The following is a 52233-nucleotide window of genomic DNA, read 5'->3' as shown; positions in this document are numbered from 1 at the left end:
GCCGACGGCCTCGATGATCTCGCGCGCTTTCGCGGGACCGATGCCGGTAATGTAGGTGAGTGCGACGGGAACCCTTTTCCCCGTCGGAATGTTGACGCCAGCGATACGAGCCAATGGCTGTTCCTTCTTCCTGTTGCGGTTCCGTAACCCCAGAACCTTTTTTCACAACGGCCCGGAGCAGCATGCCGGGGGCCAAAAACAGACGACCGGGAATCGTCGATTCCCGGCGGAGATTGCGACTTAGGGGGTGAGCGAAGTGGGGTCAAGGCCCCGGAAGGGACCTGTCAAGAGTTTTCTTCCACGCGATCCCGCCGCCGTCCTGCGCGGTCAGCGCAGCGCTTCGGAGACGGCCGCGGCGACCGCGTCGATCTCGCCCAGGCCGTCGATCGTCTTCAGCTCGCCCTTGGCGTAGTAGTAGCCGATCAGCGGGGACGTCTTCTTGTAGTATTCCATCAGCCGTGTCGTCAGCGCCTCGGCGGTGTCGTCGGCGCGGCGCCTGAAATCGGAGGCGCCGCAGACTGCGCATTTGCCGTCGGCGGGCTGGGGCTTGGTGATGTCGTTGTAGACCTCGCCGCAGTTGCCGCAGGTCGACCGTGCCACGATCCGCTCCACCAGGGCGGCGTCGTCGACGCGCATCTCGATCACCGCATCGAGCGTCGTGCCGTGCTTGGCAAGCAGCTCGCCCAGCGCGTCCGCCTGCGGCAGCGTGCGGGGAAAGCCGTCGAAGATGAAGCCGCCCGCATTGTCGCCCTGCAGCTTCTCGTCGATCAGGCCGATGACGATCTCGTCGGTGACGAGCTGGCCGCTGTCCATGATGTCCGCGACCTTCCTGCCCATCGCCGTGCCCGAGGACCGCGCCTCGCGCAGCATGTCCCCGGTCGAGAGCTGGATCATCCCCCTCTCCTCCACGAGGCGCCGTGCCTGGGTTCCCTTCCCGGCACCCGGCGGCCCCAGCAGAATGATGTTCATCGTCTGGCCGTCCCCTTCTTGCGACCGCGCTTGCCACGCAGCTGCGACTTCTCGATCAGCCCCTCGTATTGATGGGCGAGCAGATGTGACTGCACCTGCTGGATGGTGTCCATCCCTACCGACACGATGATCAGGATGGATGTGCCACCAAAGTACGCGGTGATCGCGAGCTGGCTGCGCACCATCTCGGGGATCAGGCAGACGAGCGCCAGATAGGCCGCGCCCAGCACCAAGATCCGGTTGACGACGTATTCGAGGTATTCGGCCGTGCGCTTGCCGGGACGGATGCCCGGGATGAAGCCGTTCTGGTTCTTGAGGTTGTCAGCCACATCGTCGGGTTTGAACGACACGTTGAACGTGTAGAAATAGGTGAAGAACACGATCATCGCCGCGAAGAACAGCAGGTAGAGCGGCTGCCCCGGCCCGAAATAGGCCAGGATCGTCGACATGATCGGGCCGGAGTTCTGTCCCGAGAAGGTGCTGATCGTCGTCGGCAGCAGCAGCAGCGATGACGCGAAGATCGCCGGGATCACGCCGGCGGGGTTGACCTTGACAGGCAGGTGGCTGGACCCGCCGTCATAGACCTTCATCCCCACCTGCCGGCGCGGGTACTGGATGTGGATCTTGCGCAGCGACCGCTCCATGAAGACCACGAAGACGAGCGTGCCGAGCAGCATTGCCACCACGCCGAGGATCGCCGCGGTGTTCAGCGCGCCGGTGCGGCCCTGCTCGAAGAACTGCGCCAGCGCGGCGGGAAGCTCGGCCACGATGCCGGTGAAGATGATCAGCGAGATGCCGTTGCCGATGCCGCGCGCGGTGATCTGCTCGCCCAGCCACATCAGGAACATTGTGCCGCCGACCAGCGTGATCACGCAGGAGGCGCGGAAGAACATCCCCGGATCGTGCGCGAGACCCCCGGCCTCCAGCGAGACGGCGAGGCCGTAGCCCTGCAGCGTGGCCAGCGCGACGGTGCCGTAGCGCGTGTACTGGTTGATCTTCTTGCGGCCCTGCTCGCCTTCCTTCTTCAGCTGCTCCAGCTTGGGGACCATCGCCGTCATCAGCTGCACGATGATCGAGGCCGAGATGTAGGGCATGATGCCCAGAGCAAAGACGCCCATCCGGCCGATCGCGCCGCCGGTGAACATGTTGAGCACGCCACCGAGCCCCGCGCTCGCCTGCTCGACGAAGTCGCGCAGCGCGCCGGCGTCGATGCCGGGGACGGGGATGTAGGTGCCGAAGCGGTAGATGATCAGCAGGCCGATCGTGAACAGGATGCGCTGGCGAAGCTCCTTGGCCTTGCCGAACGCCCCCCAGCTCATGTTGGCGGCCATCTGCTCTGCGGCTGAAGCCATGAGAGCCCCTCTCGTTCTCTAATGGAAAACGCCGCCCGGCGGGTCCCCGCTGGCGGCGTTCCGGAAACCTGAGTGCCGATGTAGGCGGGCTTTCGCCCGCCCACAACCTGTCACTCGGTCGTGGCGTTTGCCACCGTGACCGAACCGCCCGCCTTCTCGACGGCCTCGATGGCCCCCTTCGATGCGCCGGTGACGGTGATCTTCGCAGCCGAGGTGATCTCGCCCTTGCCGAGCAGGCGGATGCCGTCGAGCTTGCGACGCACGAGGCCGCTGTCGACCAGCTCCGTCTCGGTGATCTCCTGGCCCAGCTTGCCCGCGTCGATGAACTGCTGGATCTTGCCCAGGTTCACGACGGCAAAGGACTTGCGGTTCGGCTTGGTGAAGCCGCGCTTGGGCAGGCGCTGGTAGATCGGCATCTGGCCGCCCTCGTAGCCGTTGATGGCCACGCCGGAACGGGATTTCTGACCCTTGATGCCACGGCCGCCGGTCTTGCCGAGGCCCGAGCCGGGGCCGCGGCCGACGCGCTTGGGCTTGTGGGTGGCGCCAGGATTGTCGCGCAGGTCGTTCAGTTTCATGTCGCTTCTCCTTCTGCCGGAGACGCCCCCGAAGCGATGTGGGACGCACGCGGCTTGCAATGTCTGATGTCCCCGGTCGGGGCACCGCGCGGCGTTACACGGGCGCCGCTCCGGATGCAAGCGTCAGCCGGTCACGGCCGGGTTGCGCCACCGCGTTGGTGCGAAGGGGCGGGCCAGCGCCCGCTCGACCATCTCCAGCCGGTCCTGGCCGTAGAACATGTCGCCGTCGACGACATAGGTCGGCGATCCCATCACCCCGTTCGCCACGGCCCAGTCGGCATTGGCCGCGTAGCGCGCCGCGATTTCGAGGCCGGCCGCGCGCGCCAGCAGCGCCTCGCCGTCGTGGCCGAGCCCCTCGGCCAGCCGCGCCAGCACCTTCCGGTCCGAGAGGTCCGCATCGTCGCGCCAATGCGCCCCGAGGATGGCGTGGGCCAGCGCATCGACCTCCGGTCCCCGGTCGCCCAGCGCGAGGATCATGCCGCCGGCCAGTCCGTAGTCGGCATCGTGATGGGTGGGCCGGTGCGGCACCACCTCCACCCCGCGCCATTCGGCCCAGCGCTCGATCTCGCGCCCGAAGAAGTAGTCGACATGCGCCTGGGTCCGGGCATGGAACGGCAGCGACCGCTGAGCCTCCACCACCGGAGAGAGCGGGATCGGCCGGTGCACCAGCGTCGCGCCTGCCGTCCGGCAGATGTCCATCAGGCGGGCGGAGCCGAGCCAGGCATAGGCGGAGTGCGCGGAATAGACGTAGCCGACTCCCCTCATGGGCGGCAGCCTAGCCATGCCCCTTGAAACAGGCCAGCCGTGCCGCACAACATATGTAATGCGCCTCGCCCTACTTCTCTCCGTCGCGATCGCCACCGCGCCCATGGCGCGGGCCGATTGCACGGCGGACGCGATGCTGGTCTTCGATGGCTCCGCCTCGATGGCGCGGATCGGGGACGACCCCAGCATCCCCACCCGCATCGCCGAGGCCCGCGCCGCCGTCGCCCGGGTCATGCCCCAGGTCGAGCAGGTGCGCCGCATCGGCCTGATGACCTACGGACCGGGCGGCGACACCGCCTGCACCGGCTTGCGCCTGCATTTCCCGCCCCGTCCCCTGGCTGCCGCGGCGACGGTCAGCGGCATCGATGCGATCCGGCCGGAGGGGAAGACGCCGCTCTCGGATTCGGTGGCCGTTGCGGCCGAGGTCCTGAATTTCCGCAGCCAGCCTGCGGTCGTCGTCGTCGTCACCGACGGGGACGAGACCTGCGGCGGGCGGCCGTGCGACCTGGCCAGCCGCTTGGCGTCCGAGGCGGTAGACCTGACCATCCACGTCATCGGCTTCCGCGGTGAAGGCCGGATCTTCGCCTGGAAGGACGCCAATCGCCCTGTCTTCGCCCGCGACAGCACCGCCCGCTGCCTGTCGGACCGCACCAATGGCGTCTTCGCCGCGACGGGGTCGGAGGCGGAACTGGTTCGTGCGCTCCAGACCACGCTGGGCTGCCTCGTCGTCGGGCGGCTCGAATGACGGCCCCGCGCGGCCTGCTTCTGCTGCTCTCGGCGGCGCTGGCCGGTCAGGCGGCCGCCGGATGCCGCAGCGATGCGATGATCGTCTTCGACGGCTCGGGCTCGATGGCGGGCTCCGGCTTCGTCCAGAACCGGACGCCGCGCATCGACGAGGCGCGCGCGGCGATGGCGCAGGTCCTGCCCGAGGTGGAGCGGTTCCGCCGCATCGGCCTCGTCACCTACGGCCTCGACGGCTCCTGCGAGGGAATCCTGCTGCATTTCGGCCCGCGCCCGCTGGCCGCGCGCCCGATCCTCTCTGCGCTGGACGAGGTGACGCCGCAGGGCCTGACCCCGCTGGCCGAGTCGGTGGAGCGGGCGGCGGAGGTGCTCGACTACCGGATGCGGCCGGCGACGGTGGTGCTGGTGACGGACGGCAACGACACCTGCGGCGGCCGCCCTTGCGACCGGATCGGACGGATGCAGGCGGCAGCCGCGGACCTGACGATCCATGTGCTGGGCTTCAAGGTCGTGGGCGATGTCGCGACCCAGGGCACCGGCCTCTCCGGCATCCTCCCCAAGGGCGAGGTCGAGGCGCGCTGCATGGCCGAAGGGACCGGCGGCAGCTACGTTCTGGCCGACACCACCGCCGAATTGATCGCCGCCCTGCGCGAGACGCTGGGCTGCGACGTGACGTCATGAGGGCCGCGCTCTCCGCCCTCCTTTCGGCGTCGCTCGCCACGCAGGGCATCGCCTGCAGCACCGATGCGATGCTGGTCTTCGACGGCTCCGCCTCGATGGCCGAGATCACGCTTGAGACGGGCAACACCTCGCGCCTGACCGAGGCCCGCAAGGCGATCCGGCAGGCCATGCCCTTGGTCGAGCATTCCCGGCGCATCGGCCTTCTGACCTACGGGCCCGGCCCCGAAGGCTCCTGCGAGGGGATAACGCTGCGCTTCCCGCCCCGGCCGAACGCCGCCGCGCCGGTCATCGAGGCCATAGACACGCTCAATCCGGCCGGGCTGACGCCGCTTTCGGTGGCCGTGGAGACCGCGGCCGAGATCATGGACTACGGCACCCGCCCCGCCATCGTCGTGCTTGTGACGGACGGCAACGAGACCTGCGGCGGCCGCCCCTGCGCCTCCGCGCGCCGCATGGCCGGTGTCGCAGCCGATCTGACGATCCATGTCATCGGCTTCCGCGCCACCCGCGACTTCTTCGCCTGGGACAATCCGGAACAGCAGGAGTTCGGCGGCGACACCGTTGCCAAGTGCTTCGCCGACCGCACCGGCGGGCTGTTCCTGTCGACCGAGACCGTCGACGACCTGGTCGAGGCGCTGCAGGCCACCTTGGGCTGCCTGGTCGTCGGCGGGCGGGCCCTGCCCGGCGAGGCGGGCTGAGATGTGGCGCGCGGTCCTTCCGCTCGCACTCGGCCTGTCGCTCGAGGCGCAGGCGGCGGGCTGTGCGGCGGACGCGATGGTGGTCTTCGACGCCTCGGCCTCGATGACGAGCCAGGATTTCGACGGCAACACCATCCGACGGATCGACGAGGCCCGCGCCGCGGTGGCCGAGGTAATGCCCCGGATCGAACGGACCCGCCGCATCGGCCTTGTGACCTACGGCGCCGGGCCGGGGGAGTGCGACGGCATCTCCGTCCGTTTTCCCCCGATCGCGGACGCGGCCGGGCGGCTGACGGCCGAGGTGGCGGCGGTCCGCCCCGGCGGGCTGACACCCCTGACCACTGCGGTGCGGACGGCGGCCGAGGCGCTCGGCCCCGGCATCGTCATCCTCGTCACCGATGGCCAGGAAAGCTGCGGCGGCGCGCCCTGCGCGCTGGCGCGCGCCCTGCCCGCTGACCTCACGGTCCATGTCATCGGCTTCAAGCTCGACTGGACGGGCTTCGCCCGGACCGACGCCCGCCCCGCGCCGGACTTCTCCGGCCGCTGCCTCGCGGAGCAGACGGGCGGTCTCTTCGTCTCCACCCGGACCGTCCAAGAGTTGGTCGCCGCGCTTCAGACGACCCTCGGCTGCGACCTGATCGGGCGCGGCGAACCGAGACCCGCCTCACGCGTTTCCCCGACATGACCGAAATCCTGACCCTCACCGCGAACCCGGCGCTGGACCTCTCGACCGAGGCTCCCGCCGTCGTCCCCGACCGCAAGCTGCGCTGCGACCCGCCTCTGGTGCATCCCGGCGGGGGCGGTGTGAATATCTCGCGCGCCATCCACAATCTTGGCGGGCAGAGCCGCGCGCTCGTCGCCTATGGCGGCTCCACCGGCGAGGAGCTGGTGCGCCTGATCGAAGCAGAGGGCCTTGCGCCCGAGCCGATGGGCGTGACCCATCCGACGCGGCAATCGGTGTCGGTGCGGGACAAGGCGACGGGGCTGCAATACCGCTTCATGCTGCCCGGCCCCCCCTGGACCGAGGCGGATGCGGCGGCCGCGCGCGAGGCGATCCTCGCCGCTGCCGCAAGCGACGCGCTGGTGATCCCCTCGGGCTCGCTGCCGCCGGGGCTCGCCCCGGACTTCTTTCCCGGCCTCGCCCCTGACCTCGCCCGACGGGGCGCGCGGATGATCCTCGACACCTCCGGGGACGCGCTGCGCCACGCGGCGGAGGCACGGACGGGGCTCTATGTGCTGCGGATGGACACGGTCGAGGCGGAGGAGCTGTCCGGCCGCCACATGTCGGAGCTGCGCGACTGCGCGACGCTCGCCCGCGACCTGCGCGATGCCGGGGCCGCCGAGATCGTGATGGTCGCCGCCGAGGCCGCGGGCACGGTGATCGCGACCCCCGACTGGGTCGGCCTGACCCGCCCGCCCGTCGTGGTCCCCCATTCCAAGATCGGCGCGGGCGACAGTTTCGTCGGGGCCTTCGCGTTGTCGCTCTCCCGCGGAGAGGACCCGGTCACCGCCTGCTGCTGGGGAACCGCCGCCGCGGCCTCGGCTGTGCAGGAGCCGGGAACGCGGCTCTGCCAGCGAGGAGACGTAGAGCGCTTCTACGGGCAGGTGGAGCGGATGGGGCTGTAGGCAGGGCACAAGTCGTTACGAAGCTGCTTTGGCACCGGACGCGTCCCGTGCAGCAGGCCGGAGGGCGCACCTCGCCTGCAGTGCTCGCTGTGACCCGCGGCATGCTCCTGCCGTTCGTCATGGCGTTGTCGCGCCGTCTTGCGGCGTCAGCAGCACCGCGGGCCTCGCCCCACGCGCGTGCAAGCCATCCTCGGCCTGGAGAACAAGCAGGTTGAACAAAGAAAACGCCCCGGCCGTCTCCGACCGGGGCGTGATTTCGTAGCGTGGGCACCAAAATGCCCACCTCTGTGCGAGGCCTCAGCCCCGCTCCTCCACGATCTCGACGAGGTGCGGGATCTTGGCAACCATGCCGCGAACGGAGGGGGTGTCCTCCAGCTCGCGGGTGCGGTGCATCTTGTTGAGGCCCAGGCCGATCAGCGTCTGGCGCTGGATGGCGGGGCGGCGGATCGGGGAGCCGATCTGCTTCACGACGATGGTCTTAGCCATGGATCAAGCCTCCTCGGCGACGGGCGCTTGCTCGCCGTCCATCTTGGGACCGTCATCCTTGCGCAGGATATCGGCGACCTTCTTGCCACGGCGCTGCGCGACGGAGCGCGGGGACGATTCCTTGGTCAGGCCGTCCAGCGTGGCGCGGATCATGTTGTAGGGGTTCTGCGAGCCGATGGACTTCGAGACCACGTCCTTGACGCCCAGCATCTCGAACACGGCGCGCATCGGACCGCCGGCGATGATCCCGGTGCCTTCCGGAGCGGCGCGCATCACGACCCGGCCGGCGCCGTGACGCCCGTTCATGTCGTGGTGCAGCGTGCGGCCGTCGCGCAGCGGGACGCGGATCATCTGGCGCTTGGCCTGCTCGGTCGCCTTGCGGATGGCCTCGGGGACCTCCTTGGCCTTGCCCTTGCCGAAGCCCACACGGCCCTTCTGGTCGCCCACGACGACGAGCGCGGCAAAGCCGAAGCGCTTGCCGCCCTTCACCGTCTTCGACACGCGGTTGATCGCGACAAGGCGGTCGGCGAATTCGGGGGTTTCCTCGCGGTCGCGGCCGCGGCCGCGTCCTCTGTTGTCGTCTCTCGCCATGCGGCGTCTCCTGATCTGGTGGGCGCAGGGCCCGGTCGGTCCAATCCAGGTGCCCGAAGGCCCGGATCATCGAGACGGCGAAGTGCCGCCTGCAGGGGAAAGGTGGGCACGCCGGTGCCCGCCTTGCGATTCCGAGAGCGGGGGCATCATCATGCCCGCCGCCGTCTCAGAACTTCAGCCCGCCCTCCCGGGCGGCGTCGGCCAGCGCCTTGATCTTCCCGTGGAACAGGAAGCCGCCGCGGTCGAAATAGACGCTCTCGACGCCGGCAGCCTTGGCCCGCTCGGCAATCGTGGCGCCGATCTTGCTGGCCGCCTCGACGTTGTTCTTGCCGATCAGACCCAGGTCCTTCTCCATCGTCGACGCGGCGGCGAGGGTCCGCCCTTCCAGGTCGTCGATGAGCTGCACCGAGATGTTCTTGTTGGAGCGATGAACCGACAGGCGCGGACGCCCGGCGGCCATCTTGCGGAGCTTGTTCCGGACGCGCAGGCGGCGCTTGAGGAACAGGTCGCGTTTGCTGTTTGCCATTTACCTGGTCCTTACTTCTTCTTGCCTTCCTTGCGGAAGATGTACTCGCCCTTGTAGCGGATGCCTTTGCCCTTGTAGGGCTCGGGCGCGCGCCACTCGCGGATGTTGGCGGCGACTTGGCCGACCTGCTGCTCGTCGATGCCCTCGACGACAACCTCGGTCTGCTTCGGCGCGGTGACGGTGACGCCGTCGGGAACCTCGAAGTTCACGTCGTGGCTGTAGCCCAGCGCCAGCTTCAGGACGTTGCCCTGCATCTGCGCGCGGTAGCCGACGCCGGTGATCTCCAGCTCCTTCTTGAAGCCGGTGGTCACGCCGGTCACCAGGTTCTCTACCATGGAGCGGGACATGCCCCACTGCTGGCGCGCCCGCTTGGACTTGCCGCGCGGGGTGACCTTCACGGCGTTGTCCTCGACCGTGATCGTCACGTCGTCGGTCGCGCGGAACTGCCGCGTGCCCTTGGGACCCTTCACCGAGACCGTCTGGCCGGAGACCGAAGCCTCCACGCCGGAGGGCAGCGGGACGGGGCGTTTTCCGATTCGAGACATCAGATCCTCCTCAGAACACGGTGCACAGCACCTCTCCGCCGACATTGGCGGAGCGGGCCGAGGCATCGGACATGACGCCCTTGGACGTGGAGACGATGGCAACGCCCAGGCCCTGACGGACCGAGGGAACGTTGTCGACGCCGAGATAGACGCGGCGGCCCGGCTTCGAGATGCGCTTGAGCTCACGAATGACGGGAACGCCCTCGTAATACTTCAGCGAGATCTCGATGGTCGGGTGGCCCATCCGGTCGGAGCTCATCTCGTAGCCGCGGATGTAGCCCTCGTCCGCGAGGACGTCGAGCACACGGGCGCGCAGCTTGGAGGCGGGCGTGGTGACGGTGGACTTGCCGCGCAGCTGCGCGTTGCGAATGCGGGTCAGCATATCGCCGATGGGATCGTTCATCGGTACTCCTCCCTCACCAGCTCGACTTGACCATGCCGGGGATCTTCCCCTGGCTGGCGAGGTCACGCAGCATGATACGGCTGAGCTTCAGCTTGCGGTAATAGGCGCGCGGGCGCCCCGTCAGCTGGCAGCGGTTGTTGAGACGGGTCGGGCTCGAGTTGCGGGGCAGCTCGGCCAGCTTCAGGGTCGCCTTGAAGCGCTCCTCCATCGGCTTCGACTCGTCACGGATGGTTTCCTTCAGCGCGGCGCGGCGACCGGCATATTGCTTCACCAGCCGCTCGCGCTTCTTCTGGCGCTGGATCATGGATTCTTTTGCCATGGTTCAGGTCCTCACGAATTGAACGGCATGTTGAAGTGCTTGAGCAGCGACTTCGCCTCTGCATCCGTCTTGGCGGTGGTGCAGATGATGATGTCCATGCCCCAAACCTCGTCGACCTTGTCGAAGTTGATCTCGGGGAAGACGATGTGCTCCTTCAGGCCCATGGCATAGTTGCCACGGCCGTCGAAGCTCTTGCCGTTCACGCCGCGGAAGTCCCGGATGCGGGGCATGGCGACGGTGATGAGCCGGTCGAGGAACTCGTACATGCGGTTGCCGCGCAGCGTGACCTTGGCACCTAGCGGCATGCCCTCGCGGACGCGGAAGCCGGCGATCGACTTCTTGGCCTTCGTCACGACGGCCTTCTGACCGGCGATGGTCGTCAGGTCGTCCTGGGCCGACTTGGCCTTCTTGGAGTCGCGAACGGCCTCGGCGCCGGCCCCGATGTTCAGGACGATCTTGTCCAGACGCGGGATCTGCATGTCGTTGGAGTAGCCGAACTCTTCCTTCATCGCGGGCTTGATCGTCTCGCGGAAGGTGGTCTTGAGCCGGGGCGTGTAGTTTTCGGTATCGAGCATCAGATCACGTCTCCCGTGGTCTTGGCGAAGCGGACCTTCTTGCCGTCTTCCTCGCGGAAGCCGACGCGGGTCGCCTTGCCGTTGGCATCGACGATGGCGAGGTTCGACAGGTCGATCGGCAGCGCCTTGGGGATGCGTCCCCCCTGGGAGGCCTGCGACTGGCGGGTGTGGCGGATCGCCATGTTGATGCCGCCCACGACGGCCTTGCCGGCCTTGGGATCGACGGCTTCGATCTCGCCGGTCTTGCCCTTGTCGCGGCCCGACAGGACGATGACCTTGTCACCCTTGCGGAGCTTGGCAGCCATTACAGCACCTCCGGCGCGAGCGAGATGATCTTCATGAAGTTCTTCGCGCGCAGCTCACGGACGACCGGGCCGAAGATACGGGTGCCGACCGGCTCGTTGTTGTTGTTGAGGATGACGGCTGCGTTCCGGTCGAAGCGGATCGCGGTGCCGTCGTCGCGGAACACTTCCTTGGCGGTGCGCACGACGACGGCCTTGCGCACGTCGCCCTTCTTGACGCGTCCGCGCGGGATCGCTTCCTTCACCGACACCACGATGATGTCGCCGACGGAGGCGTATTTCCGCTTGGACCCGCCCAGGACCTTGATGCACTGAACGCGGCGCGCGCCGCTGTTGTCAGCAACATCCAGGTTGGTCTGCATCTGGATCATTGGTTTCTCCCGACCTTTGGGGGGGCGATGCGTGCCCGTGTCCCCAGGGTTTCGATAATCTTCGGCGACCGCCCCTTATTGGGCGATCACTTCCCAGCGCTTGGTCTTGGACTTGGGCGCGCATTCCTGGATCCGCACGACGTCGCCGACCTTGAACTGGTTCTGCTCGTCATGGGCCCGGTACTTCTTCGACTTCCGCACGGTCTTCTGCAGCAGCGGGTGCTTGAAGCGACGCTCGACGGAGACGGTGACGGTCTGGGCGTTCTGGTCGGAGGTGACGACGCCCTGGAGGATACGCTTCGGCATCTCAGGCCTCCTGCGCGGCTTCCGCCGCCTTCTCGTTGAGGATGGTGTTCACGCGCGCCACATCGCGGCGCACCTGGCGCATCCGCGCGGTGTTCTCCAGCTGGTTGGTGGCCTGCTGGAAGCGGAGGTTGAACGCCTCCTTCTTGAGTTGGGTCAGCTGCTCGCGCAGCTCGTCGGGGGTCTTCCCCCGGAGCTCGGTGGCGTCCATCGCCTGATTCCTTTCAACATCACCGGAGGGCCCCGTCAGGGGTGACCCAGTGCCCGGTGGAGTGGGTGGAGCGCGCCGCATAGACGGGATGCGGAGGGTTGGCAAGGGGGACGACGATCTTTCTGGCGGATCAGCGCACCTTCACGAGGCGCGACGCGAACCACGTCGATGCGCCATCGAAACCAACGCTGCCTTCGGCGACCGCGACGACGAGATCGTCGACCGGCTCATCGGTCGGGATGTCCAGACCATGCCCGCTTCGACGGATCATCATCTCGGTCAGCAGCCATGCCGTCCGCTTGTTGCCGTCGGCGAAACCATGGTTCTTCACCATGCTTTCGAGCAGGGCCGCGGCCATCTCGGCCAGACCCTCGTAGTAGCCATGATAGGGACGTCCGATCGCGGACTCGATCAGCGAGAGATTGACGATTCCGGGACGACCGCCGTAGGACAGCGCTTCCTCGTGAATCTCCGGAGCGTCCGAGGGTGTTACGCGATGAACGTCAACGATTGAGAAGCCGCTCCATCGCCGCGCGACGATCCCTTGAGACGGCCTGCCCGACCTTCCGGCTTTCCGGGTCGACATAGCTCTCGGAACGGTCGGTATGCACGGAGATCAGCTTACCGGTCCGTGCATCGCGAACCAGCGTGCCGCCCTCTACAGTTTCGCGTTCGATCTGGATATCCATGGCGAGGCTCCGGAGGCGTTGCACTTGATGCAGCTTTCGGAAGGTATGGCCAAACGGGCCATGCGACAAGTCCGTCTCATGTCCACTTGTAGTTGAAGCTGACAGAGACGCGCGGCTCTTCGGCCATGTTCATCGGCACCTCGTGGCGCACGAAGCTCTCCCACAGCAGCACGTCCCCCACCACTGGCGCGACCGAGTGGAAGGTCCGCAACCCCTCCGCCGCGTCCCGCCTGCGCACCGGCGCGGCCATCATGAAGGGCAGGCGCGGGTCCTCGAGCTTCAGCGCGCTCGTCCCCTCGGGCATCGACACATAGGTCGTCCCGGAGATCACGGAATGCGGGTGGATGTGGCTCGTGTGGAAGCCGCCCTCGGGCAGGACGTTGATCCAGATGTCCTCCAGCGCCAGCGCCCGTCCGTCGAGGTCCAGCGCCAGATCCTCGGCGAAGGCGGCGACGTGGCGGTCCAGCGCGCGGACGAGGGCGGCGAAGATCGGCATCCGCCAGGGCAGGTCCGACAGCGACGCATAGGAGGTGTAGCCCGCGTAGCCGTTCGCCTCGCACCAGTCCTGCCCGGCCTCGTCGTCCTCGGCCACCGACAGGCAGGTCGCGGCGAGCTCGTCGTAGTCGACGGACGGCCCGTGCTCCGACAGCGGAGCGCGGTAGAGACGGGTGACGAAGAGGGAGCGGATATCGGCCATGGCGCGGCCTTATCCCAGCGCGGGCGCGGGCGCTAGAACATCAGGTCGCAGCCGAGCGTCCGGCGGAAGGCCTCGATCAGCTCCTCCGCGGTCTCGGTCGCTTCGTAGTGGCCGCCGGTGCGGTCGGCGAGGCAGCGGGCGACGGTCTCGATCTCCGCCCCGTCGCCCGGTCCATCCCAGTCGAAGAAGTCGCCGCGCACCTTGAAGCCGATAACATGGACGGTGACTCTCGCGTCCCCGCCGACGAGGTCCTCCGCCAGTGCGCAAGGCTCGCCCCCGCAGGTGTCCTTGCCGTCGGTCACCAGAACGACCGTGCCCTGGCCACCAAGCACCTTCGCGGCCAGGCGCACCGCATCGGTCAGCGCGGTGTCCCCGTCCGGCTGCAACCCGTCCACTGCGCCGATGATCCGGGGCGCAGCGTCGTCGATGGGCGCGAAGCGCAGGTCGACCCCCGCGCACCTGTCCGCACCACCGGGTCCGTAGATGACGAGCCCGAGGCGCCGCAGCTCCGCGATCTCGGGGATGACGCGTCCGACGGCGCGGCGGGCGGTGAAGATGCGCGGCTCGTCGAAGAGGTTGAAGCCCAGCTCGGCCATCGAGCCCGACCCGTCGAAGACGATCATCGCGTCGTCGGCGCAATGCTGGGCCTGCGCGGCGCTTGCGAGAAGGGCCAGCGAGAAGCCCGCAGATCGGAGAAGGGAGGTTGCGGTCATGACGCCCAGGATAGACCAATGCCGCAACCGGGCAATCTGTCCCAAGGTAGCGGGGTCCCCATGGTCACGACGACGGAACAGTACGACGCCTATCCCTACCCCGCCCGCGACCCGGCGGACGAGGCGCGGCGTCTGGTCGTCGGCTCGCCGTCGCGGCCCGCCGAGATGGACCACTTCCTCTGGGGCGGGCGGCGCGACTGGTCGCGGCCCCTGCGGGTGCTGGTCGCGGGCGGCGGGTCGGGCGACGGGACGGTGCAGCTGGCGCAGCTTCTGACCGACGCGAAGCGGCCCTATGAGATCACCTATCTCGACCTCTCCACCTCCGCCCGGAAGATCGCCGAGGCCCGCGTCGCCGCCCGCGGGCTGTCGGGGGTGAGTTTCCTGACCGGCAGCCTGCTCGACGCGCCCGAGTTCGGGACCTTCGACTACATCGACTGCTGCGGCGTCCTGCACCACCTGCCCGAGCCCGCCGAGGGCTTCGCCGCATTGCGCGCGGCCTGCGACCCGGAGGGCGGTATGGGGATGATGGTCTACGCGCCGCATGGCCGCTCCGGCGTCTACCCGCTGCAGGAGGCGTTCGGCATCCTGCTCGCCGGCCTGCCGCCAGAGCAGCGGCTGGCTCGTGCGCGAGAGATCCTCGAGCGCATTCCGGAGGGGCATCCGTTCCAGACCAACCCTCGACTCGTCGACCACCGCGCCAGCGACGCAGGCTTCTACGACCTGCTGCTGCACGGGCAGGACCGCGCCTTCGACGTCGCCTCCCTGCTGGACGTGCTGGGCAGGACAGGGTGGGAGTTCGTCTCCTTCTGTCAGCCCGGCCTCTACGAGCCCGCGCGTCTCACCGGCGCGCCGCACGACCTGCCCCGGGGCGAGGCCATGGCCGTCGCCGAGAAGCTGCGCGGGACGCTGAAGGTGCATGTCGCCTATGTCGCGCCCACGGCTCGGGAGGTGGCGACCGGCCGCTCCCTCGCGGCGATCCCGCATCTCGGCGCCCCCGCCCGCAAGCTGGCCGAGGTCGTGGCCAAGGGCCGCACGGTGCCGGTGAAGATCGAGGGCGAGACGATCAGCCTCGCCCTGCCCCACGCCGCCGCGCCCGCGCTGGCGCAGATCGACGGGCGAAGGACCCTGCGGGAGATCGCGGATCGCGCCGGGGTCGAAGTGCTGGAATTCGGCGGGCTCTGGGCGAAGGTCGAGGCCGCCTTCGCGCCCTGGGGGCTGCTGCACTATTCGGGTGTGCTGCGGCGGTAGGGCGGTCGGGAGATAGGACTCCTCCGCCGGCATCGCCTCGCAAAGGGCGCGATCCGCGCGCGCCGATCTCGGCGGGACGCCGACAGATCGGCAGGACCGTAAACGAAAAAGGCCCCCGCCGGATCTCTCCGGCGAGGGCCTTGGTCTCATCGGCGCGGCAGGGCCGGGCCGGTCACCAGTCCTCGCGGACCACGGTGCGGGTCTTGATCGGCAGCTTCATCGCGGCGAGGCGCAGGGCCTCGCGCGCGACGGCCTCGGTCACGCCGTCGATCTCGAACATGATCCGGCCGGGCTTCACCTTGCAGGCCCAGTAATCGACCGAGCCCTTGCCTTTACCCATCCGCACTTCGACCGGCTTCGACGTGACGGGCACGTCCGGGAAGATGCGGATCCAGACCCGGCCCTGACGCTTCATGTGGCGCGTCATGGCCCGGCGGGCGGCTTCGATCTGGCGGGCGGTGACCCGCTCGGGCTGGGTGGCCTTCAGGCCGAAGGTGCCGAAGTTCAGGTCGGACCCGCCCTTCGCCTCGCCCTTGATGGCGCCCTTGAACTGCTTGCGGAACTTCGTCCGTTTCGGTTGCAACATGGGTTCTACTCCTTACCGGCGCGGGCCGCGGGGACCGCGGTCGTCGCGACGGCCGCCACCGGCACCGCGCGGGGTCGGACCGTCCTGCAGCTCCTGAGCCTTGCGGTCACGGGCCGAGGGATCGTGCTCCATGATCTCGCCTTTGAAGATCCAGACCTTGATGCCGATGATGCCGTAGGGCGTCTCGGCCTCGGAATGGGCGTAATCGATGTCGGCGCGCAGCGTGTGCAGCGGCACCCGGCCCTCACGATACCATTCGGTCCGGGCGATCTCGGCGCCGCCGAGGCGGCCGGCCATGTTGATCCGGATGCCGAGCGCACCCATGCGCATCGCGTTCTGAACCGCGCGCTTCATGGCGCGGCGGAAGGAGACGCGACGCTCCAGCTGCTGGGCGATGCTCTCGCCGACGAGCTGGGCGTCGAGCTCGGGCTTGCGGACCTCGACGATGTTGAGGTGCAGCTCCGAGTCGGTCATCTTGGCCAGCTTCTTGCGAAGCACCTCGATGTCGGCGCCCTTCTTGCCGATGATGACGCCGGGACGGGCCGTGTGGATCGTGACGCGGCACTTGCGGTGCGGACGCTCGATGATGACGCGGCTGATGCCGGCCTGCTTGGCCTCCTCGGCGATGAACTCGCGCATGCGGAGGTCTTCGAGAAGCAGCGTGCCGTAGTCCTTGGTGTCGGCATACCAGCGCGAGTCCCAGGTGCGGTTCACCTGGAGGCGCATGCCGATCGGGTTGACTTTGTTGCCCATTACGCTTGCTCCCCCACGGTCTCTTCGACTTGGCGCACGATGACGGTCAGTTCCGAGAACGGCTTGACGATCCGTCCGAAGCGACCGCGCGCACGGGGCCGGCCGCGCTTCATGGTCAGGTTCTTGCCGACGAACGCCTCGGAGACGACCAGCTCGTCCACGTCGAGGTTGTGGTTGTTCTCGGCATTGGCGATGGCCGACTGAAGGCACTTCTTCACGTCGATCGCGATCCGCTTCTTCGAGAAGGTCAGGTCCGACAGCGCGGTCTCGACCTTCTTGCCGCGGATCATCGCGGCGACGAGGTTCAGCTTCTGCGGGCTGGTGCGCAGGCTGCGCAGCTTGGCCATGGCCTCGTTGTCGGCCACGCGGCGGGGATTCTTGTCCTTGCCCATGGCTTACTTCCTCTTGGCTTTCTTGTCGGCGGCGTGCCCGTAATAGGTGCGCGTCGGCGAATATTCCCCGAACTTCTGGCCGATCATCTCTTCGGAGACGTTCACGGGGATGTGCTTGTGCCCGTTGTAGACGCCGAAGGTCAGCCCGACGAACTGGGGCAGGATGGTGGAGCGGCGCGACCAGATCTTGATGACCTCGTTGCGGCCCGACTCCCGGGTTTTCTCGGCCTTCCGCAGGACATGCGCGTCCACGAAAGGGCCTTTCCAGACGGAACGGCTCATGGTCAGCGACCTTTCTTCTTGGCGTGACGCGAGCGCACGATGAGCTTCTGCGACGCCTTGTTCGTATTGCGGGTGCGCGCGCCCTTGGTGGGCTTGCCCCAGGGCGTGACCGGGTGCCGGCCGCCCGAGGTGCGGCCCTCGCCGCCGCCATGCGGGTGGTCGATCGGGTTCATCACGACGCCGCGGACCGAGGGACGCTTGCCGTAGTGCCGGTTGCGCCCCGCCTTGCCGAGGTTCTGGTTCGAGTTGTCGGGGTTCGACACGGCTCCGACCGTGGCCATGCATTCCTGGCGCACGAGGCGGAGTTCGCCCGAGCTCAGCCGGATCTGCGCGTAGCCGCCGTCACGGCCGACGAACTGGGCGTAGGTGCCCGCCGCACGTGCGATCTGGCCGCCCTTGCCGGGCTTGAGCTCGATGTTGTGGACGATCGTGCCGATCGGCATGCCCTGGAACGGCATGGCGTTGCCGGGCTTGATGTCGGCCTTGGCCGAGGCGACGACGCGGTCGCCGACGCTCAGGCGCTGGGGCGCGAGGATATAGGCCGCTTCGCCGTCCGTGTAGCGGATCAGCGCGATGAAGGCCGTGCGGTTCGGGTCGTATTCGATCCGCTCCACGTTGGCCTGGACGTCCAGCTTGGTGCGCTTGAAATCGACGATCCGATAGAGCCGCTTGGCTCCGCCGCCCTTGCGGCGCATCGTGATCCGTCCGGTGTTGTTGCGGCCGCCATTCTTGGTCAGGCCTTCCGTGAGCGCCTTGACGGGGCGCCCCTTCCACAGCTCCGAACGGTCGATCAGAACCAGCCCACGCTGGCCCGGCGTCGTCGGCTTGTACGACTTGAGTGCCATGTTACCTGTCTTCCGTTTGCGATGTCGGGCGGCCCCGAATGGAACTCCGCCCTCTGGTATAGGGCCCCGAAGGTCCCCGGTTCGAACCGCCCCCTGGGGCGGGAACGCAAAGCCCCGGACGATGCCCGGGGCCTTGCGGATGGCGCCGTCTAGGCGAGTCGCCCGGGGGGGTCAAGGGCCGATGCGGGGCGGATTCGACGGGTGATCCGCGTCGGACCGGCGGGTGATCCGCGTCGGACGTCTCAGTCGCGCCCGGCGGCCTGCAGCAGCACCTCGAGCCGGTCCTGAAGCGCCACGCCCAGCGCCGCGGGCCGGCCCTCGAAGGTCAGCGTTGCGACGAGGACGGCGACGATCTCGGCCCCCTCCCCGGTCTCGCGCAGGACCGGCGCGCCGCTATGGCCGGTGCCGACGGCGCAGTCGAGCACGACCGCCCCGGCGGGGGCGGCGAGCACCGCGCAGCCGCGGCGCTGGGGGGCAGGCTCGCCCCGCCGCCAGGTCTCGATGGCGAGCCGCTCGCCGGGCACGGGCGGTGGTCCGACCGGCAGCGGCGCGGATCCGAGCGGCGCCGCCAGCTCGGCCAGCGCGACATCGAAGCGGAACCGCACCGGACCCGGCGGGGCCAGCGCGAAGACCGGGTGCGGGTGGACCCGGACGATCCCCTGGGCCGCACCCGCGGTCGGCTGCGCCCGGTACCCCTCGCGCCCCGGAGCCAGGCAATGGGCCGCGGTGACGATCAGGTCCGGGGCCAGCGGAGCCGCGGTGCAGGTCCCGGCCTCTTCGCTGTTCTCGATCCTTACCGCCGAGGGCGGCTCCGCCTGGGCGGCGGTGGTGAGGAGGAAGAGAGCGGCGAGGCGCATGGGGAGTTTCCGGTCCGGTCGATGGTGGCTGCATTGACTTGTACGCAATCCGGTACATATCCTGCCGGCAGCACGGAGGCACGCGATGAACATCCTCACCTATACCGATGCCCGCAAGGGGCTGAAGGCCGTCATGGACCGGGCGATCCACGACCGGGAGGAAACGGTCGTCACCCGCTCCGGCCAGGAGGCCGTGGTGATCGTCGGCAAGGAGGAGTGGGACGCCATCCAGGAGACGCTGCACCTGCTGTCCTCGCCTGCCAACGCCGCCCGGTTGCGCGAAGCGGTGGCGCAACTGGAGGCCGGCGGCGGCACCGAGCGGGACCTCGATGAAGCTGACCTTCGCTGACCGGGCCTGGGAGGACTACCTGCACTGGCAGCGGACGGACCCGAAGGTGCTGCGCCGGGTGAACGCGCTGCTGAAGGAGGCGATGCGGACGCCGTTCGAGGGGACCGGCAAGCCGGAACCCCTGCGCGGGGACCTGTCGGGCTGGTGGTCCCGGCGGATCACCCGGGAGCATCGGCTGGTGTACCGGGTGGTCGGGTCGGGGGAGGCGCAGGGGTTGGAGGTCGCGCAGGTGCGGTACCATTATTCAGGGGCGGGGGGATTGGTGGTGCCCGCCCTGCGGCTGTCTCACCGCCGCGCCGGGAAGGGTCACGCCAGGGACCTCCTGAATAAGAATCACAGCGAGCAGAACGGCTAAACTCGAAACCAGAACGACGGCCGCACCACCGGGGGTCCCGTGAGACATCCAGCATAATGAAGGCTCTCAGGCCGCGCAGCACCCTCGATGCAAACTGCTTCAGGATCGCCCTCGATATCCGCAAGGCGAAACATAGGAGGCCCCGCCGGTGACGGCGGGGCCCCTCAAACCCAGACGTCAGACGAGGCTCAGAGGCCGGTCGTCACGTCGATGGTGTTGCCCTCTTCGAGCGTCACATAGGCCTTCTTCACGTCCTTCCGCTTGCCCATCTGGCCGCGGAAGCGCTTCTGCTTGCCCTTGGCAACGGACGTATTCACGGCCTTCACCTTGACCCCGAACAGTTCCTCGACCGCGGACTTGATCTGCGGCTTGTTGGCGTCGATCGCCACTTCGAACACCACCGCGCCCGTCTCGGACGCCATCGTGGCCTTCTCGGTGATGATCGGCTTGCGGATCACATCGTAGCTGTTCATGCCAGTCGTGCCTCCAGGGCTTCGACACCCGCGCGCGTGAGCACGAGCGTGTCACGCTTGAGGATGTCGTAGACGTTGGCGCCCATCGAGGGCAGCACGTCCAGGGTGTCGATGTTGCGCGCGGCCTGGGCGAAGGTCTCGTCGATCGAGGCCCCGTCGATGACCAGCGCGCGCTTCCAGCCGAGCTCGGCGATCTGCCTGGCCAGCGCGCCCGTCTTCGGCGCGTCGAGCGTCAGATCCTCCAGCACGACCAGCTTGCCGGCCTGCGCCTTGGACGAGAGCGCGTGCAGCAGGCCCAGCTTGCGGACCTTCTTCGGCAGCTCATGCGCGTGCGACCGCGGGGTCGGGCCCTTGTAGACGCCGCCCTTGCGGAAGATCGGCGCCTTGCGGGAGCCGTGGCGTGCGCCGCCGGAGCCCTTCTGGCGGACGATCTTCTTGGTCGAATAGCTGACCTCGGAGCGCGTCTTGACCTTGTGCGTGCCGGCCTGCGCCTTGTTGCGCTGCCAGCGGACGACGCGGAACAGGATGTCGCGGCGCGGCTCCTGCCCGAAGACGTCGTCGCTCAGCTCGATGTCGCCGGCGGACGAGCCGTCGATCTTGATGACGTCGAGTTTCATTCGTCACCTTCCTTCTTCTCGGGCGCCGAGTTGTCGGTCGCCGCGTTCTCGTCGGCGATATCGGCCTCGGCTTCCTTCAGCGCGGCCTCCTGCGCAGCGGCTTCCTCGGCCAGACGCGCCTCCTCGGCGGCCTTGGCCTCGGCCTCGGCGGCGGCGGCGGCTTCCTCGGCGGCCTTCTGGGCCTCGCGCTTGGCGGACATCAGGGCGGCGGGCAGGATCGCGTTCTCGGGGAACGGCTTCTTGACCGCATCCTTGATGGTGACCCAGTTACCCTTCGATCCCGGGACGGCGCCCTTGATCATGATCAGGCCGCGGTCGGTGTCGGTGCGGACGACCTGCAGGTTCTGCGTGGTCACGCGGGCGGCGCCCATGTGGCCGGCCATCTTCTTGCCCTTGAACACCTTGCCGGGGTCCTGGCACTGGCCGGTCGAGCCGTGGGAGCGGTGGCTGATCGACACGCCGTGCGAGGCGCGCAGGCCGCCGAAATTGTGCCGCTTCATGGCACCGGCGAAGCCCTTGCCGATCGAGGTGCCGCTGACGTCGACGAACTGGCCCTCGAAATAGTGGTCGGCGATGATCTCCTCGCCCACGGCCACCAGATTCTCGGGGTCGACGCGGAACTCGACGATCCGCTTCTTCGGCTCGACTCCGGCGTTCGAGAACACCTTGCGCATGGCCTGGCTGGTCCGCTTGGCCTTGGCCGTGCCGCAGCCGAGCTGAAGCGCGGTGTAGCCGTGCTTGTCCTCGGTCCGCTGGCCCACGACCTGAAGCCCGTCGAGCTGCAGGACGGTGACGGGGATCTGCTTGCCGTCTTCCTGGAAGATGCGGGTCATCCCGATCTTCCTGGCGATCACTCCGGAACGCATCATGGTCATGCCCTCCTCAGACCGAGATCTGGACGTCGACGCCAGCGGCGAGGTCGAGCTTCATCAGCGCGTCCACGGTCTGCGGGGTCGGGTCGACGATGTCGAGCATGCGCTTGTGGGTGCGGATCTCCCACTGGTCGCGGCTCTTCTTGTCGATGTGGGGGCCACGGAGCACGGTGAAGCGCTCGATCTTGTTGGGCAGCGGGATCGGCCCGCGCACCTGGGCACCCGTGCGCTTGGCGGTGTTCACGATCTCCTGCGTGCTGGCGTCCAGCACGCGGTAATCGAACGCCTTCAGCCGGATGCGGATGTTCTGGCTTTTCATGTCGTTCTTTCCGACAGGGCGACGCGCGCATCGAGCGCGCGGCCGCGTTCAAGTCGAGAGGAGGAGATCGGACCACCCGGCCCCCTCGTCGGACCCGAACGGATGCGGGGTCGCACCCTGACCTGCAGGAGGCGACCCCGTCCGTAGACGCGCGCGATAGACCGGATGGCGCGGCCGCGCAACCCCCGACGGAGCGGATTCACCGCAGGTCGCGGGCCGGTCCGCCGATCTCGGGCCTTCGGCGGGCCCGGCAGGGGATGTCTGCTCTTCCTGGCCCGTCGGGGTCGTTCCGGACGGTGATCAGGGCAGCCGTCATCGGCAGGGCAGAACCGCCGGAGCGGGACGGGAAAGGGCCGCCCTCGGGCGGCCCCTGACCATCGTTACCTCAGGGGCAGCCGGGCCCCTCGCACTCGTATTCCGAAACCAGCACCCGCAACTCACCAAATCCCACGACGTCGAGCACGTAGGTGCCGTCCTCGACCGAGACCAGCATGCCCTCGATGGCCATGTCCCCGCGCGACAGCGTCGCGGGACCGCCGGCGAAGCCTGCCGCGGCCGGCTCGACGCAGGCCGGCCCCTCGCAGAGGACCAGGTCGGAGGGGATGCGCACCTCGCCGGCATCGGTGGCGAGCACATAGACGCCGTCGGCGAACTCCGTCAGGTTGCCGATCACCGTCGACCTGCCGTCGAGCGAGGTCAGCACCAGCGTCGGCGAGCCGCTGTCCGGCCTGGTCGCTTCGGGACAGGCCGCGCCGATGCAGGAGACCCCGTCGGCAGGGATCGCCACCAGGCCGATCCCGGCGTCGAGCAGGAACCGGGCGCCATCATATTCCCGCAACGTGCCGGAGATGTTCCCGCCGTCGAGACCGTTGTCGAAGACCAGCGTGACGCGGTCGGGGTCCTGCCCCTGCGCCGCGGCCGCCCCGGTCAGGAGGAGCGCCGCGCCGAGCAGCGCCCCGGCCGTGGCAGGGCCTTTCCGGATCGCATCCCCTCGACTGATGGAACCTTGAGTCATCGTGCTATCCACCTCGCGCTCCGTGCCGGAGCTCAGTTCATCACGGTCGCCTGGACCTGTTCGCGGACGATGGCGAACCACTCGCCCGAAAGGCGGAGCTCTTCGAGCCCGGCGTTCAGCGTCTGAAGATAGTCCCTGCCCTTCGGATGGTCCTTCGGAACGAAGACGTGCAGCGTCGTGGACGAGGCCAGCGCCTCGATCTCGACCGCCTTGTCGCCCACGCCGACCGTCCGCATGTCCTCCTCGGCGACCTGGGTGTCGTAGGTGATGATGTCGACCTCGCCCCTCTCGAGCATCGCCCAGCAGTCGAGCTGGTTGCCCGGCCAGACCATCGTCACGTTCGGCTCGGTCAGGCCCTGCGTCTCGAGATCGAAGGAGAACCAGCCGTCGGGCCGACAGATCGTGGTGCCCTGCAGTTGGGCGTAGTCGGTCGCGTCCGCATAGGGGCTGCCGGCGGCGGCGTAGTAGCTGACGCCCTCCTCGTAGAACGGGTCGGAAGCGTCGAAATAGGTGCAGCGGCGGGCGTTGCCGCCAGTCAGAAGCTCCACCTTGGAGCAGTCGGGCAGCGACCAGGGGAAGCCCATGTCGAAGGCGCCGCTGGGCAGAAGCTCGCTCAGATGCGCGCCCCAGTCGTTGACGAAGACGACGCGGAACTCCTGCTCGGGATCGGCCAGCTCCATCGAGCGCTTGACCATGCGGGTGATCGCGCCGCCGTCGGGCAGATCCTCGTCGGTGAAGGGGGCGAAGCCGGTCGCGGTGAGGAAGACGATGGGCTCGGACGCTTCCGGCTCGGGGGCGGGGGCCACGACCGGGACAGGGGCGGGCGCAGGCGCGGCGGGCACCCGGGCGACCACCGGGGCCGACGGGTCGGGCATCGAACCGTCGGCGCAGGGGATGGTCAGGACCTGGCCCACCTCCAGCGCGTGCGGGCTGGGCAGGATGTCGGTGTTGACCGCAAAGAGCGCGCGATAGCCGCCGCGGACCCGCGCCTTCGAGGCGATCTGTCCCAGCGTGTCGCCGCGCGCGACCACATAAGAGGAGCAAAGCTGCTGCGCCTGCGCATCCGACCCCGGCAGCATCGCGCCGCCGAGGACGACGGCGACCCCCGCCGCGAGCGCGGCCTTCGCCCCGGTGGCGGGACGCGGACTGCGACGGGCGACGGCGTGGCTTGCGGGCTGCGGGCGGCGGGTACGGGCCATGGGGTCGTCCTCGGGAACTGTTTCCGTTTCCCCAAGGGAAAGCACTCGCGGGGACCAAAGTTGGGCCGGACGGAGGTAATTCTTCGTTAACAAGCCGGACGCGAGGGCCGGCGAGGGTGGGTCGGGCCGAAGGAAGCGCCAGAAGACGCGGTCAGGTCAGGTCGTTCCGCGAGTGTCCCCGGAGCGCCCGGCCTCGCCACACTGACCTGCCCCGGGGCGCGCGGCGGCCGCCGCCGGGCGGGCGCGCGTCAGGACGGATCGGGTGAGGAACGTCACCAACCGGGGAGCGATCATTTCCTCCCGCTTCAGCCGGGTTCCGATGGAGATGCCGTCGTCGAGCCCGGCGGGTCTGGCGACGGTCGCGGCGGTGAAATCCTCGCGCAACTGGCGTGTCGTGGTGGTGGAACGGTCTGCCAGCAGCGCCCTCACGCAGGTCGTCGCGAGGGCGAGGGCCGCGACCGAGGTCCGCGCCACGAAGGAGTCGAGGACTGTCACCATCTGGATAACTACGTTGCACCGGCTCCGCGGCGGACCAACACCGGGAGGTCGCGCCATCGCGGGCATGAGTCCCACCTAAGAAACGGGTGCTGCGACGCCATCGGGGGAGCGAGTCCGGTGCCTTTTCCGACGGGCTAAGGGCTAAGGTTTAAGATCGTGTTACCTCCGGCGCGGCAGCGGCGGTCCGTCGGTTTCGGCCGGGCACGCCCACCGCCACCGCCTAGAGCGGGCCGTCGTCCAGCACGCCGTCTGCCGACATCTGCGCATAGAGCAGCCCCTCGCGCAGGCCCCGGTCCGCGACCGACAGCCGGTCGGTCGGCCAGACCCGCAGCAGCGCCTGCAGGATCGCCGCGCCCGACATGATCAGCGCATGCCGGTCGCGGCCGATGCGCGGGTCGTTGCGCCGGCCCTCGGGCCCCATGGCGAGATAGCTGCGGATCACCCGGTCGATCTGGTCCGTCGTCATCCGCAGCCCGTCGACCTTGTTGCGGTCGTAGCGGCGCAGGTTGAGATGGGTCGCGGCCACGGTCGTGACGGTCCCGGAGGTGCCGACGATCTGGAAGCCGGGATCGCTGTCGCCCTCGGCATCGGCATAGGGCGAGAACTCGGCCAGGCATTCCTCGAAATGCCAGGACATGAGCGCGAAGCGGGCCGCGTCGTCGGTCACGTCGCGGAACTGGTCCTTCAACGTCGCGACGCCCAGCGGGATGCTGATCCAGTCGACGACCTTGGCGCAGGGGAAGGGCACGCCCTCGCCGGGCTGGAAGCCGGAATGCAGACGCATGATCGCCCGCGCCCGGTCGTGGCGCGGCACGCGGGTCAGGTCGATCCAGACCAGCTCGGTCGAGCCGCCGCCGATATCGACGACGAGCAGCTGTTCCGTCTTGGTCGAGACCAGCGGCGCGCAGGAGACGACGGCGAGCCGCGCCTCCTCCTCGGGCTGGATGATCTCCAGCGGCAGGCCGGTCTCACGCTCGACGAGGCGAATGAACTCGTCGGCATTGGAGGCGCGGCGGCAGGCCTCGGTCGCGACGAGGCGCATGCGCTTGACCTCGTGCGTCTCCAGCTTGCGGCGGCAGATCTTCAGCGCGCCGATGGTGCGCGCCATCGAGGAGCGGCTCAGCCGCCCCGACTGCTCCAGCCCGTTGCCGAGCTGGACCGACTTCGAGAAGCTGTCGACGACGTGAAGCTGCGCGCCTTTCGGCTGCGCGATCAGCATGCGGCAGGAATTGGTGCCGAGATCCAGCGCGGCATAAAGCTCCGCGGGATCGGGACGCCCCTCGGGCGTCGTCGAAACGGGGGACGGGCCCCGTCGATCGTGCAGAGGCGCGCGCGGGGCCCGGCCGATCAGGGCCGGGTCGTCCGGTGGCATCCAAGCCTCCGTGATGTCAGGTTGCGCGAACCGTAACGCGCCGACGGGGCGCCGGGCAAGAACCTTCATGATCGACATGAAGGATTCCACGGTCCCGCCCTCTTTCGGACCCGAACGGGCTCTGCCATGCACGGGGCCGTGTCGTCATCGGACGCGTTGAGGTCGGTCGGCGGCAGGCCGAGGCGTCCGGGCTTCGATATCGGGCGGGAAGCCGAGCTCAGGGAGGTATCGCACATGGCGCAGATCACGGTCGTCTACTGGCGGGACATCCCCGCTCAGGTGCTGGCGGGCAAGGGCCGCCGCGCCGCGAAGGTGCAGCTCAGCCCCCGGTTCGAGCAGGCCATCGACCGCGCCGCCATGCGCGCGGGCGCGTCGGGCACGGACGCCTATCTTGCCGACTGGCGCAAGGTCGCCGAAGGCGAGCGGACGGGCGCCGACGACGAGGCCGCCGCGGCCCGTGCGGCAGAACTGGAGGCAGAATGGACGCCGGACCGCCTGCGCGACGTCGCCCTCGCCGGTGGCATCGAGACGCGGGGCGCCGCGTGATGGCCGTGTTCGGCTTCGCGCGCCGTGCCCCGGCGCCCGCGCCCGCCGATGCGGTGCTGGCGCGTTTCCTGCGCGGCGCCTCGATCGAGGTGATGCCCCGCACCGCCGGGAAGGTCGAGGATTTCCGCACGCTCCTGCCGCGCGGCACCCGCGTCTACATCGCCCATATCGACGGGACCCCCATCGAGGAGATGGTGGCCACCGCGGCCCGCCTGCGCGCCGAGGGGATGGAGCCGATGCCCCATTTCCCCGCCCGGCTCATCGCCGACCGCGCGACCCTGACCGACTGGATCGCGCGCTACCGCGGCGAGGCGGGCGTCGACCAGGCGCTACTGCTGGCCGGGGGCGTGGCGCAGCCCGCGGGCGCCTTCTCGACCTCGATGGAGCTGATGGAGTCCGGCGCCTTCGACGGCTTCCGCCGCCTGCATGTCGCGGGCCACCCCGAGGGCAATCGCGACATCGACCCCGACGGCAGCGTGAAGAACGTCTCGGAGGCGCTTCTGTGGAAACAGAAATTCTCCGAGCGGACGGATGCCGAGATGGCCATCGCGACGCAGTTCTGCTTCGAGGCCGAGCCGGTGATCGCCTGGGCCGAGGGCATCCGCGAGGCGGGCGTCACCCTGCCCGTCCATATCGGCGTGGCCGGTCCGGCCAAGCTGCAGACGCTGATCAGGTTCGCCATCGCCTGCGGCGTCGGCCCCTCCCTGCGCGTCCTGCAACGGCGGGCGGCGGACGTGACGAAGCTGATGCTGCCCTTCGAGCCGACGGAGTTCCTGTCGGCCATCGCCGCTCACAAGGCCGCGCATCCCGACTTCCCGATCGAGGCGGCACATGTCTTCCCGCTGGGCGGCATTCCGGCCTCCGCGACCTGGCTCGACACCCATTCCAAGGATGAAGAATGACCCGCACCGTACTGGAATCGAAGACGAAGACCGTCGTCATCGGCTTCGATGAGCCGTTCTGCGTGATCGGCGAACGGATCAATCCGACGGGCCGCAAGAAGCTGGCCGCCGAGCTGGAGCAGGACGACTTCTCCACCGTCGAGAAGGACGCGTTGGAGCAGGTCGCCTGCGGCGCGATGGTGCTGGACGTCAATTCGGGCGCGGTCTTCACCAACCGCATGGCCGAGGACCCGCGCTATGCCGACAACAACTTCGTCGAGCCGCCGCTGATGAGGGCCCTGATCGAGCGGGTGCAGGCGCTGGTCGACGTGCCGCTCTGCATCGACAGCTCGGTGCCCGGGGCGCTGCAGAACGGGCTGGAGGCGGCCGAGGGACGGCCGCTCCTGAACTCCGTCACCGGCGAGGAGGAGCGGCTGGAGCTGGTCCTGCCGCTGGTCAAGAAATACAACGTGCCGGTCGTCGCGATCTCGAACGACGACACCGGCATCAGCGAGGACCCGGAGGTCCGCTTCGCCGTCGCGAAGAAGATCGTCGAGCGCGCCGCCGATTACGGCATCCCCGCCCATGACATCGTGGTCGACCCGCTGGTCATGCCCGTCGGCGCGATGGCGAGCGCCGGGCAGCAGGTCTTCACGCTGGTCCGGCGGCTGCGCGACGAGCTGGGGGTGAACACGACCTGCGGTGCCTCCAATGTCAGCTTCGGCCTGCCCAACCGGCACGGGGTCAACGCGGCCTTCCTGCCAATGGCGATCGGCGCGGGCATGACCAGCGCGATCATGAACCCGATCCGCGCGCAGGAGATGGAGGCAGTCCACGCCGCCAACATGCTGATGAACCACGACCCGAACGGCGGCGCCTGGATCGGCTTCACCCGCATCCTCGACGCGATGAAGGACGGCGCGAGCTTCGCGGAGGCCGCGCAGGCGGCCCGGGCCTCGGGCGCGCGATCGAGCGGGCGGCGCGGCGGGCGCCGGCGCGCCTGAGCCGCGCATGACCGATCCCCTCGTCGTCTTCACGCCGTCCGGCAAGCGCGGGCGCATCCCCGCCGGGACCACCGTCCTGGCGGCGGCGCGGCGGCTGGGCGTCGACCTCGACTCGGTCTGCGGCGGGCGGGGCATCTGCTCCAAGTGCCAGGTCACGCCCGGAAAGGGCGCCTACCCGAAGCACGGGGTGACCGTGGCGGAGGGCGCGCTGTCGCCGGTCAACGCGGTCGAGCAACGCTACGATGAAAAGCGCGGGCTGGCCCCCGGCCGGCGGCTCGGCTGCCAGGCCTGCATCGAGGGCGACATCGTCGTCGACGTCCCGCGCGAGAGCCAGGTCCACAAGCAGGTCGTCCGCAAGGCGGCCTCGGACCGGGCGATCACGCTCGACCCCTCCACCCGGCTTCATTTCGTCACCGTGGAAGAGCCGGACATGGACGCGCCCTCGGGCGATCTGGAGCGGCTGCGCGCTGCGCTGAAGGCGCAATGGGAGATCGAGGGGCTGACGGTCCCGCTGCCGATCCTTCAGGCGCTGCAGACCGTCCTGCGCAAGGGGGACTGGAAGGTCACGGTCGCGGTCAATCACGAGACCTCGTCGGTCGCCGCGATCTGGCCAGGCCTCCGGACCGACGCGCCACTGGGCCTGGCCGTCGATCTGGGGTCCACGACCGTCGCGGCGCATCTCTGCGACCTGGGCACCGGCGCCGTACTCGCCTCGGGCGGGGTGATGAACCCGCAGATCCGCTTCGGCGAGGATCTGATGAGCCGGGTCAGCTATTCGATGATGAACCCGGGCGGCGCGGCCGAGATGACCGGGGCCATCCGCGTCGCGCTGGCCGACCTTGCGCGCGAGCTGGCGGAGGAGGCCGGGATCGCGCCCGCCGACATCGTCGAGACGGTGATCGTCTGCAACCCGGTCATGCATCATCTGCTGATCGGCGTGGACCCGGTCGAGCTGGGGCAGTCGCCCTTCGCGCTGGCCACCTCCGACGCGCTGCGGCTTCCGGCGCGGGACTTGGGGCTCGACGTGCTCGCCCCCGGCGCGCGGGCCTATATCCTGCCCTGCATCGCCGGGCATGTCGGCGCCGACGCCGCTGCCGTCGCCCTGTCGGAAGCGCCCGACCAGGTCGAGGAGATGACGCTGATCGTCGATGTCGGCACCAATGCGGAGCTGCTGCTGGGCAACTCGAAGGGCCTGCTGGCCTGTTCCTCGCCCACAGGCCCGGCCTTCGAGGGGGCGCAGATCAGCTCCGGCCAGCGCGCCGCGCCGGGTGCCATCGAGCGGGTGGAGATCGACCCGGAAACGAAGGAGCCGCGCTTCCGCGTCATCGGGTCGGAGCTCTGGTCCGACGATCCCGCCTTCGACGGGACCGAGATCACCGGCATCTGCGGCTCCGGCATCATCGAGGCGGTCGCGGAGATGCGGCTTGCCGGCCTGCTGGATGCGGGCGGTCTGATCGGCTCGGCCGAGCAGACGGGCAGTGCGCGCTGCGTGGCCGAGGGGCGGACCCATTCCTACCTGCTGTGGGAAGCGGACGGCCGCCGGATCCTGGTCACTCAGGGCGACGTGCGGGCGATCCAGCTGGCGAAGTCGGCTCTCTATGCCGGGGCGCGGCTGCTGATGGACGAGGCCGGCGTCGACAGCGTCGACCGGGTGACGCTGGCCGGGGCCTTCGGGGCGCATATCTCGCCCAGACACGCGATGGTGCTTGGGATGATCCCGGACGCGCCGCTCGACAAGGTCGGCAGCGCGGGCAACGCGGCAGGGCATGGGGCGCGCATGGCGCTCTGCGACCGGTCGCTCCGCGACCGGATCGAGGGGCTGGTGCGGCGCATCCACAAGGTCGAGACCGCCGTGGCGCCGCGCTTCCAGGAGCATTTCGTCGCCGCCAACGCCATTCCGCATGCGACGGCGCCCTTCCCGCATCTGGGCCCCCTGCCCCAGGTCAGCTTCAACCAGCAGAGCGGCGGGCGGCGGCGCAGGCGATCATAGGCGGATGACGGGGCCGCCCGCCGCCTCGGCATCCGCCGCGTCATGGGTGACCAGAAGGACGGGAATGGCCGCCACCCGCGCGCGGTCGAAGACGAGTTCCCGCATCTGGGCCCGCAACTCGGCGTCGAGCTTCGAGAAGGGCTCGTCGAGGAGCAGCGCCCGCGGCGCGGACAGAAGCACCCGCATCAGAGCGACGCGGGCGGCCTGCCCGCCCGACAAGGTCGCGGGGTCGCGCGGGCCGTATCCCTCCAGCGCAACCTCCGAGAGGGCCGCCTCGACGGCGGCACGTCGGGCGGCGCGGCGGCCGCCCCGGGGAAGGCCGAAGGCGAGGTTCGCGGCGACGTCGAGATGCGGAAAGAGAAGCGGGTCCTGGTAGAGGATGCCGATGTGCCGCGCCTCGGGGGCGAGGCCGGTCAGGTCGCGCCCGTCGAGGGTGACCCGGCCCTCGGCCCGGAAGCCCGGGGCGAGGTCGCCCATCACGAAGGACAGCAGCGTCGACTTCCCCGACCCGCTCGGCCCCATCAGCGTGGTGACGGTGCCGGGAGGGACGCAGGCGTCGATCTCCAGCAGGCTGCGCTCGCCCTGGCTCAGGCGCACCCCCTCCAGCCGCAGTCCCTCAGCCATGGCGCAGCCCCCGGCGGTCGCGCCAGACGAGAGCCGGGACCAGCAGAGCCAGCGCGAAGGGCAGGAAGGCGGCCAGCGTCTGGCCAAGGCCCCAGATGCCGATCGCGCGCCGGTTGCCTCCGGCGGCGAGCGCCACCGCCTCGGTGGCGAGCGTCGAGACGCGCCCTCCGCCCAGCAGAAGCGTCGGAAGGTACTGCCCGACGCTGACCGCCATGCCGACCGCGACCGCGGTCAGGACCGGCGCCAGCAGCATCGGAAGCCGCAGCCGCCACAGCACCGCGTCCGGCCGCGCGCCCAGCCCCGCCGCGACGCGGGCGAGCCGCCCGTCCCAGGCCCGGAACGGGCCGGAGAGCGACAGGAAGACGTAGGGCAGGACGAAGACGACATGGCCCAGCGCGACCAGCGGCCAGGACGGGCCGAGCCCGACCGAGCCCGCCGCCGCCACCAGCCCGGGCAGGAAGGCCACCTGCGGGATCAGGAGCGGCAGGTAGAGCAGCCAGAGCGCCCGCTGCCCGACCGTCAGGCCGAAGCGATGCTCGGCCTCAAGGCAGCCGATCACCAGCAGCAGCGAGACGGCCGTCGAGACGGCGGCCAGCGCCAGCGTGTCGCCCGCGACCTCCAGCATCTCGGGGCCGAAACGCATCCAGTTGCGCGCGCTCAGCGCCTCGGGGACAAGGTCCGGAAAGCGCCAGCCCGCCGCCACCGACCAGAGCGCCAGCGCCGCGATGCCGAGCAGGATCGACAGTGCCGACAGCACACCCAGCGCAAGCCCCGCCGCGCGGGCGGCACGTTCGGCGAGGCCCCGGCCCGACCAGACCCAGGCACGACCGAGCCGTGCGGTAAGCCGCTCGCCCATCTGCCAGGCCAAGAGCGCGGCGAGCACGAGCCCAAGCTGCACCACCGCCCCCGCCGCCGCGACAGCGCGCTGGCCCAGGTCCGGGTCGGTCATCCAGCGCGTCACCTGCACCGACAGCGTGGGCGGCGTGTTCGGCCCGAGGATCAGCGCCACGTCCACGTTGGTCATGGCGTAGACCAGCACGACCAGCACCGGCAGCCGCACCTGCGCGTAGAGGGACGGGAAGACCGTCTTGACCCAGCCCGCGACCCGCCCCTGCCCCAGACTGCGCGCCACAGCCATCCGCCGCCGCTGGTCGGTCTGGCCCAGCGCAGCGAGCATCATCAGCAGGAGGAACGGAAGCTCCTTCGCAATCAGCCCGGCGGTCAGGGCGAGGCCCAGCCGGTCCTGCACGATCAGGAGGTCCGGTGGCACGTCCCATCCCAGCGCCAGCGCGGGCAGCCGCGCGATCCAGCCCGAGGGCGCGATCAGGAAGGCGAGGCCCAGCGCGGCGGCGGCGTGGGGCACGGCAAGGAGCGGCGAGAGCAGCCGCTCCAGCAGGGTGAAGGCGCGGGTGCCATGCCATCCCGCCAGGATCAGCATCGCGACCGCCAGCGCACCGAGGGTCGACAGCAGGCCCGAGGTGAGCGACAGCGCCATCGCCTGCGGCAGGCCGGGCCAGGCGAGCACCTCCCGAACCGGGTCGAGCGTCAGCCCCGTCCCCAGAGGCCCGAGGCCGACGGCCGGGAGGACCGTGCCGAGCAGCCCCAGCAGCACCGGCCCGGAGAGGATCGCGGCCGTGGCGAGCGGAAGGGGGCGCAGCATCGGCGGAGTCCTCGATGGCTAGAGGGGGACCACGGATCGGGCGCAGGTCGCGCCATCAGGATCGACGCGCCCCCTGCCCTTCATCGCGGAGTCCCGGACAGGCACGATGCGACGGCGACCCGGCCGCACGGCCTCCGACGGGCGCGCCTCAGTTCGCCACGCCGTAGCGGGCGACCCAATCGGCGGCGAGCCGCTCGGCCCAAGACGGGTGCGGCTCCGGCAGGGCCTGGCCCAGCTCCTCGGGAGAAAGCGTGGCCACGCCGAGGTCCAGCGCGTCGAAGGCCGCGCGGTCCGCCTCGGACAGGGCATCCATGTCGAGCACGGTGCCGTAGCCCAGCACGTCCGGCATCTGCGCGCGAAGCTGCGCCTCGGGCGAGAGGAGCGTGTCGGCGACGACCATCGCCCCCGCCTTCGCATTGGCGTTGAACGGGATCGCCACGAAGGAGGCGTTGCCCAGCGTCCCCGCCTCCAGCACGTAGGTGCGGGCGGTGGCCGGCAGTTCGTAATTTGCGATGGCGGCGGTGGCCTCGCCGGGCGAGAAGCTGATCGCGATATCGACCTCTCCGTCGTTCATCAGCTGCAGCTGGCGCGGCCCGGTCTGCGGATAGGCCCTGCCCTCGCGCCAGAGCACGGGGGTCAGGTCGTCCATGAACGCCCAGAGCGGCGCCGCGATCTCGGCATAGTCGTCGCCGACCGGCTGCTGCAGGACGGCCGGATCCTCGACCAGCTCGATCAGCATCTGCTTGAGGAAGGTCGTGCCGAGGAAGTCGGGCGGCTGCGGGAAGGTGAAGCGGCCCGGGTTCGCCTGCGCCCAGTCGAGCAGCGCCTCGGCGGTGGCGGGCGGCTCCGCGACCCGCTCGCTGTCGTGGATGAACACGACCTGCGCCATGGCCCAGGGGCTTTCGTAGCCCTCGGTCGGGATGGTGAAGTCGGTCGTCACCGTCTTGCCCCCGGCATCGACGAAGCGCCAGTTGGGCAGCGCCTCGGCGAAGGGGCCGAAGAGCAGACCCTGCTCCTTCATCGAGGCGAAATTGGCGCCGTTGATCCAGATGAGATCGACCGAGCCGCCCTCGGTCTTGCCGGCCTGCCGCTCGGACAGGACGAGGCTGACGGCGTCGGCGGTGTCGGCCAGCTTCACATGCTCCAGCGTCACGCCCTGCTCGGCCACCTGCTCGCCAATCCAGGCGATGAAGTCGTTGGTCGTCGTCGATCCGCCCCAGGCGTGCCAGTAGACGGTCTGCCCCTCGGCCTCGGCCAGGACGGCATCCCAGTCGGTCGGGTCGGGCTCGGCGAAGGCGGGGGTGGCGAGGGCCAGGGCGGCGATCAGGGGCAGGCGCATGAGGGGCTCCTTCAGTCGGGGAAGACGGTGCGCGCGGCCAGCACGCGGGCGGTGGCGGTGTAGAAGCAGAGAATGCCGAAGGCCCAGGCCAGCGGCGCGAACCATCCCGGCAGCAGGCAGAGCAGGACGAAAAAGGCGATCGTCTCGGTCCCCTCCAGCAGGCCCGCCGAATAATAGAGGGATTTGGCGCCCTGGGCGGAGGTTTCCAGCCCGCGCTTCTCGGCCATCGTGGCGAAGCCGAGGAACGAGGTGCCGTTCACGTAGAAGCTGAGCAGCAGGAAGGCGGCCGGCAGCGCGTTCTCGGGGGCCATGACCGCGAATGCGAAGGGGATGGCGCCGTAGAACAGGAAGTCGGACCAGATATCGAGATAGCCGCCGTAATCTGTCCTGCGGGTCGCCCGGGCCACGGCGCCGTCCAGCCCGTCAGCGAGGCGCGAGGCCAGAAGCGGCAGCAGCGCCCAGCCCGGCGCGCCGAGCGCGATCAGGACGGCGGCGGCCAGGCCCAGCGCGAGGCCCGTCAGGGTCACGCCGTTCGCGGTCACGCCCCGGTCGGCCAGCCCCCGGCCCAGCCGGTTCAGCGGCGGGTCGATCAGGCGGCGGACATGGGCGTCGAGCATCGGCAAGCTCCGGGTTCGGGTAGAGTTTCCCTGCCCCGGATCGCGCCTCGCCCGCAAGCCGCACCCACGCGAACGTGACGGGCCGGGTTGACGCTGCCGCTTCGGGAATGCAGGTCAGGACTGGGGCCGACAAGGCGACCATCGCCGCCGAGACGGTGTGCGAGAGGGCCAACTCCCGGTCTGGAAGCGCGGCTCCAATAGGACAGTCCCCATCGACCGTCCCGCCACGCTGACCCTGTCGTGGACGCCGGCACCCGTCCTGCCCCGCTTGGCCGCCCGCGCTGCGATCAGGCGGACGATGTCGGCGACATGGAATCCATGCGCAGCCCCGTTTCCTGCCGGCAATGAAGCCTGAGATAGGTCCCCTGCGCCACCACAGTCGGAAGCGCATCGACCACGACGGGGCGGCGCTCGTTCAGGAAGCCGGACAAGACGTGCGGCCGGTCCTTGACATCGGGGATGCCCGCCATCGGGCTTGTTTCGGCGCCTCGGAAGGTGCCGTTGACAGCGTTCATGGTCATCTCCCGCTCCATCTGGAAGCCTCGGTCGGTCGGCGAGGCGCCGAGCGGCGGCACCCGGACCATGTGGATGCTCTCGAACTCCGCCAGCAGCGCGTGCTGGGTGGCATCAACCGTGGCCTCGACGGTCCCGACGGCGATGGCCCGTCAAGAAGCTCCGGGAGGACGAACGTCCCGATCCGCCCCAACTCGTCGAGAGACGGCGTCTTCGGCCCGCCCCTCCCTCCCTCGCCCACCGGGCCCGCGGCCTTGGATCCACCCAAACCCGCCGGACACCAGAATTCCTGCGTGACGGTCGTACAAACCGCCCCATCTTGCCGCGCCTCAACCGGAGGTGTAGCCCGTCCGGGTCGGAGGCGTGGCCGAGCGGTCGAAGGCACCGGTCTTGAAAACCGGCAGGCGGGCAACCGTCTCGTGGGTTCGAATCCCACCGCCTCCGCCACTTGCCCTAACGAAATGGTTCTCCCGATCCGGCTGCGGCCGGATTTTTCCGTTGTTTTCGAGGGTTATGCGGGTGGGGCTGAGCACTGGCCCTGCCGCCGCGAGGCCCCGAAGCGGTCTCTCGGGGCCGATATTCTCCGGACCTGTTGCCTGCGCGGATTTAGTGAATTCTATCCAAGTGACTGAAAATGTGTCAATTTTTGACTGGCACAGCTAATCACTTCGATTTCAGTGGCATTCGCCGCTATGGAACAGAAATCGAACGCCTGGACCATTCTCTGGTGAATGTCAGCTGGAAGTCCCGTTCGATACGTCTTGGCTCGTCTCCCAGTCCGCGTAGGTGCGTCCATCGGGAAGCTTCCAGAGAATTCGGCCGTTTGCGCTCGCGCCGATGACGGTCGCAGCTGCGGCAGATGCGGACGTGAAGCTGTAGTCGCTTGTGAAGATGAGGAAATCACCTTCTTCGCGAAGGACGCCCTTCTCTATGAGGGTGTTCCTGAGGGTAACTGTGCCTCTCGGAATCGTTCGCGTCGTTCGAACTCTCGCCTTCGATCCGGCTGCAACGACAAAGTCCCCGGATGGCCCAATCTCCATATCAGCCGTGAACCCCTCGCCGCGAAAGAAAAACCGGGGGCTCTCATGGGCGCTAGCCTTAGGCAGATCCCGCTCCAACATCGGATCTGGCGTTCGCCCGCGAATTTCACGGAACAGATCCCAACCAAGCGCACCGACTAGCGTTTTTGTCTGATCCACGAACTCCTCCATCGCGGCGCGGTCGGGCAGAGGCAGCTTGCCGGCGTCGTCGGACGGTGTCCGCGAGTTGGGGATGGTCCAGCGCGGATTGCTCCCAACGCCGCGGATCAGGCAAGCCTCGACATAGCGAGCGTGGCTCTTGGTCAGGTTCTCGTCCTTGCTGATGAGGATCACAGTATCGATCCAGAAACCCTTGGCGTCTCGCCCGGCCTCATTTGAGTTGTGATACGACAGGCGAGCGCCAATGCCTTCGGACTCGCCGATGTATGCAAGCTGTCGGTCTTGAACGTCTTCGTCGTTGCCGATGAGGATATATACGCCCGGCCGCTCGATCTCTGGAAAGGCTTCGCGAACCCGTCGAAGCTGGTTGCGGCGGAAGGCTATCGCCTGGATCGTCGACATCGAGATTTGCGCCACCCGAATGCCGTTCGGATCCCCATCAAGAAGGAAAATGTTTATCGAGCGGGGCTTGTTCATTCCGCCCCTTTTTCATGCAAAGGCGGCAACAAAAACTCAGTGAAGGTGGACCGCCAAAAAACTTTTCTCAGTCGTCGATTAGTATCTGGTCCAACCACAGTGCGGACAGTCCGACATACATGACGCAGATAAGTCATTCTATCCAATTCTCTGCCGCCAAGGGCAGTTCATTGAGCTCTGCGCGAGCATCCCGCCATGTCGGGTAATACTCCGTCATCTTTGCTACGAAGCGTTCGCTGTGCTTCGGTTCGATGAGATGGACCATCTCGTGCACGACGACATATTCCAGCAGGTCTTTCGGCTTCTTCACCAGCTCGGTGTTCAGGCGAATATTTCGATGGCGAGGGTTGCACCCGCCCCATTTCGTCTTCATGCGCTGGAGGAAGTAGCCGGCGACGTCGACGCCGAGCTTCGCTTCCCACTTTCGTATCAGCGGAGGGACAGCTTCATGTAGCAGTGACCGATGCCACTCCTGCATGACCTCTTCCCGCTTCGCGGGCGAGCTTCCGGGACGGACCGTGAGTGTGATCCTGCGATGGTCCAGCCGAACGAAAGGCTTTACGTCCTTCTCAACGATGGAAAGTAGATAGCGCCGTCCCCACAGATAGTGGCTCTCTCGCTCGACAAATTGGCGCGGTGTTTCCCGGGCCTGCCCGAGCAATTTCGCCTGCTGGTCCCGGATCCAGCCAATCTTGGATGCCGCATAGGCCCGGGCCACTTCCGGGCGGGTCGCCAGAGGCGCAACAAGGGTGACCCGCCCGCTCGGCGGATGCACCGACAGATGGACGTTTTTGATGTCCTTGCGGGTCATCGCGATGGTTATGTCGCCGAGCTGGATCGTTTCCGTCATCAGTAACCCGGCTGATTCTTGATGATCTCGAACAGCGCCAACGTTGCATCGCGATCGCGGTCAAGAATGGGAAACAGGGCATTGAGTACCTGCGCCTCGCGTGCCTGGTCGCCCTTCCATCCCGCGGGTGCGCGTTCCCTAACGGCCAGATCGATCCGCAGGGCCAGTGCGGCCTTGTCATCGTCATTTGCAGGGCACTGGAATGTTGAGGCCGATATCGATGCGAGGTTGTTGAAGACGACCGTCGCTTCCCGCTTGCCATGCAGCGCTGAAGGAACGCCTGCGTCTGGTTGCTTCGAAGCCAGCCTCTTGACCAGCTCTTCCGCCTTGCGGAGGAACTCCTCATAGGCGGCTGCGTCTGCCCGGCTCTGCTTGATCAGATCGTCCAAAAGCTTCGACATGTGATCGTAGAATCGGGGATCGGTGAGCTGGTCCCGGATGATTGTTTTGCGGACGTTGTTGATGATCCCCTCGGCAATGGCATTCTTCGTGAGCTTGCCCTTCTCGTTGAGCTTTCGCGCAATTGCGTCGTGGATTCCCGTCTCGATGATGAGCTCGGTCAGCGGGAGCTGGTCCAGCTCCCCCAGGTCGGCCGCCGGGTCGGCTTGGACATAGGTATTTAGCAGATGCCGCATATCCGCTTCGTAAGGCTTGATGTCGAGTTCCTCGCCCGAGTGCTTCTTGATGGCGGAGCGGATCTCGCCGTAGAACTCCGCTTCCTTCTGCAAGGCGGCTGCGTCCGCGTCAGAGTATCCGGCTTCGGTGAGGTCCTGCGCGATGGCAGCAAAGGCTCGAACAAAAACCGCCACCGCCTTGTAGAACGAAACCCGCAACGGCTCGGTCTCACTGAGCGCGTTTGGGTTCGCAGCATCGCCGCAGAAATAATGAAGAAACTGCTCAACTTCACGCGGCAATGGGACGGGTTCGCACAGGTAACGCAGGCCTCCGCGGGCTTCGTCGAGCCGCCGTTTACCTTCCTCCAGCCAGTTCTTGAGATGGACGTTGTTCTCTCCGCCTCTGCCCTCGTCGATGTCCAACTCGTCTGAGCTGTAAACTGCGATCGCCTGCTGCACGTCGCCGAACAATTCCTTGAAATCAACGATGTGGCCGTAGTCCTTGTCTTCGCCATCAAGTCGGTTGGTGCGGCAGATGGCTTGGAACAGATTGTGGTCGCGCAGTTCGTTGTCGAGGTAGATATACGTGCAACTTGGCGCATCGAAGCCGGTGAGGAGCTTGCTGACAACGATCAGCAGCTTTATGTTCGCGGGCTCCTCGATGAAGCGCCGCTTCACCTCATCCTCGTACTGTTTGGTGGTCTGGCCCGGCCGCAGTACATGCTTGGTGTAGGTATCGAATTTGTAGCGCTCGTCGCTATTGGCTGGCTCGCGGGAGATCGCGTTGTGGTTCGGCTCGTAAGATGTGACGATCCCACAATACGAGCCGAAGCTCGTATTCTGAAACAGACGGAAGTAGTGGCATGCGTCATAGATCGACGGTGCGACCAGGATTGCCGTCCCGCGGTCATTGTTCAGGCGGGGTTTTAGGCTGAAGTCCTCGATGATGTCCGCAATGACGCGCTGCTTGCGCTCCGCAGCGCTCATTAGCTGTTCCATCGTCGCCCAGCGCTTGCGCAGAACAGCCTTCTGAAAATTGTTCAGGCCCTTGGTCTTCTGCTCGAACCACTGATCGATGGCGGCCTGCGAGGTGAGACGTTGCGGTACGTCGCGTGCCTCGTATTTCAAGTCGAGGATGACGCCGTCGGCAACGCCCTCATGAAACTTGTAGGTGTGGATGTAGGTGCCGAAGACGTCCCGCGTCATCTGCTTGTCCTTGCGCAGAAGCGGCGTGCCCGTGAAGCCGATGAAGACCGCGCCCTCGAGCCAGCGCTTCATCTGCTTGTTCATGTCGCCGCCCTGCGTGCGGTGGCACTCGTCCACGAACACGTAGAAGCGCCCTGTGACAGGGGGAGGATCGCCCTTCAGGTCTGCCGCGTCAAACTTGTGGATAAGCGCGCATAGCAGACGCGGCGTGGCGGCTCCGAGCTTCTCCGCGAACTCCGCCCGCGAGGTAATGCGCGGCGATGGCGACTCCGCGCCGATCACGCCCGCGTTTTTCATCACCCCTTCGATCTGCTTGTCCAGTTCGTCGCGGTCGGTGATGACGAGAATGCGAGCTTCCGGGTCGTGCTCCATCAGCCATTTGGCGATCAGCACCATCAGGATGCTCTTGCCACTGCCCTGAGTGTGCCAGATGACACCGCCCTCGCGCCTGCCAATGCGTTCCTGTGCGGCCTTCACGGCGAAGAATTGATGCGGCCGCGGCACCTTTTTGTGGCCGGCATCAAAGATGACGAAATTTCGGATCAGGTCGAGCAGCCTGGCCTTGTTGCACATCTGGGCAAGCGGCCGATCGAGCAGCGCCCCCGCAGTGGCTGGCGCACCCGAGGCCGCTTCGTCCTTCCACGTCACGAAGAACTGCTCAGGCGTGCCCGTCGTTCCGTAACGCAGGCCCTGCGAGTCGCTTCCCGCCAGCAGGAGCTGCGCGGTGCTGAAGAAGCCTTTGTTGAAGATTTCTTCCTGGTTCGTGATGAGCTGGCGCACACCATCGGCCAGCTCCACCGAACTGCGCTTCAACTCGATGACCGCAATGGCAAGACCATTGAGATAAAGCACGATGTCAGGTCGGCGCTGGTGGCCGCCTTTCAGCGTCACCTCCTCGGCGAGGGCGAAGTCGTTCTTTTCCGGGTGCTGCCAGTCGATGAGGTGCACCGTTTCGTGCGCCTGGCCCGCTGCGATTTGCACTGGCACGCCGTAGCGAAGCAATTGGTATGTACGCAGGTTGGCCTGATACAGCGTAATGCCGGTCGAGTCCGCGGCGGTCTCGAGCCTTTGCAGCGCGGCCGAGATATGGGCCGGCGAATAGCCGCGTGCGGCCAGATTGTCGCGCAGCAGGTCCGCCTCGATGGCACGGTTCCCCTCGCGCTTCGACCAGTCACCCAGGTGCCGATAACCCAGACCGCCTTGATCCTCAGGGCGCGTGATGAGGGCTGCGAGGCGGTCCTGTGTCGCGCGTTCGCTGCGGGGGCGATCAGGCATGGGCGGCCTCCTGTTCACATGCCTCTACCGCTGGAACAGGCAGGCGCACGCGGCCCGTCAGCAACGCCTGCATCATGGCCTGCTTGATGTCTCGGGTCTTTGCGAGCCTCGCCTCAAGTGCAGCAATTTCGGCTTCCATGTCCGACAGGACGCGGGCGATGGCTCTCTGCTCGTCCGGCTCGGGAAGTGCGATCTCTGCGCTCGCGATGTGCTTGCGATTTGTGGCGTAGACCTTCGTGCCTGCCGCCAGCCTCCGAAGATGGGCGATGAAGGCTGGTACAAATTGCAGGTATCCCTTGTAGCCGTCGGCGAGCACGAGCTTGTCGAAGCGGGCTGCAATCGTGTGCTGCCCAGCTACCGCCTCGACACCGTAGGCACCTTCGATCTCAAGTGATTTCCCCACGCCAAGGAGATCTTCGGAGGCGTCGACAAACACGACGTCACCATCCTCAAGACGAGGCAGGCGCGCAGCGGCGCCCGCCGGAAGGCGCGGCATCTTGGCACTGCGAAGGTCAAGACGGATCGATGATGTGACATGGATGTCGCCATAGTGGAGATAGCAAACCGGGTCGTTGACTGTAAGCTGGGCGCGCGAATGCACGCCATTGCGAAGGAAGGAGACATGATCGCCTAGACGCTTCACATGCCATGGGACGCTGAACCCGGGCAGTCGGGTCTTACCGGTCAGCAGGCGCTGCATCGCGCCAGCATACAGGCCGCGCTTCTTGGCAATCAGGCGGTCCAGCCCGCCGAGAAGCGAATCGACATCGCTTAACGCCGCCGCGATGGCGCGTTGTTCTGGAAGTGGTGGAATTGGCGCTATGACGCGTCTCAGATCCCCTTGGCCGATATTCGCTCGAATAGCGCCTTGGCCCATGGGAATGACTTGTGATCGGATGAGCGGCGCGCGGAGCGCGTAGCCTGAATACAGAGCGTCTAAATCGTTGCCGATAGGTCGACCGCGAATTACGAAGCCGCCGAACACGACACGCTCAGTTCCGACGTACGTAGCCGCCAAGCCGATCTCGGTGTCAGTCTCTGATGTCCGATTGAAGAGAACATCGCCGCGCTTCACTGCAGCTGAGGCCAAGACGAACTCGGGGAGCGTCACCCGCCCTGGTATTTCCGGACCGTGAATGTGCGAATAAGTAATCGGCTCTAGAACATTGATGAAGCGAGTGCCTTGCCCATAGGAGCCCTTGTCTGCGTTGACTCCGTTCTGAAATGTGAAGAGCTCACGGAATGGCTTCAACTCCCACTCATCCGGGACGATTCCTATCTCCGTCCGCTTGTAGCCAGGCCTCACATCCATGCGGCACCCATCGCTCTTAGATGTTCTTCGACCCGGGTGGAAAGCGTCTCCACTTCCTCGGTCAACCTCGGAAGCGGCTTGGAATAGCGTTCGGCTAGCTGCCAAACCCGGTCGGCAAGGTTCTGAGAGACGCTATCGATCTCGCCCTGCACGGCGGCCGACAGCCGCGCCATCCACTTGTCGTCGATCACCAGCGTCTTGATCTCCGCCTCGGTGAGCTTGGGGTATTTGGCGTCGATCTTCTTGTCCAAGGCCTCCTGCTCCGCCTTGCGCCTGGCCTTGGCCTTGGTCTGCCGCTCGAGCAGATCAGCATAAGCCTCAAGGGCGGCGCGCTCGTCTTCGTAGAGTGGGTCTTTGCCGATCTCCTTCAGCCGAGCCTTCACCGCTTTGGCAATGATCTTCTGCTTGTCGCCCTCGCCCTCGATCACTTCGGTCAGAAGTCCGTCCTCGCCGCTGTTTTCCTCCAGCATCTCTTCGAGCTGCTGCTCCAGCAAAATGAGCTGGGTGTCGAGCGCTTCGATGGCATCGCGTTCGGCTGCGAAGTAACGGGCCACGAGAATCGGCGCGGGAACTAGGTCCGACTTGAAGCGCCGTCTGCCCTTCAGATAGTCGTGCGATTCCGGCCAGGTGAGCTTGTTGTTCTTGTCCTTGACCTGAATGATCTCACGCGGCTGTGCGCCCTTCACCCAGCCGTCGGCGGCGATCAAATAAGCGTCGTCCTGCATCGCCTCTGCCCAATAATCCATGAGGTGCTGGTACACGTCGTAGGCGTCGAGCAGCGGGGCTTTTCGGAACGTGGTGAGCAGTAGCTCCGCGATGGTCTCGATCAGTTCCTTTGGGTGGCCCTCCTTGCCGAAGTCGCTCAGGCGCAGCGTGGTCTCCTTGCTCCAGTCGGCGAAGAGTCCTGCCGCATGCCGCTGGAATGCGGCGAACTCGGCGTGACCGAGAATGGCGGGTTTCACGTCGGCGAGCGATAGCTTCAGGCGGGAATAGCCGGGGCGACCCGCAGACTCGAAGAGGATCCCGCGCACACTGGGAAGCACCTTCCAATACGCGCCGAGCGCATCGAGATCGGGCTCCGGTATCCCTCCGCGCAGATGGCCGTCGATGTCCTGGATATCTTCCGGCTCTGTGCTGTCGATGTAGCGTGGCAGATTGAGGTTGAAGTCGTTTTTCGGATTAGCGATTTCGGCCAGCGGCACCATCCGGGCGTAGCGCGGAACATCGGCCTGTTTGGTGAACGTGTCGACGATGCGGTGGATGTCCTGCTCGCGCAGGCGGTTCTTGGGGCCTGCTTTGATGAACCCCTTGGAGGCGTCGATCATGAACACGCCTTTGCGGGCTGCGGCATTTTCCTTGTCGAGAACCAGGATGCAGGCCGGGATGCCGGTGCCGTAGAAGAGGTTCGCAGGCAGCCCGATAATTCCCTTCAGATAGCCGGAGCGGACAAGCTGCTGTCGGATCGTGGCCTCGGCATTTCCGCGAAAGAGGACACCGTGCGGGAGGATGCAGGCTGCCTTCCCTGAGCCCTTCATCGAGCGAATGATGTGGAGCAGATAGGCGTAGTCGCCTTGCTTGGCGGGCGGCTCACCCCAAGCGAAGCGCTCAAAGGGATCCGTCGACGGAGTAAGGCCCGACGTCCACGTCTTATCGGAGAATGGCGGATTGGCGACAACGTAGTCGTAGGTGCGCAGTTTCTCGCCGTCCTTGAACTTCGGCGAGGCCAGCGTATTGCCCGAGAGGATATTGGCCGTCGGGAAATCGTGCAGGATCATGTTCATGCGGGCGAGGCCCGCGGTGGTCACATCCTTCTCCTGTCCTTCGAGCGTGATGTGCTTGCGGGCCTGCGCTGCGACCTTCAGGAGCAGCGAGCCCGAGCCACAGGTCGGATCGTAAGCCGTGGTCGCAGCCTTGGTGTTCTGCGGTGAGATACCGATCACCTGCGCGATGACGCGGCTTACTTCCGATGGCGTGTAGAACTGCCCCTTGCTCTTTCCGCTTTGGGTCGCGAAGTGCCGCATCAGATATTCATAGGCATCGCCAAGGATGTCGTCGTGGTCGGCTCGGTTCTCAGAGAAGTCGAGTTCGGGCTTCTGAAAGATGCCGATCAGGTTGGTGAGGCGATCGACCATCGCCTGGCCTTCGCCAAGCTTGTTCGGGTCGTTGAAATCGGGGAAGTCGCTGCGGGCGAGCCGTGTGTTGGCTTCAATGAGGGGCTGGATGATCTGGGTGTTGATCTTGTCCCCGATGTCGCTTTTTCCCTTCAGCGCGACCATGTCCGTGAAGCTCGCGCCTTTCGGGATCGTCACCGGAGGAGCGAAGTCACTGCTGTTCCCGTACTTGTCGGTGATGTACTTTATGAACAGCATGAACAGAACGTAGTCTTTGTACTGACTGGCATCCATGCCGCCTCGGAGCTCGTCGCACGAAGCCCAGATCGAGGAGTAGAGGTCGGATTTCTTGATTGCCACTTCAGGTATTTCCCTTCTTTTGGGGAGATTTCGCTTGCTCGTCGACTGCCTTCAACCGCTCGAACTCCTCCACCGACATCACCACAACGACGGGCCGACCATGCTTGGCGACCGCAACAGGTTCGGCGCGAGCCAGGTCAATCAATCGCCCAAAGCCATACTTCGCGTCTTTCGCGCTCAGGGTCTGCATGCGACTCCCCGCTTATGCCTTCGCCACTTTTGGCCAATTTGGCCCAATGAAGCAATAGTGGCGTTTGCGGGGGATGTCAGAAGCGCGGTGTTCAAGGACCGGAGAAGGTGTCTTTTTGATCGCTCCAGCTCAGTGGGAACGGCTCCATCAGTCGGGCGAGCGTGACGTCACCGCCCTGCCGTCCTTCGAGAACGGCCTCGATGATGGCAGGCTCAAGCTGCGTCAGGCGCAGTACGCGGGTCATGTAAGAGGGCGCGATTCCCTCGCGCTCGGCTAGTTCGGCGATGGTGGCGAACTCTCCCGAGTCGAGCATCCGCTTCCAGCGGAAGGCGCGGGCTAGCGCCTTGACCAGCGTGTTGTCCATCCGCTGCGGTTGCACGGCCCCCTTTGGCAGTTGCATCTCCTTCCGCCCACCGCGCTTCACAACGCGGAACGGGACGTGGAGCGTCACAGTCTCGAGGATCGGCGACCCACGGCTCATGCGGCCTCTCCGATACTGCCAGCCAGCATTTCGCGCGCGAGTCCGCTGAGGCCATCAACGCGCAGCCGGACGTTCAACCCTTCCATGCCGATGTGCACGCGCTCAACCATCATCGCCACGATGCGCGCCTGCTCGGCGGGGAAGAGTTCCTCCCACAGCGGGTCGATCTGCTGCAGGGCTACGCGAGCCTCGGCCTCAGTAATGTCGGCGGCATGGGCGCAGGCGGCCTTCCACGTGCCCGCCACGATCTCCGGATGGCGGAACACGGTGCGCAGCTGGTCTATGACGGCGGCTTCGATTTCGCCCGCGGGCACGCGGCCCACTGGACATGCCCCCGCACCATGCTTCAGCACCGTCTGGCTGACATAGTAGCGGTAGAGCCTGTCGCCCTTGCGGGTGTGCGTTGGCGAGAAGGCGGCGCCATCGGGACCGAACAGCAGCCCCTTCAGCAGCGCGGGCGTGTCGGCGCGGGTGCGCGCGGCACGCTTGCGCGGGCTTTCCTGCAAGATGGCGTGGACGCGGTCCCACGTCTCGCGGTCGATGATCGCGTCGTGCTCGCCGGGATAGCTGTCGCCCTTGTGGACCGCCTCGCCGATGTAGGCGCGGTTGCTCAGCATGCGATAGATGTATTTCTTGTCGATCCGGTTGCCGCGGGGCGTCCGAAGTCCCCGCGTGCCAACCTCCCGCGCCAGTTCCGTGCAGGACCCGATCTCGAGGAAGCGGGCGAAGATCCAGCGGACATGCGCGGCGCCTTCTTCGTCGATCACCAGCTTGCGGTTCTCGACGCGGTAGCCGTAGGGCGGCACCCCGCCCATCCACATACCCTTTTTCCGGCTGGCGGCGACCTTGTCGCGGATGCGTTCAGCCGTCACCTCGCGTTCGAACTGAGCGAACGAGAGCAGGATGTTCAGCGTCAGCCGCCCCATGGAGGTGGTGGTGTTGAACGACTGTGTGACCGAGACGAACGTCACGCCGTTCCGGTCGAACACCTCGACCAGCTTGGCGAAGTCGGCGAGCGAGCGGCTGAGGCGGTCGATCTTGTAGACCACGACCACGTCGACCAGCCCGTCCTCGATGTCCTCCAGCAGCCGCTGCAGACCGGGCCGCTCCAGCGTGCCACCGGAGATGCCGCCGTCGTCATACTGATCACGGACCAGCACCCAGCCCTCGGACCGCTGACTGGCGATGTAGGATTCGCAAGCCTCCCGCTGAGCGTGGAGGCTGTTGAACTCCTGCTCCAGTCCTTCCTCGGAGGATTTCCGGGTGTAGACGGCACACCGCAGCTTGCGGATGACCTTCGATTTTTCGGGCGGCTTCGTCATGTCCGCCCCCTGTGGTTCTTGAGCCCGAAGAAGACCCAGCCGTTCCAATGTGCGCCGGTGATAGCGCGGGCGACGGCAGACAGCGACTTGTAGGGCCGCCCCTGCCATTCGAACCCGTCGGCGGTGACAGTGACGATCTGTTCGACGCCCTGCCACTCGCGCAGGAGGCGCGTCCCGGTGATCGGGCGGTCGCGGTCAGCGCGGATGCCGCGCTTCCTCTTGTCGCCGCCGTCCAGTTCCTCGCCCAGCCGTTCCAGCCGCCGGATCGTCTCCGGCTTCAGCCCGCCATAGGCCAGTTCCTGGATGCGGTAGGCCAGGCGGGACTCAAGGTAGCGGCGGTTGAACGGCGGCGGGTCGCTGTCGAAGAGCTCGCGCCACTGTTTCTTCAGGTCGGGCGTCGGCGTTGTCTTCAGCGCGACCAGGCGCGCGGGGATGGGGTCGGGCTTGTTCATGCATTTCTCCGTTGAGTTGGAGTTGCATGACGGCATTGGTCGGGCGGATAGTGTAGGCAACATTCTCCAGTATCGTCAGATACTTCGCCCCCATCCCGCATCCGCAACCGAACCAGCCCGAGCGCCAGCAGGCCGCACAGCTCGGCGCGGCGCTCTGCGGGCGTCATCTGGTCGGCCGGGAGCGGATTGGGGCGTTTCATGCGGCCGATCGCTCCGCACGGCCAAGAACGGCGGCGGTTATCGCGCCGCGATTCCAGCGGAAGTTCAGGTGGCAGTTGGCGGCGTACTTCGACAGGCCGAAATCCAGCCCGTTGGTCTCGTGCCCCGCGCGCTGCAGCAGGTCCATCTGCTTCATCGTCGCCGGGTCGTTCAGCCAGCGACGGCTCTTGATCGAGGCGGTCCCCGTCTCGGTGGCGCGCAGGAAATCGTCTGCGGCGGCGAGCGCCTGCACCCGGGTGCCGATGGCGAGCGGTCGGATCGCCCTGCCTTTCGGCTGTCCGAGCGCGTGCCAGAGCGTTCCATCATGGAACACCCCGGCCCAGCCATTGAACCCACTCGCCATCATCGCCTGGCCGTCGCCATGCAGGTCGCACCAGGCGAACGGGGACCGCTCCAGCAGGTCGATCTCCATCATGTCGAAGGCGGTCAGCAGGCGGGCCTCTGCACGTTCCCGCGTGAAGACATGACCGCAGAAATCACAGATCGATGCGCCAAGCGGCAGTTCGGCCTCACAGGTCGGGCACAGTTTCCACGGGGCCTGGCCCGGCTCAGGATCGTCCTCGTCGAGGGTGATCTCCTGTTCGAGCGACCCGTGCCGGAGCGCCGCGCCCGCGAAGTCGAGCACGACGCAGTCGGTTTTCACGATGCCTGGGAAACGCGCGGGATCGACCCGGCGCAGGCCGCGACCGACTGCTTGGATGAAGGTGCCCTTGTGCAGCATGGGGCGCAGGATGCCGATGCAGCCGACGGGCTGGCTGTCGAAACCTTCGGTCAGGACCATGCAGTTCGTCAGCACCTGCACCTCGCCCCGGTCGAACCGGGCGATGAGGTCGGCCCGCGTCCGCGATGGCATCTCGCCCGAGATCGTCTCGGCCGTGACGCCGGCCGTGCGAAATGCCTCGGCAACCGCATCGGCATGGTCGACCGTCGCACAGAAGAAGATGGTGCGCCGGTCTGCCGCCTTCGCCTGCCAGTGTTCGACGACGGCCTCGTTCAGCACCGAGCGGTTCAGCACCTTGTCTGCCGCGCGCATGTCGAAATCGCCCGCAGTGGCGCCCAGCCCGGCCAGTTCGTCCTCGACGCCGAGATCAATGGTGTAGGTGTGCGGTGGCACCAGGAGACCGCGACCGATCAGCGTGCCGATCTTGAGGTGATAGCCGACATTGCTGAAGGTGCGGCGCAGGCTGCGGCCATCGCCGCGACCCGGCGTGGCCGAGAGCCCGAGCAGCTTGATCTCCGGATTGAGCGCCCGGGCCTCGTCGATGATGGACTGATAGCTTTGCGCCGCGGAGCGGTGGCATTCGTCGATGACGAGATGCGAGACCGGCGCCATCCGCTCGCGCCGGTTGGCGCGCGCCAGGGTCTGGACGCTGCCGAAGACGATGCGGCCGTCCCAATCGTCCTGCTCGGCCTTGACCACCGAGGTCGGCATTCCGGTGACTGTGCCGATGGCGCTGCGGTTCTGTTCGATCAACTCGTCGGTGTGCTGCAGCACCAGGACGCGGTCGTGTCTGCGGTGCTCCAGCTCCTCGCCGATGTAGAAACCGGCGATGGCCGTCTTTCCCGCCCCGGTGGGCAGCACCAGCATGGTGTTACCATGTGCGGCGGTGCGGTCGCGGGCGGCATCGACCGCCGCCCTTTGATAGTCGCGCGGAATCATGGCCGTCCTCCTCAACGTGCCCAGAAGGGCGCGGAGCCGGAGGACGGCGCGCCCGACTGACCCATGCCGTTGTCCGCAAGCTGCGGACCCGAGGCGGTGAACTGACCCTGCTGCGGTGGCTGGGGTACGCTGCCCATCACCCGAGCGTATTCGGCATGGTCGGCACCGAGCGCGGCCTTGATGACGTTGCGCCCGGTGTCGTCGGGCTTGTCCTTGTCGCGCTCGATGCCGATGCGCGCCACGAACTCCAGCCCGCTCAACTCGCCGAGGCTGCGGATCATCCGCGCGGCGCGGGCAGCGTTCGACTGGTCATCGGCACGCACACCGCGGGCGGATTCGAGGATGCCGCGGATCATGGCGCGCCCGCGGTTGCCGTAGGTGTCGTCGCCGGGACCGCCCGCAGCCTTGCCGCGAAAGCCGATGCGCGTGTAGATGCGACGCCGCGCGAACGGCCCCTCCATCACGACTGCCTCGGTGTTGAGATAGAGGGCTGGGCTCGTCTTGCTCTGGGTGAGCCAGCCTTCGGGGCCCGCACCGCCGGGGCGGACGGTGAGGCACACCTTGACCAGCGTGTTGGCCGGGATGAGGTCGAAGGCGGCGTCCTGCGTGTCCGCGCCGTTGAAATCCATGTCGCTCGCCATTGTCATGCTCCTTTCGTCGTCGGGGGATTGGGTGCGGTGGCGGCCGCGGGCAGATCGAAGTTCAGGCGGGCAACGCCATCGGGGCGCGGGCCACGGATCTTCGCCATGAGCCGCCCGAGATGAGCGGGCTCGATCATCGACAAGCGGCCGCTGCGGTCCTTCGCGGGAAGGCCGAAATCGTTGATGGTGGTGCAGATGAATGCCCTGAACGGGTCACCCTTCTCGGGGCGCAGTTCGGTCAGGGTGACGACTTCGTCGACGATGCCGGGCAGTTCGAGGCCGGTCTTCGAGCCCTCGATCTGCATCGAGAAGAAGGGCTTGCCGAAGTCGTCGAGCTTGCGGTCGAGAAGACCGACCAGCCAGATGTTCTTGGCGGGCGTGTGCTGCAGATGCGTCAGCCAGCCGATCATCTCCTGGCCGAGCAACCCGTAGGTCGCTCGGAGATCGGGCTTGCCGGTGCGGTCGGACTGGGCCTGGGATTGGCCCTTGCACCACTGCAAACAGATGCGCGAGGCGACGGAGATGCTGTCGACGAATACGGTGTCGTACTTGTCGAGCTGGCTTGCGGGACCGAAGGCCGCGCAGACGCGCGCGAAGTGCCCGGGCCCATAGGACTGGTCGTCCCGCATGGCCGGGTTGGCGCCGCCGATCCAGGCGGCGAGATCGCGGGCGACGTCCCAGTCGCGGATGCGGATCTCATCGCCGGGCCAGCCCTGCACGGCCAGCTCGCCCGCCTCGAGGTTCAGGAAGAGCGTCCGCTGCTGATCGAGGGTCAGCAGCTGCGTGGTCTTGCCGATGCCGGAGGTGCCCGTGAGCACCCCCTTGATGCCGCGCGCCTCGCGCAGGCGTTCGTCGGCCGTGATGATGCGGAGCGGCCCGCCGCCGAAGGGGGCGCTCACTTGCCGCCCTCCAGATCCCGCGCGGCTGCCGAAATGGCGATGTCCGCGCCAAAGGCGCCCTGGCGGCGCGCCATCTTCAGCACGTCGCCAAGCGCACTCGTCAGCCGGTAGAGCTCGGATTGCTGCCGCGCCAGTGCGACGAGCGCGAACTCGATGTCGTCCACAGTGGCGCGCTCGATCGGCACCGCGCGGGTCGGCTTGTCGGACAGGGCCGGAACGTTGATCGTGTCGGGGATCGCCTCCATCCAGCTCGACTGGCGCAGGCGTTTCAAGGGGGAAGTCGTGAACATGGTGATGCTCCGTGTTTTCGTCGATTGGTGTCCAGGGATCGTCGGGAAGACTGCTGCCGGGCCTGACGCCGCCCTGGAGCTTGCGGTCGGAGTGTTTCCCCACGTGGGGGTGTTGCATTCCTCCGAGGGCCCGGCATGAAACTCGCGGACCGGGTCATCGCCGGTCCTGTTGTCACCTACCGGCGGGCCTCCGAGACTGTCGGGGCGGCGCCGAGATATGCCGCGAGATCAAGCGCCTCGGCGGCCCTGCGGATCGTGGCGAGCCGGGCGTAGACGGTGCTGCGGTGGATCCCGAGGGCCTCGGCCGCTTCTGTCGGCGACATGTCGATCAGCGCCAGCGCGACATCCCTGCAGGTCGGTGTCAGACCCGCGAGAAGGCGGCGGACATCGCGGACGAGCCCAAATGCCTCGTCCGGCGCACGCGCGACGGCGGCGTGCGGCATCGCGCTGTCAGGCAGGGTCTCCGCGAGCGGCAGCATTTCGTCGGCGCCGCGACCCTCAGACGGGGTATCGAAGTCGATCCACGCCCGCTCTGCCCGCAGGCGTTCGGTCGGCGCGGCCAGCGTCGCGATGCGGTTCGCCAGAACGCGGTCTGCGAACGTGTCGTACTGACCGCGTGAGGGGTCGAACCTGTCGTCCCGGCGATAGAGGTGCAGACGCAGGTCCTGCTTCATGTCCTCGGCGTCCATGCCGGGGACCAAGCCCGACCGCGCCAGCCGTTCGGCCCGGATGGTGATGTTGCGGGAGACGCGCGAGCGCGCGTCGCAAATGGGGTGGAAACGCTCCATGAAGTTTCGCCTTCGTCCAGGTGGACGGGCACGCGGCCCGAGTGACCGGGACCGGCGAAAATTCGTTGGAGCGGCGGCCTTGGCGGGCTCAGCACAAAGAGAAACCGCTGAAACCCGGTTGGATTTCAGCGGCTTGAGAGGCGAACGTTCTTGAAGGAATTCTTGAGGTCAGTCAGCGAATTTTCGTCGGGACTGACCCAGCTTGCCCTGCTGGAGATCGTCGGCGTTCGTCACGAAACGGGCGACATACTCGGCCCCGACCGTGGGCAGCGGATCGTCGGCGATCCCGAAGGCGGCACGCAGCGCCTTGGACAGCGCCTGCTTCTGCTTCTGGTGCCTTGAGGTCTCGGCGCTCTTGGCATGATGGACGGGGAGCCTGCCGCCCTGCATCGCGAACGCCTTCAGGTAGGTCCACGCCGCTTTGGGCTTGCCGTCCTTGGCGCTCTTCAGCCCGAGACCATCGGGCTCGAACCTCCGGGTTTCGCCCCGGAAACTCACGTTGACGACTTCATCGGCGACGAAGCGGATTCCGATCTCTTCCCA

General features: G+C 67.3%; 66 protein-coding genes and 1 tRNA gene (2 of these 67 only partly in view). 13 read left to right on the top strand and 54 right to left on the bottom strand.

From position 1 onward, the window contains the following. The 5 genes from rpsM to DR046_RS03385 form a co-directional block, all read right to left on the bottom strand. On the bottom strand, positions 1 to 114 hold the 5' portion of the coding sequence (gene rpsM / locus DR046_RS03405) for a 30S ribosomal protein S13 (protein ID WP_115379986.1). Its footprint begins 255 nt before the window's first position; the window shows 114 of its 369 coding nt (coding positions 1-114); it begins with the start codon at positions 112 to 114; the stop codon falls past the left edge of the window. A 213-nt stretch (positions 115 to 327) separates the two neighbouring features. Then, entirely contained in the window at positions 328 to 969 is a 642-nt protein-coding gene (locus DR046_RS03400; RefSeq protein WP_115379984.1) for an adenylate kinase, read from the bottom strand. Next, positions 966 to 2321, bottom strand: a complete 1356-nt coding sequence (gene secY / locus DR046_RS03395) for a preprotein translocase subunit SecY (protein ID WP_115379982.1) — start codon at positions 2319 to 2321, stop codon at positions 966 to 968. Before secY ends, DR046_RS03400 begins: the two co-directional genes overlap by 4 nt. Before the next feature lie 110 nt (positions 2322 to 2431). Continuing rightward, complete coding sequence (gene rplO, locus DR046_RS03390; protein WP_115379980.1) at positions 2432 to 2896, bottom strand: 50S ribosomal protein L15; 465 nt, start codon at positions 2894 to 2896, stop codon at positions 2432 to 2434. Positions 2897 to 3019: 123 nt separating this feature from the next. Further along, positions 3020 to 3661 (bottom strand): 2-hydroxychromene-2-carboxylate isomerase, encoded by a 642-nt coding sequence (locus DR046_RS03385; protein WP_115379978.1) that lies wholly within the window; start codon positions 3659 to 3661, stop codon positions 3020 to 3022. Positions 3662 to 3719: 58 nt separating this feature from the next. On the opposite strand from DR046_RS03385, the gene DR046_RS03380 reads away from it, so the two are divergent. The 5 genes from DR046_RS03380 to DR046_RS03360 are packed head-to-tail and all read left to right on the top strand — an operon-like array spanning position 3720 to position 7407. Continuing rightward, a complete protein-coding gene (locus tag DR046_RS03380; protein ID WP_245190794.1) occupies positions 3720 to 4406 on the top strand; it encodes a vWA domain-containing protein in 687 nt (228 codons plus the stop codon). Continuing rightward, complete coding sequence (locus DR046_RS03375; protein WP_245190793.1) at positions 4403 to 5083, top strand: vWA domain-containing protein; 681 nt, start codon at positions 4403 to 4405, stop codon at positions 5081 to 5083. The genes DR046_RS03380 and DR046_RS03375 overlap by 4 nt, the downstream gene beginning before the upstream one ends. Beyond that, positions 5080 to 5781, top strand: coding sequence for a vWA domain-containing protein (locus DR046_RS03370; RefSeq protein WP_245190792.1), 702 nt, complete (start codon positions 5080 to 5082; stop codon positions 5779 to 5781). Before DR046_RS03375 ends, DR046_RS03370 begins: the two co-directional genes overlap by 4 nt. Position 5782: 1 nt before the next feature. After that, on the top strand, positions 5783 to 6466 hold the full coding sequence (locus tag DR046_RS03365) for a vWA domain-containing protein (protein WP_115379976.1): 684 nt from the start codon (positions 5783 to 5785) through the stop codon (positions 6464 to 6466). Then, positions 6463 to 7407: a 1-phosphofructokinase family hexose kinase gene (locus tag DR046_RS03360; RefSeq protein ID WP_115379974.1), complete on the top strand. Its 945-nt coding sequence runs from the start codon at positions 6463 to 6465 to the stop codon at positions 7405 to 7407. The genes DR046_RS03365 and DR046_RS03360 overlap by 4 nt, the downstream gene beginning before the upstream one ends. A 297-nt stretch (positions 7408 to 7704) precedes the next feature. Here DR046_RS03360 and rpmD read toward each other — a convergent pair whose 3' ends face one another. The 15 genes from rpmD to DR046_RS03290 all read right to left on the bottom strand — a co-directional run bounded on the left by rpmD (position 7705) and on the right by DR046_RS03290 (position 14138). Further along, the gene (gene rpmD / locus DR046_RS03355) at positions 7705 to 7893 is read right to left on the bottom strand and encodes a 50S ribosomal protein L30 (protein WP_115379972.1); all 189 of its coding nucleotides are present in this window, start codon (positions 7891 to 7893) and stop codon (positions 7705 to 7707) included. A gap of 3 nt (positions 7894 to 7896) precedes the next feature. Further along, positions 7897 to 8484: a 30S ribosomal protein S5 gene (gene rpsE / locus DR046_RS03350; RefSeq protein ID WP_115379970.1), complete on the bottom strand. Its 588-nt coding sequence runs from the start codon at positions 8482 to 8484 to the stop codon at positions 7897 to 7899. Between the two features lie 166 nt (positions 8485 to 8650). Then, positions 8651 to 9010, bottom strand: coding sequence for a 50S ribosomal protein L18 (gene rplR, locus DR046_RS03345; protein WP_115379968.1), 360 nt, complete (start codon positions 9008 to 9010; stop codon positions 8651 to 8653). Between the two features lie 11 nt (positions 9011 to 9021). Continuing rightward, a complete protein-coding gene (gene rplF / locus DR046_RS03340; protein ID WP_115379966.1) occupies positions 9022 to 9555 on the bottom strand; it encodes a 50S ribosomal protein L6 in 534 nt (177 codons plus the stop codon). 10 nt (positions 9556 to 9565) lie between these two features. Then, positions 9566 to 9958, bottom strand: a complete 393-nt coding sequence (gene rpsH, locus DR046_RS03335; protein WP_115379964.1) for a 30S ribosomal protein S8 — start codon at positions 9956 to 9958, stop codon at positions 9566 to 9568. A 13-nt stretch (positions 9959 to 9971) separates the two neighbouring features. Further along, complete coding sequence (gene rpsN, locus DR046_RS03330) at positions 9972 to 10277, bottom strand: 30S ribosomal protein S14 (protein WP_115379962.1); 306 nt, start codon at positions 10275 to 10277, stop codon at positions 9972 to 9974. 11 nt (positions 10278 to 10288) lie between these two features. Continuing rightward, positions 10289 to 10852, bottom strand: coding sequence for a 50S ribosomal protein L5 (gene rplE / locus DR046_RS03325; protein WP_115379960.1), 564 nt, complete (start codon positions 10850 to 10852; stop codon positions 10289 to 10291). Then, a complete protein-coding gene (rplX, locus tag DR046_RS03320; RefSeq protein ID WP_115379958.1) occupies positions 10852 to 11157 on the bottom strand; it encodes a 50S ribosomal protein L24 in 306 nt (101 codons plus the stop codon). The genes rplE and rplX overlap by 1 nt, the downstream gene beginning before the upstream one ends. Beyond that, entirely contained in the window at positions 11157 to 11525 is a 369-nt protein-coding gene (gene rplN / locus DR046_RS03315; RefSeq protein ID WP_115379956.1) for a 50S ribosomal protein L14, read from the bottom strand. Before rplN ends, rplX begins: the two co-directional genes overlap by 1 nt. A gap of 75 nt (positions 11526 to 11600) precedes the next feature. Beyond that, positions 11601 to 11831 (bottom strand): 30S ribosomal protein S17, encoded by a 231-nt coding sequence (gene rpsQ, locus DR046_RS03310; protein WP_115379954.1) that lies wholly within the window; start codon positions 11829 to 11831, stop codon positions 11601 to 11603. A 1-nt stretch (position 11832) separates the two neighbouring features. Continuing rightward, positions 11833 to 12039, bottom strand: coding sequence for a 50S ribosomal protein L29 (gene rpmC, locus DR046_RS03305; RefSeq protein WP_115379952.1), 207 nt, complete (start codon positions 12037 to 12039; stop codon positions 11833 to 11835). A 130-nt stretch (positions 12040 to 12169) separates the two neighbouring features. Beyond that, positions 12170 to 12625: a type II toxin-antitoxin system death-on-curing family toxin gene (locus DR046_RS03300; protein WP_115379950.1), complete on the bottom strand. Its 456-nt coding sequence runs from the start codon at positions 12623 to 12625 to the stop codon at positions 12170 to 12172. Continuing rightward, positions 12543 to 12728 carry a hypothetical protein gene (locus DR046_RS23205; protein ID WP_135227249.1) on the bottom strand — a complete coding sequence of 62 codons (186 nt, stop codon included), beginning with the start codon at positions 12726 to 12728 and terminating at the stop codon, positions 12543 to 12545. Before DR046_RS23205 ends, DR046_RS03300 begins: the two co-directional genes overlap by 83 nt. A 76-nt stretch (positions 12729 to 12804) precedes the next feature. Beyond that, positions 12805 to 13425, bottom strand: coding sequence for a TIGR02466 family protein (locus DR046_RS03295; protein ID WP_115379948.1), 621 nt, complete (start codon positions 13423 to 13425; stop codon positions 12805 to 12807). Between the two features lie 32 nt (positions 13426 to 13457). Continuing rightward, entirely contained in the window at positions 13458 to 14138 is a 681-nt protein-coding gene (locus DR046_RS03290) for a vWA domain-containing protein (protein WP_245190791.1), read from the bottom strand. A gap of 60 nt (positions 14139 to 14198) precedes the next feature. Between DR046_RS03290 and DR046_RS03285 the strand changes: the two genes are divergently transcribed. After that, entirely contained in the window at positions 14199 to 15386 is a 1188-nt protein-coding gene (locus DR046_RS03285) for a class I SAM-dependent methyltransferase (RefSeq protein ID WP_115379946.1), read from the top strand. Between the two features lie 172 nt (positions 15387 to 15558). Here the strand turns inward: DR046_RS03285 and rplP are convergent, their stop codons facing one another. The 6 genes from rplP to DR046_RS03255 form a co-directional block, all read right to left on the bottom strand. Further along, the gene (gene rplP / locus DR046_RS03280) at positions 15559 to 15972 is read right to left on the bottom strand and encodes a 50S ribosomal protein L16 (protein WP_115379944.1); all 414 of its coding nucleotides are present in this window, start codon (positions 15970 to 15972) and stop codon (positions 15559 to 15561) included. 12 nt (positions 15973 to 15984) lie between these two features. Next, positions 15985 to 16725, bottom strand: a complete 741-nt coding sequence (gene rpsC, locus DR046_RS03275) for a 30S ribosomal protein S3 (RefSeq protein WP_115379942.1) — start codon at positions 16723 to 16725, stop codon at positions 15985 to 15987. Further along, entirely contained in the window at positions 16725 to 17117 is a 393-nt protein-coding gene (rplV, locus tag DR046_RS03270; RefSeq protein ID WP_115379940.1) for a 50S ribosomal protein L22, read from the bottom strand. Before rplV ends, rpsC begins: the two co-directional genes overlap by 1 nt. A gap of 3 nt (positions 17118 to 17120) precedes the next feature. After that, positions 17121 to 17399, bottom strand: a complete 279-nt coding sequence (gene rpsS, locus DR046_RS03265) for a 30S ribosomal protein S19 (RefSeq protein ID WP_115379938.1) — start codon at positions 17397 to 17399, stop codon at positions 17121 to 17123. Between the two features lie 2 nt (positions 17400 to 17401). Further along, complete coding sequence (gene rplB / locus DR046_RS03260) at positions 17402 to 18244, bottom strand: 50S ribosomal protein L2 (RefSeq protein WP_115379936.1); 843 nt, start codon at positions 18242 to 18244, stop codon at positions 17402 to 17404. A 242-nt stretch (positions 18245 to 18486) separates the two neighbouring features. Beyond that, positions 18487 to 19101 (bottom strand): trypsin-like serine peptidase, encoded by a 615-nt coding sequence (locus DR046_RS03255; protein ID WP_167766855.1) that lies wholly within the window; start codon positions 19099 to 19101, stop codon positions 18487 to 18489. Positions 19102 to 19186: 85 nt separating this feature from the next. Here DR046_RS03255 and DR046_RS03250 point away from each other — a divergent pair, with 85 nt between their 5' ends. Further along, positions 19187 to 19450 carry a type II toxin-antitoxin system Phd/YefM family antitoxin gene (locus DR046_RS03250; RefSeq protein WP_115379933.1) on the top strand — a complete coding sequence of 88 codons (264 nt, stop codon included), beginning with the start codon at positions 19187 to 19189 and terminating at the stop codon, positions 19448 to 19450. Then, entirely contained in the window at positions 19431 to 19805 is a 375-nt protein-coding gene (locus DR046_RS24085) for a Txe/YoeB family addiction module toxin (RefSeq protein WP_115379931.1), read from the top strand. Before DR046_RS03250 ends, DR046_RS24085 begins: the two co-directional genes overlap by 20 nt. Positions 19806 to 19993: 188 nt before the next feature. On the opposite strand, the gene DR046_RS03240 is transcribed toward DR046_RS24085, so the two are convergent. The 8 genes from DR046_RS03240 to DR046_RS03205 form a co-directional block, all read right to left on the bottom strand. Then, complete coding sequence (locus DR046_RS03240; protein WP_115379929.1) at positions 19994 to 20278, bottom strand: 50S ribosomal protein L23; 285 nt, start codon at positions 20276 to 20278, stop codon at positions 19994 to 19996. Continuing rightward, positions 20275 to 20895, bottom strand: coding sequence for a 50S ribosomal protein L4 (rplD, locus tag DR046_RS03235; protein WP_115379927.1), 621 nt, complete (start codon positions 20893 to 20895; stop codon positions 20275 to 20277). Before rplD ends, DR046_RS03240 begins: the two co-directional genes overlap by 4 nt. Continuing rightward, positions 20892 to 21764 (bottom strand): 50S ribosomal protein L3, encoded by an 873-nt coding sequence (gene rplC, locus DR046_RS03230; RefSeq protein WP_115380369.1) that lies wholly within the window; start codon positions 21762 to 21764, stop codon positions 20892 to 20894. The genes rplD and rplC overlap by 4 nt, the downstream gene beginning before the upstream one ends. A 13-nt stretch (positions 21765 to 21777) precedes the next feature. Next, a complete protein-coding gene (rpsJ, locus tag DR046_RS03225) occupies positions 21778 to 22086 on the bottom strand; it encodes a 30S ribosomal protein S10 (RefSeq protein ID WP_109563315.1) in 309 nt (102 codons plus the stop codon). Positions 22087 to 22471: 385 nt separating this feature from the next. Then, entirely contained in the window at positions 22472 to 23101 is a 630-nt protein-coding gene (locus DR046_RS03220) for a hypothetical protein (RefSeq protein ID WP_115379925.1), read from the bottom strand. A 32-nt stretch (positions 23102 to 23133) separates the two neighbouring features. After that, positions 23134 to 24300 carry a LysM peptidoglycan-binding domain-containing protein gene (locus DR046_RS03215; protein WP_115379923.1) on the bottom strand — a complete coding sequence of 389 codons (1167 nt, stop codon included), beginning with the start codon at positions 24298 to 24300 and terminating at the stop codon, positions 23134 to 23136. A 156-nt stretch (positions 24301 to 24456) separates the two neighbouring features. Beyond that, on the bottom strand, positions 24457 to 24795 hold the full coding sequence (locus DR046_RS03210) for a hypothetical protein (protein WP_135227248.1): 339 nt from the start codon (positions 24793 to 24795) through the stop codon (positions 24457 to 24459). Positions 24796 to 25018: 223 nt separating this feature from the next. Continuing rightward, entirely contained in the window at positions 25019 to 26170 is a 1152-nt protein-coding gene (locus DR046_RS03205; RefSeq protein WP_115379919.1) for a Ppx/GppA phosphatase family protein, read from the bottom strand. A gap of 234 nt (positions 26171 to 26404) precedes the next feature. Here DR046_RS03205 and DR046_RS03200 point away from each other — a divergent pair, with 234 nt between their 5' ends. The 4 genes from DR046_RS03200 to DR046_RS03185 are packed head-to-tail and all read left to right on the top strand — an operon-like array spanning position 26405 to position 30591. Beyond that, positions 26405 to 26716 carry a virulence factor gene (locus DR046_RS03200; RefSeq protein WP_115379917.1) on the top strand — a complete coding sequence of 104 codons (312 nt, stop codon included), beginning with the start codon at positions 26405 to 26407 and terminating at the stop codon, positions 26714 to 26716. After that, the gene (locus DR046_RS03195) at positions 26716 to 27618 is read left to right on the top strand and encodes a methylenetetrahydrofolate reductase (protein ID WP_115379915.1); all 903 of its coding nucleotides are present in this window, start codon (positions 26716 to 26718) and stop codon (positions 27616 to 27618) included. The genes DR046_RS03200 and DR046_RS03195 overlap by 1 nt, the downstream gene beginning before the upstream one ends. Beyond that, the gene (locus DR046_RS03190; protein WP_115379913.1) at positions 27615 to 28601 is read left to right on the top strand and encodes a methyltetrahydrofolate cobalamin methyltransferase; all 987 of its coding nucleotides are present in this window, start codon (positions 27615 to 27617) and stop codon (positions 28599 to 28601) included. The genes DR046_RS03195 and DR046_RS03190 overlap by 4 nt, the downstream gene beginning before the upstream one ends. 7 nt (positions 28602 to 28608) lie before the next feature. After that, complete coding sequence (locus tag DR046_RS03185) at positions 28609 to 30591, top strand: ASKHA domain-containing protein (RefSeq protein WP_115379911.1); 1983 nt, start codon at positions 28609 to 28611, stop codon at positions 30589 to 30591. On the opposite strand, the gene DR046_RS03180 is transcribed toward DR046_RS03185, so the two are convergent. The 5 genes from DR046_RS03180 to DR046_RS03160 form a co-directional block, all read right to left on the bottom strand. Continuing rightward, positions 30586 to 31215 (bottom strand): ATP-binding cassette domain-containing protein, encoded by a 630-nt coding sequence (locus DR046_RS03180; RefSeq protein WP_115379909.1) that lies wholly within the window; start codon positions 31213 to 31215, stop codon positions 30586 to 30588. The genes DR046_RS03185 and DR046_RS03180 overlap by 6 nt on opposite strands. Then, positions 31208 to 32875 (bottom strand): ABC transporter permease, encoded by a 1668-nt coding sequence (locus tag DR046_RS03175; RefSeq protein WP_115379907.1) that lies wholly within the window; start codon positions 32873 to 32875, stop codon positions 31208 to 31210. The genes DR046_RS03180 and DR046_RS03175 overlap by 8 nt, the downstream gene beginning before the upstream one ends. Before the next feature lie 148 nt (positions 32876 to 33023). Then, positions 33024 to 34214, bottom strand: a complete 1191-nt coding sequence (locus DR046_RS03170) for an ABC transporter substrate-binding protein (RefSeq protein ID WP_115379905.1) — start codon at positions 34212 to 34214, stop codon at positions 33024 to 33026. Positions 34215 to 34225: 11 nt separating this feature from the next. Beyond that, positions 34226 to 34831: a CDP-alcohol phosphatidyltransferase family protein gene (locus tag DR046_RS03165; protein ID WP_115379903.1), complete on the bottom strand. Its 606-nt coding sequence runs from the start codon at positions 34829 to 34831 to the stop codon at positions 34226 to 34228. A gap of 287 nt (positions 34832 to 35118) precedes the next feature. Further along, entirely contained in the window at positions 35119 to 35415 is a 297-nt protein-coding gene (locus DR046_RS03160) for a hypothetical protein (RefSeq protein WP_115379901.1), read from the bottom strand. Between the two features lie 286 nt (positions 35416 to 35701). On the opposite strand from DR046_RS03160, the gene DR046_RS03155 reads away from it, so the two are divergent. Further along, positions 35702 to 35791 (top strand) — tRNA-Ser (locus tag DR046_RS03155). Between the two features lie 287 nt (positions 35792 to 36078). On the opposite strand, the gene DR046_RS03150 is transcribed toward DR046_RS03155, so the two are convergent. The 15 genes from DR046_RS03150 to DR046_RS23200 all read right to left on the bottom strand — a co-directional run. Continuing rightward, entirely contained in the window at positions 36079 to 37020 is a 942-nt protein-coding gene (locus tag DR046_RS03150; protein WP_115379899.1) for a GIY-YIG nuclease family protein, read from the bottom strand. Positions 37021 to 37153: 133 nt separating this feature from the next. Beyond that, a complete protein-coding gene (locus DR046_RS03145; RefSeq protein ID WP_115379897.1) occupies positions 37154 to 37870 on the bottom strand; it encodes a M48 family metallopeptidase in 717 nt (238 codons plus the stop codon). Further along, entirely contained in the window at positions 37870 to 40965 is a 3096-nt protein-coding gene (locus DR046_RS03140; protein ID WP_115379895.1) for a type I restriction endonuclease subunit R, read from the bottom strand. Before DR046_RS03140 ends, DR046_RS03145 begins: the two co-directional genes overlap by 1 nt. Further along, positions 40958 to 42217, bottom strand: a complete 1260-nt coding sequence (locus DR046_RS03135; RefSeq protein WP_167766853.1) for a restriction endonuclease subunit S domain-containing protein — start codon at positions 42215 to 42217, stop codon at positions 40958 to 40960. The genes DR046_RS03140 and DR046_RS03135 overlap by 8 nt, the downstream gene beginning before the upstream one ends. A gap of 50 nt (positions 42218 to 42267) precedes the next feature. Continuing rightward, entirely contained in the window at positions 42268 to 44748 is a 2481-nt protein-coding gene (locus DR046_RS03130; RefSeq protein ID WP_115379891.1) for an N-6 DNA methylase, read from the bottom strand. A gap of 1 nt (position 44749) precedes the next feature. Further along, positions 44750 to 44938 (bottom strand): type II toxin-antitoxin system Phd/YefM family antitoxin, encoded by a 189-nt coding sequence (locus DR046_RS03125; protein WP_115379889.1) that lies wholly within the window; start codon positions 44936 to 44938, stop codon positions 44750 to 44752. 91 nt (positions 44939 to 45029) lie between these two features. Then, a complete protein-coding gene (locus DR046_RS03120; protein WP_115379887.1) occupies positions 45030 to 45419 on the bottom strand; it encodes a hypothetical protein in 390 nt (129 codons plus the stop codon). After that, the gene (locus DR046_RS03115; RefSeq protein WP_115379885.1) at positions 45416 to 46741 is read right to left on the bottom strand and encodes a recombinase family protein; all 1326 of its coding nucleotides are present in this window, start codon (positions 46739 to 46741) and stop codon (positions 45416 to 45418) included. Before DR046_RS03115 ends, DR046_RS03120 begins: the two co-directional genes overlap by 4 nt. Continuing rightward, positions 46738 to 47193 carry a DUF2924 domain-containing protein gene (locus tag DR046_RS03110; RefSeq protein ID WP_115379884.1) on the bottom strand — a complete coding sequence of 152 codons (456 nt, stop codon included), beginning with the start codon at positions 47191 to 47193 and terminating at the stop codon, positions 46738 to 46740. Before DR046_RS03110 ends, DR046_RS03115 begins: the two co-directional genes overlap by 4 nt. A gap of 196 nt (positions 47194 to 47389) precedes the next feature. Beyond that, a complete protein-coding gene (locus tag DR046_RS03100; RefSeq protein WP_115379880.1) occupies positions 47390 to 49072 on the bottom strand; it encodes a DEAD/DEAH box helicase in 1683 nt (560 codons plus the stop codon). 11 nt (positions 49073 to 49083) lie between these two features. After that, complete coding sequence (locus DR046_RS03095; protein ID WP_115379878.1) at positions 49084 to 49713, bottom strand: hypothetical protein; 630 nt, start codon at positions 49711 to 49713, stop codon at positions 49084 to 49086. A 2-nt stretch (positions 49714 to 49715) separates the two neighbouring features. Further along, positions 49716 to 50612, bottom strand: coding sequence for an ATP-binding protein (locus tag DR046_RS03090; RefSeq protein WP_245190790.1), 897 nt, complete (start codon positions 50610 to 50612; stop codon positions 49716 to 49718). Next, entirely contained in the window at positions 50609 to 50902 is a 294-nt protein-coding gene (locus DR046_RS24080; protein WP_245190789.1) for a hypothetical protein, read from the bottom strand. The genes DR046_RS03090 and DR046_RS24080 overlap by 4 nt, the downstream gene beginning before the upstream one ends. A gap of 176 nt (positions 50903 to 51078) precedes the next feature. Continuing rightward, positions 51079 to 51591 carry a helix-turn-helix domain-containing protein gene (locus tag DR046_RS03085; RefSeq protein ID WP_167766851.1) on the bottom strand — a complete coding sequence of 171 codons (513 nt, stop codon included), beginning with the start codon at positions 51589 to 51591 and terminating at the stop codon, positions 51079 to 51081. A gap of 267 nt (positions 51592 to 51858) precedes the next feature. Beyond that, positions 51859 to 52233: the final stretch of a hypothetical protein gene (locus tag DR046_RS23200; protein WP_135227247.1), read on the bottom strand. The gene runs 750 nt beyond the window's last position; the window shows 375 of its 1125 coding nt (coding positions 751-1125); its start codon lies off the right edge, out of view; the stop codon is at positions 51859 to 51861.

The organism is Jannaschia formosa, from assembly GCF_003340555.1.
Lineage (GTDB): Bacteria > Pseudomonadota > Alphaproteobacteria > Rhodobacterales > Rhodobacteraceae > Jannaschia > Jannaschia formosa.
Note: the sequence above shows the minus strand (reverse complement) of the source record. Positions and strands in the feature narration are given on the sequence as shown.

Coding starts and splice junctions, on each gene's coding strand:
- DR046_RS03190 (WP_115379913.1), top strand. CDS start 27,615: ATGACCCGCACCGTACTGGAATCGAAGACGAAGACCGTCGTCATCGGC.
- rplN (WP_115379956.1), bottom strand. CDS start 11,525: ATGATCCAGATGCAGACCAACCTGGATGTTGCTGACAACAGCGGCGCG.
- secY (WP_115379982.1), bottom strand. CDS start 2,321: ATGGCTTCAGCCGCAGAGCAGATGGCCGCCAACATGAGCTGGGGGGCG.
- DR046_RS03360 (WP_115379974.1), top strand. CDS start 6,463: ATGACCGAAATCCTGACCCTCACCGCGAACCCGGCGCTGGACCTCTCG.
- DR046_RS03180 (WP_115379909.1), bottom strand. CDS start 31,215: ATGGCTGAGGGACTGCGGCTGGAGGGGGTGCGCCTGAGCCAGGGCGAG.
- rplB (WP_115379936.1), bottom strand. CDS start 18,244: ATGGCACTCAAGTCGTACAAGCCGACGACGCCGGGCCAGCGTGGGCTG.
- DR046_RS24085 (WP_115379931.1), top strand. CDS start 19,431: ATGAAGCTGACCTTCGCTGACCGGGCCTGGGAGGACTACCTGCACTGG.
- rpmD (WP_115379972.1), bottom strand. CDS start 7,893: ATGGCTAAGACCATCGTCGTGAAGCAGATCGGCTCCCCGATCCGCCGC.
- rpsJ (WP_109563315.1), bottom strand. CDS start 22,086: ATGAAAAGCCAGAACATCCGCATCCGGCTGAAGGCGTTCGATTACCGC.
- DR046_RS03150 (WP_115379899.1), bottom strand. CDS start 37,020: ATGAACAAGCCCCGCTCGATAAACATTTTCCTTCTTGATGGGGATCCG.
- DR046_RS03200 (WP_115379917.1), top strand. CDS start 26,405: ATGGCGCAGATCACGGTCGTCTACTGGCGGGACATCCCCGCTCAGGTG.
- DR046_RS03285 (WP_115379946.1), top strand. CDS start 14,199: ATGGTCACGACGACGGAACAGTACGACGCCTATCCCTACCCCGCCCGC.
- DR046_RS03100 (WP_115379880.1), bottom strand. CDS start 49,072: ATGATTCCGCGCGACTATCAAAGGGCGGCGGTCGATGCCGCCCGCGAC.
- DR046_RS03375 (WP_245190793.1), top strand. CDS start 4,403: ATGACGGCCCCGCGCGGCCTGCTTCTGCTGCTCTCGGCGGCGCTGGCC.
- DR046_RS03240 (WP_115379929.1), bottom strand. CDS start 20,278: ATGAACAGCTACGATGTGATCCGCAAGCCGATCATCACCGAGAAGGCC.
- rpsQ (WP_115379954.1), bottom strand. CDS start 11,831: ATGCCGAAGCGTATCCTCCAGGGCGTCGTCACCTCCGACCAGAACGCC.
- rplE (WP_115379960.1), bottom strand. CDS start 10,852: ATGCTCGATACCGAAAACTACACGCCCCGGCTCAAGACCACCTTCCGC.
- rplC (WP_115380369.1), bottom strand. CDS start 21,764: ATGATGCGTTCCGGAGTGATCGCCAGGAAGATCGGGATGACCCGCATC.
- DR046_RS03380 (WP_245190794.1), top strand. CDS start 3,720: ATGCGCCTCGCCCTACTTCTCTCCGTCGCGATCGCCACCGCGCCCATG.
- DR046_RS24080 (WP_245190789.1), bottom strand. CDS start 50,902: ATGTTCACGACTTCCCCCTTGAAACGCCTGCGCCAGTCGAGCTGGATG.
- DR046_RS03385 (WP_115379978.1), bottom strand. CDS start 3,661: ATGAGGGGAGTCGGCTACGTCTATTCCGCGCACTCCGCCTATGCCTGG.
- DR046_RS03125 (WP_115379889.1), bottom strand. CDS start 44,938: ATGCAGACCCTGAGCGCGAAAGACGCGAAGTATGGCTTTGGGCGATTG.
- rpsS (WP_115379938.1), bottom strand. CDS start 17,399: ATGAGCCGTTCCGTCTGGAAAGGCCCTTTCGTGGACGCGCATGTCCTG.
- DR046_RS03255 (WP_167766855.1), bottom strand. CDS start 19,101: ATGCGCCTCGCCGCTCTCTTCCTCCTCACCACCGCCGCCCAGGCGGAG.
- DR046_RS03110 (WP_115379884.1), bottom strand. CDS start 47,193: ATGAACAAGCCCGACCCCATCCCCGCGCGCCTGGTCGCGCTGAAGACA.
- DR046_RS03300 (WP_115379950.1), bottom strand. CDS start 12,625: ATGTCGACCCGGAAAGCCGGAAGGTCGGGCAGGCCGTCTCAAGGGATC.
- DR046_RS03215 (WP_115379923.1), bottom strand. CDS start 24,300: ATGGCCCGTACCCGCCGCCCGCAGCCCGCAAGCCACGCCGTCGCCCGT.
- rpsN (WP_115379962.1), bottom strand. CDS start 10,277: ATGGCAAAAGAATCCATGATCCAGCGCCAGAAGAAGCGCGAGCGGCTG.
- DR046_RS03170 (WP_115379905.1), bottom strand. CDS start 34,214: ATGCGCCTGCCCCTGATCGCCGCCCTGGCCCTCGCCACCCCCGCCTTC.
- DR046_RS03120 (WP_115379887.1), bottom strand. CDS start 45,419: ATGAGCCGTGGGTCGCCGATCCTCGAGACTGTGACGCTCCACGTCCCG.
- rpmC (WP_115379952.1), bottom strand. CDS start 12,039: ATGGACGCCACCGAGCTCCGGGGGAAGACCCCCGACGAGCTGCGCGAG.
- rplP (WP_115379944.1), bottom strand. CDS start 15,972: ATGTTGCAACCGAAACGGACGAAGTTCCGCAAGCAGTTCAAGGGCGCC.
- DR046_RS03165 (WP_115379903.1), bottom strand. CDS start 34,831: ATGCTCGACGCCCATGTCCGCCGCCTGATCGACCCGCCGCTGAACCGG.
- DR046_RS03085 (WP_167766851.1), bottom strand. CDS start 51,591: ATGGACGCCGAGGACATGAAGCAGGACCTGCGTCTGCACCTCTATCGC.
- DR046_RS03140 (WP_115379895.1), bottom strand. CDS start 40,965: ATGCCTGATCGCCCCCGCAGCGAACGCGCGACACAGGACCGCCTCGCA.
- DR046_RS03250 (WP_115379933.1), top strand. CDS start 19,187: ATGAACATCCTCACCTATACCGATGCCCGCAAGGGGCTGAAGGCCGTC.
- DR046_RS23205 (WP_135227249.1), bottom strand. CDS start 12,728: ATGGATATCCAGATCGAACGCGAAACTGTAGAGGGCGGCACGCTGGTT.
- DR046_RS03115 (WP_115379885.1), bottom strand. CDS start 46,741: ATGACGAAGCCGCCCGAAAAATCGAAGGTCATCCGCAAGCTGCGGTGT.
- DR046_RS03095 (WP_115379878.1), bottom strand. CDS start 49,713: ATGGCGAGCGACATGGATTTCAACGGCGCGGACACGCAGGACGCCGCC.
- rplF (WP_115379966.1), bottom strand. CDS start 9,555: ATGTCTCGAATCGGAAAACGCCCCGTCCCGCTGCCCTCCGGCGTGGAG.
- DR046_RS03220 (WP_115379925.1), bottom strand. CDS start 23,101: ATGACTCAAGGTTCCATCAGTCGAGGGGATGCGATCCGGAAAGGCCCT.
- DR046_RS03295 (WP_115379948.1), bottom strand. CDS start 13,425: ATGGCCGATATCCGCTCCCTCTTCGTCACCCGTCTCTACCGCGCTCCG.
- rplR (WP_115379968.1), bottom strand. CDS start 9,010: ATGGCAAACAGCAAACGCGACCTGTTCCTCAAGCGCCGCCTGCGCGTC.
- DR046_RS03145 (WP_115379897.1), bottom strand. CDS start 37,870: ATGACGGAAACGATCCAGCTCGGCGACATAACCATCGCGATGACCCGC.
- rpsC (WP_115379942.1), bottom strand. CDS start 16,725: ATGGGCAACAAAGTCAACCCGATCGGCATGCGCCTCCAGGTGAACCGC.
- rplD (WP_115379927.1), bottom strand. CDS start 20,895: ATGAAACTCGACGTCATCAAGATCGACGGCTCGTCCGCCGGCGACATC.
- rplV (WP_115379940.1), bottom strand. CDS start 17,117: ATGGGCAAGGACAAGAATCCCCGCCGCGTGGCCGACAACGAGGCCATG.
- rplO (WP_115379980.1), bottom strand. CDS start 2,896: ATGAAACTGAACGACCTGCGCGACAATCCTGGCGCCACCCACAAGCCC.
- DR046_RS03175 (WP_115379907.1), bottom strand. CDS start 32,875: ATGCTGCGCCCCCTTCCGCTCGCCACGGCCGCGATCCTCTCCGGGCCG.
- DR046_RS03160 (WP_115379901.1), bottom strand. CDS start 35,415: ATGGTCCGGGTGCCGCCGCTCGGCGCCTCGCCGACCGACCGAGGCTTC.
- DR046_RS03365 (WP_115379976.1), top strand. CDS start 5,783: ATGTGGCGCGCGGTCCTTCCGCTCGCACTCGGCCTGTCGCTCGAGGCG.
- DR046_RS03195 (WP_115379915.1), top strand. CDS start 26,716: ATGGCCGTGTTCGGCTTCGCGCGCCGTGCCCCGGCGCCCGCGCCCGCC.
- DR046_RS03370 (WP_245190792.1), top strand. CDS start 5,080: ATGAGGGCCGCGCTCTCCGCCCTCCTTTCGGCGTCGCTCGCCACGCAG.
- DR046_RS03205 (WP_115379919.1), bottom strand. CDS start 26,170: ATGCCACCGGACGACCCGGCCCTGATCGGCCGGGCCCCGCGCGCGCCT.
- DR046_RS03400 (WP_115379984.1), bottom strand. CDS start 969: ATGAACATCATTCTGCTGGGGCCGCCGGGTGCCGGGAAGGGAACCCAG.
- rpsH (WP_115379964.1), bottom strand. CDS start 9,958: ATGAACGATCCCATCGGCGATATGCTGACCCGCATTCGCAACGCGCAG.
- DR046_RS03290 (WP_245190791.1), bottom strand. CDS start 14,138: ATGACCGCAACCTCCCTTCTCCGATCTGCGGGCTTCTCGCTGGCCCTT.
- rplX (WP_115379958.1), bottom strand. CDS start 11,157: ATGGCTGCCAAGCTCCGCAAGGGTGACAAGGTCATCGTCCTGTCGGGC.
- rpsE (WP_115379970.1), bottom strand. CDS start 8,484: ATGGCGAGAGACGACAACAGAGGACGCGGCCGCGGCCGCGACCGCGAG.
- DR046_RS03185 (WP_115379911.1), top strand. CDS start 28,609: ATGACCGATCCCCTCGTCGTCTTCACGCCGTCCGGCAAGCGCGGGCGC.